Raw genomic sequence first — 57,443 nt, 5'->3', positions numbered from 1 at the left:
ACCACTGGCGCGCATTCCCCCTCAGGGTCTGACCCCAGCATTTGCCGTTGGGTTACATCAAATTATTCGCTCGGCGTGGTTTCCTTGAACTTGCCGTAGCTCAGCAGTTTTTCGTGGCGGGCGGCCAGCAGGTCCTTGGTTTTCATGCCGTGGAACTGGCGCAGGGTGTCGGCCAGTGCGCGCTTGAGCAAGGTCGCCATCTGTTTCGGATCGCGGTGGGCGCCGCCCAGCGGTTCGTTGATGATCTTGTCGATCAGGCCCATGGCTTTCAGGCGGTGCGCCGTCAGGCCCAGCGCTTCGGCCGCGTCGGAGGCGCGCTCGGCGCTCTTCCACAGGATCGAGGCGCAGCCTTCCGGCGAAATCACGGCATACGTCGAGTATTGCAGCATCAGCACGGCGTCGCCCACGGCGATGGCCAGCGCGCCGCCGGAACCGCCTTCACCGATGATGGTGGCGATCAGCGGCACTTTCAGTTCGGCCATCACGTACAGGTTGTGGCCGATGGCTTCCGACTGGCCGCGCTCTTCCGCGTCGATGCCGGGGAAGGCGCCTGGCGTGTCGACGAAGGTGAAGATGGGCAAGTTGAACTTTTCCGCCACTTTCATCAGGCGCATGGCCTTGCGGTAGCCTTCCGGCTTCGGCATGCCGAAATTGCGCAGGGCGCGCTCTTTCGTGTCGCGGCCCTTCTGGTGGCCGATGACCATGCACGGCTGGCCGTTGAAGCGGGCCAGGCCGCCCACGACGGACAGATCGTCCGCGTAGCTGCGGTCGCCATGCAATTCGTGGAAATCGGTAAAGATTTCATTCACGTAATCCATGGTGTAGGGGCGCTGCGGGTGGCGCGCGATCTGCGCCACTTGCCACGGCGTCAGCTTGGCGTAGATATCCTTGGTCAGCTGCTGGCTCTTCTTGGCCAGGCGGTCGATCTCTTCCGAGATGTCGACGGCCGAATCGTCTTGCACGAAGCGCAACTCTTCGATCTTGGAATCGAGTTCCGCGATCGGCTGTTCAAAATTGAGGAAAGTCGTTTTAGTCATTGTACCTCCAGGTTTTACCGGCCACGGCGCCAGGGCGCGCGGCGTCATCTATGTTTATTTTACCGTACCGGCTGCTGCGCCGGGGGCTGCATCGGGTGCGGCAGGGGCGGCTGCAGGGTCGAGACTGCGCCACAAATACCACGTCGCCACGGTGCGCCACGGTTCCCAATTGGCGGAAACTTCGCGCGCATCGCTGCGGGAAACTGGTTCACCGGAAAAATAATTGACGCTGATGCCCTGGATCAAACCGGGGTCGTCGAGCGGCAAGACATTCGGCCGTAACAGATTAAATATCAAAAACATCTCGGCTGTCCAGCGGCCGATGCCGCGGATCTGCACCAGTTCGGCGATGACGGCTTCGTCATCCATCTGGTCCCACTGGCTCGCGTGCACGCGCTTGGCCTTGAAATGGTCGGCCAGGTCGAGAATGTATTCGGTCTTGCGTTTGGACAAGCCGCAGGCGGACAGTTGCTCGGCGCCCGCCTTCAGCACTTGCGAGGGCGTGCATTTCGGGCAAGCGGCCAGCAGCTTTTTCCAGGCAGCATCCGCCGCCTTGGGCGTGATCTGCTGCCCCACCAGCGAACGGGCCAGGGTGGTGAACGGGTCGCTATGGCCGACCAGGTGCAGGTCGCCAAATTGCGGGATGAGCTTTTTCATGATGCGGTCGCGCTTCATCAGCTCGATCTTCGCCTCTTCCCAGTAGTGCGGCACCTGGATCACTTGCGCCAAGTCCGTCACCTTGGGGGCTTCCCCGTTTTCCCTGGACGTAGCCATCATGCGCGGCGCCAGTTGGTCGAGCCGTCAGGCTTGTCTTCGAGAATGATACCGGCCGCCAACAGTTCGGCGCGGATCTTGTCGGACTGCGCAAAGTCGCGCGCCTTTTTCGCCGCGCCGCGCGCCGCGATGGCCGCTTCGATGCCGGCAGCCTCGTCCTGTCCACCGGCGGCGGCGCCGACAGTCGCTTGCAGGAATTGCTGCGGCGTACGTTCCAGCAAGCCGAATACGCCCGCCAGCCCCTTCAATTGACGCGCCAGGGCCGGCGACTTGCTCTTGTTGACTTCCGTCGCCAGGTCGAACAGGGCGGCCACGGCCAGCGGCGTGTTGAAATCGTCATCCATCGCTTCGCGCACGCGCACGGCATGGGCTTCGCTCCAGTCGATGGCGCCCTCTTCCACCGCCACGTCGGCCAGCGCCGTGTACAAGCGCGTCAGCGACAGGCGCGCATCATCGAGGTGCACGTCCGAGTAATTCAGGGGGCTGCGGTAGTGCGCGCGCAGGATGAAGAAGCGGATCACTTCGGCATCGAATTTTTGCAGCACTTCGCGGATGGTGAAGAAATTGCCGAGCGACTTCGACATTTTTTCATTGTCCAGGCGCACGAAACCGTTATGTATCCAGTAATTGACGCTGGTATGGCCGAACGCGCCTTCGGATTGGGCGATCTCGTTTTCGTGGTGCGGGAATTGCAGGTCCGCGCCGCCGCCATGGATGTCGAACTGTTCGCCAAGCAAGGCGCAGGACATGGCCGAGCACTCGATATGCCAGCCCGGGCGGCCCTTGCCCCATTTCGAGTCCCACTTGACGTCTTCCGGCTCGGACTCCTTCGACGACTTCCACAGCACGAAGTCGAGCGGATCGCGCTTGCCCGTGTTCACGTCCACGCGCTCGCCCGCGCGCAGGTCGTCGAGCGACTTGCCCGACAGCTTGCCGTAGTGGGGGAAGTTGCGCACAGCGTAATTGACGTCGCCGTCAAGACCCTGGTAAGCCAGGTCCTTCGCTTCCAGCTGCTCGATCAGGCGCAGCATCTGCGGCACGTATTCGGTGGCGCGCGGCGTGTGGTCGGGCGTCAGGATGCCCAGCGCGGCCGTGTCTTCATCCATGTACTGGGTGAAACGCGTCGTCAGCTGGGAAATCGTCTCGCCGTTTTCCACGGCGCGACGGATGATCTTGTCGTCGATGTCCGTAATGTTGCGCACGTACGTGACGTCGAAACCGGAGGCTTTCAGCCAGCGGTAGATGACGTCGAACGCCATCATCATGCGCGCATGGCCGATATGGCAATAATCGTAGATGGTCATGCCGCAGACGTACATGCGTACCTTGCCAGCTTCCATCGGGACGAATACCTGCTTCTCGCGAGCCAGGGTGTTGTAAATCTTTAGATTGCTCATCGTACTTTGCAAGTGGAGCGACCGCCAGCCTGGCAAAACGACAGACAGGCGCGGACACCGGGGGTGCCGCGCCACTGAACTGCCGTGTGCGCCAAGACTGGTCGAGCCGCTATAGTGTTGTTCTTGTTTGTTAGAATTAGGGCGTTAGCGGTCAAGTATAACATTGATAAAAACCATACTGGCCCGATATGGATCAGGTTTTTACGCTGCTCAAGCAAATTTTCATTTCTTTACAATTAAAGCAAGTTTAGAGAAAAACAACGATCAAGGACACCTTCATGCAAGAAATCAAATCGAAACGCCTGTCTTTCCTGGCGCGCTTTTGCACCCTGTTTGCCGGCCTCACCCTGGGCAGCGCCGTCGTGGCAGCCGCACCCGCAAGCCCTTCGGCTACCCTCGACCCCACGCCGCACGTGGCCCTGAAAACCAGCATGGGCGAGATCGTGCTGGAACTGGACCAGGAAAAAGCGCCGCAAAGCGTGGCCAATTTCTTGCAGTATGTCAAAAGCGGCTACTACAAGGGCACCGTATTTCACCGCGTCATCGACGGCTTCATGATACAGGGCGGCGGCTTCGACAAGAACATGAAGCAAAAAGCCACCAAGGCGCCGATCAGGAATGAAGCGCAAAACGGCTTGCAGAACGTCACCTACAGCATCGCCATGGCGCGCACGGGCGACCCGCATTCGGCCACCTCGCAGTTCTTCATCAACGTGAACAATAACGGCGCGCTCGACTACCCTGGCCGCGACGGCTTCGGCTACACGGTGTTCGGCAAAGTTATCAAAGGCATGGACGTGGTCGACAAGATCAAGGCCGTGCCCGTGGTGGACAAGGGACCGCACCAGAACGTGCCAGTCACCCCCGTGGTGATCGAATCGGTGACTTTACTCAAATCAGCGCCCGCAAAACTGTAAAATAGCGTTTTTGCGGCCCTGAACCACGGGGGCCGTCGAATCATTCTTCATCTAATTTATTAAGGATCATCATGACCTCCGTCATCATCACCACCAATCTGGGCAAGATCACCGCTGAACTGGACGCCGAAAAAGCACCGAAAACGGTTGCCAACTTCCTGGCCTACATGCAAGCCGGTCACTATGACAACACGATTTTCCACCGCGTCATCGACGGCTTCATGATCCAGGGCGGCGGTTTCGAGCCAGGCATGAAACAAAAGCCTGCCGACACCACCGTGGAAAACGAAGGCAAAAACGGCCTGAAAAACGATACCTACACCTTGGCCATGGCCCGCACGTCGGATCCGCATTCGGCATCGGCCCAGTTCTTCATCAACATCAAGAACAACAGCTTCCTCGACTACCCAGGCCAGGACGGCTGGGGCTACGCCGTGTTCGGTAAAGTCACCGAAGGCAAGGAAGTCGTCGACGCCATCCGCGCCGTGAAAACCTCGCGCGCCGGCATGTTCGCCGATGTGCCAGTGACGGACGTCATCATCGAAAAAGTCGAAGCAGCGTAATCAAGCTACAGCATCATGAATAACAGGCATTGCAGCGTTTGCGCCTCTCCATGCACTTCACTTCTTGGGAGCGTTGAACGATGACAATGCCTGCCGCACTCTTTATTTCCGACCTGCATCTGCAGAGCTCGCACCCGCGCACCAGCGCGGCGTTTCTTTCTTTCCTGGAACACCATGCGCAATATGCGCAAGCGCTGTATCTATTAGGCGACCTGTTCGAATACTGGGCCGGCGACGATGACCTGGAAGACCCGTTCAATGCGCGCATGACGGCCGCCATCCGCGCCGTCAGCGATGCCGGTGTGCATGTGTACTGGATCGCCGGCAACCGCGACTTTCTTGTCGGCTCCGGCTTTGCCGCCGCCGCCGGCGCCACCCTGCTCAGCGAACCGCATGTGGCCACGATTGCCGGCCGGCGCATCGTCTTGCTGCATGGCGACGCCGAATGCACGAAAGACGTGCAATACATGGAGTTTCGCGCCATGGTGCGCCAGCCCGCCTGGCAAAAACAGTTCCTGTCCATGCCGCTGGCGCAGCGCAAGGCCATCATCGACGGTTTGCGCCAAAGCAGCCGCGCGCACAATGGCGAAAAATCCATGGATATCATGGATGTCACCCCCGATGCGGTGGCGCAAGTGTTTGCCGAACAGGCGAGCACCATCATGATCCACGGCCACACGCACCGCCCTGCCCTGCACCAGGTCGACCATACCTTGCGCTATGTCCTGCCCGACTGGGAATGCGACGTGACGGCGCCGGAACAGCCACGCGGCGGCTGGATCGCCATCGATGCGCGCGGCAACATCACGCGCCATGACCTGAGCGGCGAGATCATCGACTAGGCCTGCGCCGACCGCCGCACGGGCGTTTGTCCGATAGCCGCGCCCGCCTGGCCTTGCTGTAATGGCGCCATGCACACAGTTTATATCGGCACGGCCGGCTGGAGTCTTTCCAGCGCCGCCGCCAGCCACTTCCCCCTCGATGGCAGCCATCTGCAGCGCTATGCCAGTGTCTTGCCCTGCGTGGAAATAAACAGCTCCTTCTACCGCCCGCACCAGCCCGCCACCTACGCGCGCTGGGCCGCCAGCGTGCCCGCACATTTCCGCTTCAGCGTGAAATTGCCACGCAGCATCACGCACGAACGGCGCTTGCGCGACTGTGCGGCCGAACTGGAGCGCTTTGCGGGAGAAGTCATGCAACTGGGGAATAAACTGGGCTGCGTGCTGGTGCAGCTGCCGCCCAGCCTGCGCTTTGATGGGGACATGGCCGCCGCATTTTTCCATGCGCTGCGCCAGCGCTTCGACGGCATGCTCGCTTGCGAAGCGCGCCATGCCAGCTGGTTCGCGGCGGACGCGACCGAGCTGTTAACGATGCTGTGCATCACCCGCGTACGCGCCGATCCGCCCGCCGGCCAGCCCGGCCCGCACGTGCCGACAACGAGCGTGGCGTATTTCCGCCTGCACGGCAGCCCGAGAATCTATTACTCGGACTATCCGCCCGACTATCTGGCCAGCCTGGCCGCCTCCTTGCAAGAACAGGCGCAGGCCGGCAGCTGGTGCATCTTCGACAACACGGCAGCCGGCGCCGCCCTGTTCAATGCGCTGGACCTGCAAGCGCGGCTGGCCTGAAAATAGCTGTTGCATCTTTGAGTCTTAGTGTTATAGTTAACTACAACACCATTTAACTATCAGGGAGCCCCGATGCCTACCGCAGTTTTCACGCGCCGCGCCGCCCCGCCCTTGTTGGAGCGCATCCCATGAGCGCGGCATGGAACGACAATAGCCCCATCTACCGCCAGCTCAAGGCCCGGGTGGTGGGCATGATGCTCGATGGCGTGCTGCAGTCCGGCGACGCCCTGCCGTCGGTGCGCCAGGTGGCGGCCGATTATCAATTGAATCCCATCACGGTTTCGCGCGCCTATCAGGAACTGGTCGACGATGCCCTGGTGGAAAAACGCAGAGGACTCGGCATGTATGTCCTGGAAGGCGCGCGCGATAAATTGCTGGCCAGTGAACGCGAGCGCTTCATGCGCGAAGAATGGCCGGCGATGCTGGAACGCATCACGCAACTGGGTCTGGACCTCGATCAACTACTGCAAGCGAGCCGCGACAGTGGCGCACATGGAGAGAGCACATGAATGCATTGAACAACGATAGCGTCATCAGCGCGCGCGGCTTGCGCAAGCAATATGGCAAGCAGGTGGCCATCGACGGCATCAGCTTTGATATCGCGCCAGGGCGCATCGTCGGCCTGATCGGACCTAACGGCTCCGGCAAGACCACCACCCTGAAAGCCATCCTCGGCCTGACGGGCTTCGAGGGCGACCTGTCCGTGCTGGGACGCGACCCGCGCGTGCAGCGCGACGCGCTGATGGAGGACGTGTGTTTCATCGCCGATGTGGCCATCTTGCCGGGCTGGCTGCGCGTGCGCGACGCAATCGATTTTGTCGCCGGCGTGCATCCGCGCTTCGACCGCAGCAAGGCCGAGCGCTACCTGGCCCACACCAAGCTGGCGCCGAAGATGCGGGTCAAGAGCATGTCAAAAGGCATGATCGTGCAATTGCACCTGGCGCTGGTGATGGCCATCGACGCCAGGCTGCTGGTCCTCGATGAACCGACCCTGGGCCTGGACATCCTGTACCGCAAACAGTTTTACCAGAACTTGCTGGAAGACTATTTCGACGAAAACAAGACCATCATCATCACCACGCACCAGATCGAGGAAGTCGAGCATATCCTCAGCGACCTGATGTTCATTCGCGACGGCAAGATCGTGCTGGCCTCGTCGATGGAAGAGGTGGGCGAACGCTACATTGAAGTGATGGTGGGGCCACAGCACGTGACTCCGGCGCGCGCGCTGCAGCCGATCAGCGAACGCAGCGTATTCGGCAAGTCCGTGATGCTGTTCGATGGCGTCGCCCGCAGCCAGCTGGCCACCTTGGGAGAATTGCACACGCCGAGCCTGGCGGACCTGTTTGTCGCGACCATGAAAGGATCGTACCCATGAGCATCACCCCTGTGAACAAGATGAAATGGCTGATCCGGCGCGAATTGTGGGAGCACAAGGGCATGCTGCTGTGGACGCCCGCCATTATCGGCATCGTCATGACGCTGCTGGCCGCCCTGATGACGGCAGGCGCCGTCGCCAAGCTCAAGATGCGCACGGCGCTGATCATCAACGGCGAAGAGATGTCCTGGAGCGCCGTCTTCAACACCCGGACCTTGAGCCCGCGCCGGACGGAAATCATCGACACCATCGCCAACAACTATACCTACGTGGCCGCGCCGCTGTTCCTGGCCCTGGGCTTCCTGGTATTTTTCTATTGCCTGAGCGCCCTGTATGACGACCGCCGCGACCGCAGCCTGCTGTTCTGGAAGTCGCTGCCCGTCTCCGACGCCCAAACGGTGCTGTCGAAGCTGGCCATCGCCATCGTCGTCACGCCGCTGATCGTGGTCGCCGCGGCCTGCCTTACCTCGCTGGCACTGATCCTGATACTGAGCGGCGTGCTGGCACTCAACGGCATCTATGTCTTTACGGAACTGCTGGCCGCGCCGGGCTTGTATCTGGGCCCGCTGCGCCTGTTCGGCCTGATTCCCGTCTATGCCCTGTGGGCCTTGCCCACCGTGGGCTGGTTGCTGATGGTATCGAGCTGGGCACGCTCGAAGGTCCTGTTCTGGGCCCTCGGCGTGCCACTGCTGCTGCTGATCCTGAGCGTCTGGGTCGGCAAGCTGAGCATGACGGAAACGGATATCGGCTGGATACAAATGAACGTGATCGCGCGCGCCCTGCTGGGCACCATCCCAGGCAGCTGGTACCTCTTCGAGCCGGGACTGCTGCCGCACCTCAACACCATGGGACCAGGCTCGCAGATGGCGCGCATCGACATCTTCGCCAACTCCTGGTCCAGCCTGGCCATGCCAGCCGCCTGGCTGGGAGCGGCGGCCGGCGCCGCCATGCTCTACGCCGCCATCCGCCTGCGCGGCTGGCGCGAAGAAGGCTGAGTCCCCGCCTGCGTGGGGGGCCGGCGAGAATCAGGCCCGCGTCAACTGGCCGATCACGCTGGCCACCTTGGCGGTGATCATGTCGACGGCGGGGCCGTTCGCGCCATGCGGCAAAATGACATCGGCATTGCGCTTGGTCGGTTCGATGAATTGCTTGTGCATGGGGCGCACGGTTTCCAGATACTGCTCGATGACGCTTTCCACCGAGCGGCCGCGTTCCGTGATATCGCGTTGCATGCGGCGGATGAAGCGCACGTCGGAGGCGGTATCGACAAAGATCTTCAGCGACATCATGTCGCGCAAGTCTTCGTCATACAAGGCAAACAAGCCTTCGATGACGATCACCGGCGCCGGTTTGACGGGAATGGTCCTGCTGGAGCGATTGTGCAGCGTGAAGTCGTACTCGGGCATCTCGATCGCTACACCATTGCGCAAGGCCTGGATGTGCTGCACCAGCAATGACCACTCGAACGCCTGCGGATGGTCGTAATTCTGCTGGCGTCGGACTTCAGGGGAGAGATGGGTTTGGTCGCAATAGTAGTCGTCCTGCATCACGACCGACACCATGTCGGCGCCGAATGACGCCAGCACCTGCTGTGATACGGTAGACTTGCCACTGCCGCTGCCGCCAGCGACACCAATAACAAACGGTTGGAAGGAAATAGTATTCATGCCGAATGATACCGGAAACATGAGCGCACTGACAGGGAGCGGCTGCAAAGCCGGGCCTGTCACGCGCCATGCACCAGCCGCGCATACAGCTCGGCCACCCGCTCTGCCGTGATGCCGTCGCGCTGTTCGATGGCCAGCGGATGCTCCGTCGGCTCCAGCTCGATGGATGGGCGCACGCCATCGTCGCGCAGGTGGACGCGGGTTTTCAGGTTCAGGGTATCCGGGTACACGGGCAGCTGCGTGCTCAGCCAGCCGAAGAAGGGGCCGATGTGCGCCCGCTGCGCGTCATTGAAGCAGGCATCCCAGGAGTCGAAGCTCTCGCCGCTGAGCGACACCCACACGCCCCAGCTGAACGGCTCATCCGAGCCATGCACGGGGATGTCGATGGTGGCGCGCACGAAACAGTACGCTTCATCGACGATGCAGGCGTCGCTGTCGAGCTGGCAGCGCGCTTCGCGCTCTGCGGGCGCCATCTGCTCATACAGCCACGGCGCATCGGCGCCGAAGCTGGGCATGCCCGTGTGGGTTTCGCCGCAGGAGCGGCACAGGAAGGAAAACGTCACGCGCCGATGCCGCTTTACTCGAACTGCTTGCGGAACGCTTCGAATTGCGCCGCCAGGCCATCGAAGTCGCTGCGCAATTGCAGCACTTCCTGCTCCAGCTGGGCCACGCGGCTGCCCTGCTGCGGCGCGCTGACGGCGCCGGCAAAACCGGCCGCCGTCTCGATCTGCGCCAGCGCTTCTTCGCCGCCCAGCAGATGGCCGTAACGCGGTTCCTTGGCGCCGGGTGCGACGGCCAGCTTGGCCACCAGCGGCGGGTATTTGTCGATCAGGAACTGCAGGCCCGATTCCACTTCCGCCACGGACTTGAATTCATGCACGCGGCCGCTGCGGCTGCGGATCTCGCCCGCCGTCTGCAAGCCGCGCAGCATCAAGATCGTCAGGATGGCCAGTTTATCTTGCTCCAGCGACCACTTGATGCGCATGCGGTGTTCATACTTGGCGACGCGTGCGCCCGCCTGCGTGATGCCGTTGACGAACTTGCGCTGCATCAAACGCTGCAGCACGTCGTACACGGTTTCCTCGGACAGGGCCATGACGGGGTCGCGGCTGGACAGCTGGTTGCAGCCGTTCGTCAGCGCGTTGAGCGAGAGAGGATAGCTGTCCGGCGTCAGCGCTTCCTTTTCGGCCAGCACGGCCAGCACGCGGATCTCGAAGGGGTCGAGCAGATTCGGATTGTCACTGCCCTTTTCTGCTGCGTTTTCAGCTATGTTTACGTCTGTAGTCATGCCTGTATCCTTAATCAACCAGCTTGTTCATTTGCTCAGAATCAAATTTATCACACTCAGGCACAGCCTGGCAGCAAATGCCCGCCGCCTTCAGGGTGGCGAGGATGGTTTCAATGCGCTGCTCCTGCGCCACGGCATGCGTGATCAGGCCCTGCAGGGCTTTCGACAGCGGGTCGTCGCCGTTCGGCGTGACGCCATACGCGGCGAACAGGTGCGCCGTGCTGCCTTCGCGCAGGGCGCTGACATCCTTCTGCACGATGTGCGCGGGGTTGCCCACGGCCGTGGCGCCGGACGGCACGGGTTTCAACAGCACGGCGTTCGAGCCCACCTTGGCGTACTCGCCCACGGTGAAACTGCCCAGCACCTGGGCGCCGGCGCCGACGATGACGCCGCGCTCCAGGGTCGGATGGCGTTTGCTTCCGCTGTGCAGCGAGGTACCGCCCAAAGTGACACCCTGGTAGATGGTGCAGTCGTCGCCGACGACGGCCGTCTCGCCGATCACCACGCCGAAGCCATGGTCGATGAAGACGCGCCGGCCGATGACGGCACCCGGATGGATCTCGATGCCCGTGATGATGCGGGCGATATACGAAATGAAGCGACCCACCCACTTCATGTGCCGCTTCCAGCACCAGTGCGCCCAGCCATGCATGACGATGGCGTGCAGGCCCGGATAACAGGTCAGCACCTCCCAGCCATTGCGGGCGGCGGGGTCACGTTCAATGATGCTGTTGATATCTTCGCGCAGGTGGTGGAACATAATGAAAATGAATAAGGTGGAACGCAAATGGTAGCGTATTCGGCGGCGTGCTGCCGGAGAGGCAGATAAACAACCGCCGCCTCAAGGGCGGCGGCTGATCAAGTACGCTCAACCCAAAGGCGAAAGTGCCGGGGTCGTACCCTGAGGGTACGACCCCAGGATTTGCTTTTGGGGTAAAAACAGATCAAGCAAACGGCACGCTGAGGACTTGTCCGCTTATTTCGGCTCCAGCGCGATGCGCTGGCGGCGGGCTTCGTAGAGACACACGCCCGATGCCACGGACACGTTCAGGCTCTCGACGGAGCCGAACATCGGGATACTGACGAGGATGTCGCAGGTGTCGCGCGTCAAACGGCGCATGCCTTCGCCTTCGGAACCCATGACGAGGGCCGTCGGGCCCGTGAAATCGGCTTCGTACAAGCCTTTTTCGCCATCGTCGGTGGTCCCGATCAGCCAGATGCCGCGGTCCTTGAGTTCGCGCATGGTGCGCGCCAGGTTCGTCACGGTGATGTACGGGACGGTTTCGGCGGCGCCGCTGGCGACCTTGGCGGCCGTGGTATTCAGACCCACGGCGCGGTCCTTCGGCACGATGACGGCATGTGCGCCGACGCCGTCGGCCACGCGCAGACAGGCGCCCAGGTTGTGCGGGTCGGTGATGCCGTCGAGAATCAACAGCAGCGGCGGGCCATCGATGGCGTCCAGCAGCTCATCGAGATTGCGCGCCAGCGACAGCTGCGACGCAAACGCGATCACGCCCTGATGGCGGCGCGTGCCGACGATCTTGTCGAGACGCGACGAATCGACGGGCATGACGCGCACGTTGGCAGCCTTGGCGGCGGCGATCATGTCTTTCATGCGGCCGTCGACGCGGCTGGCATCGACGAAAATTTCTTCCACGGACGACGCTTCGTGACGCAGGCGCGAGGTGACGGCGTGGAAGCCGAAAATCATTTTATTCTTCATTATCTATCTATCGCTTATCGCTTGTTCTTGCTTGATTTTGATACAGTTTTTGCTGCTCGTGGTGCCGCCGCGGCAGGTGCCGCGGCTGGTTTCTTGCTGCGCTTCGGTGCGGCTGCCTTGGGAGCGGCCGCCTTGGGGGCTTCCTTCGGCGCTGCCTTGGCTTGCGCCTTGGCGGCAGGCTTGGCGCCGTTGGAACGGCCGCCGGAACCATTGCCGGGGTTGCCACCGTTGTTGCCGCTGGCTTTGATCTCATGGCGCTGCTCGGTCGCGGGACCGGGCTTGACCATGGATTTCTTCTCGCCCTTGCGCTTGCCGCCGCCGTTCGACTTGGCCGGCGCTTCTTCGCCCGCCAGTTCCGCATCGGTGACCAGGCGCAGGTCGATCTTGCGCGTTTCCAGGTCGACTCTTGCCACTTGCACCGTCAGACGGTCGGTCAATTGATAACGCTTGCCAGTGCGTTCGCCGCGCAATTCATGGCGCGCATCGTCGTACTGGAAGTAATCGGTGCCCAGCTCGGTGACGTGCACCAGGCCTTCGACAAACAGGGTGTCAAGCTGCACGAACACGCCGAAGGTGGTTACGCCGGTGATGGTGCCGGTGAACTCCTCGCCCAGCTTGTCTTGCATGAAGTAGCACTTCAGCCACGCTTCCACGTCGCGCGACGCTTCGTCGGCGCGGCGTTCGTTGGCCGAGCAATGCACGCCCAGCGCGTCCCAGACCGTCAGGTCCGTCTTCTTCGGCTTGCCGTCGGCCTTGTCCTTGGCCTGCTGCTTGCGCGTGGCGTTCGACACATTCGTGTTCAGCACGACTTTATCGGACAGTTTCGGCTCGTATTTCTTGCCTTGCAAGATGGCCTTGATGGCGCGGTGCGTCAGCAGGTCGGGATAGCGGCGGATCGGGCTGGTGAAGTGGGCATACGCTTCATAGGCCAGGCCGAAGTGGCCGATATTGTCCGGGCTGTAGACGGCTTGCTGCATCGAACGCAGCAGCATCGTTTGCAGCAGGGCCGCGTCGGGACGCAGCTTGATCTGCTGCATCAGGGTCTGGTAATCCGATGCCGATGGCGTGTCGCCGCCCGTCAGGTTCAGGCCAACTTGCTTGAGGAAGGTGCGCACTTGCGTGAGCTTTTCCTTGGTCGGGCTGGCGTGGATGCGGTAGGTGCCTGGATGCTTGTTGCGCAGCAACAAATCGGCCGCGCAGACGTTGGCCGCCAGCATGCACTCTTCGATGATCTTGTGCGCTTCGTTGCGCGTGCGGGGGATGATCTTTTCGATCTTGCCCGCGCTATTGCAGACGATATACGTTTCCGTCGTCTCGAAATCGATGGCGCCCCGCTCCGTGCGCGCTTTCAGCAAGGCGCGGTAGACGGCTTCCAGGTTTTGCAGGTGCGGCAGGATGTCCGCGCGGCGTGCCGCTTCGGGTCCCTTGGTGTTGCCCAGCACGGCTGCGACTTCGTCATACGTGAGGCGCGCGGCCGAATGGATCACGGCCGGGTAGAACTGGTACGCCTTCAGTTCACCCTTGTCGCTGACGACGGCGTCGCAGACGAGGGTCAGACGGTCGACGGCCGGGTTCAGCGAGCACAGGCCATTCGACAGTTTTTCCGGCAGCATCGGGATCACGCGACGCGGGAAGTAGACGGACGTGCTGCGCTCCAGCGCGTCGATATCGAGCGCGTCGTTCGGCTTCACGTAATGGCTGACGTCGGCAATCGCCACGATCAGGCGGAAGCAGTTGGCGCGGCCGATTTTGACGGGTTCGCAATATACGGCATCGTCGAAATCGCGCGCGTCCTCGCCATCGATGGTCACCAATGGCACGTCGCGCAAGTCGACACGCTCTTTCAGGTCGGCGTCGCGCACTTCGAACGGCAGTTTTTCAGCTTGCTTGAGGGCGGCGGCGGAGAAGATGTGCGGCACGTTGAATTTACGCACGGCAATTTCAATTTCCATGCCGGGGTCATCCAGAGCGCCCAGCACTTCGACAATCTTGCCGACCGGCTGCTTGAAGCGCATCGGTTGCTCGGTCAGCTCGACGCTGACGATCTGGCCGGCCTTCGCCTTGCCCACCGAACCGGTGACGAGAATGTCCTGGCCGATGCGCTGGTCTTCCGGCGCCACGACCCAGGTGCCGTTTTCCTGGATCAGACGGCCGATGACGTGGCTATTGGCGCGGTAGGTGACTTCCACGATCGTGCCTTCAGGGCGGCCGCGGCGGTCCGTGCCGACGATGCGGGCCATGACCTTGTCGCCATGCAGTACTTTCTGCATCTCTTTCTCAGGCAGGAACAGGTCGGCGCTGGCGTCGTCGGGAATGACAAAGCCGAAGCCGTCGCGGTGGCTGGTGACGCGACCGGCGACAAGCGCGCTCTGGTCGGCCAGACTGAAAACACCGCTGGCATCAGACTTCAGCTGGCCGTCGCGCTCCATCGCCTTCAGGCGACGGACCAGGACATCCATGGAATCGGCATGCACTTGCAGCGTTTTCCCGAGAGACTGCGGGTCGAGAGGCGCGTTGACACTGCGGAATATGCCGAGAATGTCCTCCCGGCTGGGGATGGTGTGGGTATTTTGGCTCAAAAGTATTTCTATAGTTGTTATTGACAGTGATCAAACGGAAGACAAAGACCGATGACATCACCGTCAATATTGACACGGTGATGTCCGGTAGTGTACCGGAGGACGCCTTGGTTTGCCTAACGGACAGCGTGTCGGAAACAGTACAAGACGCCCGCCGATGAAAAAAAGGAGAAAAGCTGCGCAATGCATTTGACTTCGGCAAATATTGCTCTATAATCCCTGTCTCTTGCAGCGACAAACCCTCACGGGGATGCAGTTGCAGGAAAGCGGTACAGGGTTGATGTGCAGTATGGAGCGAAAGCTCATCTGGCGCAAAACTCTTCAAGCCGCTATAATAGCAGAATTGTTGCTAAGTTATTTCGCAACAAGTAATACAGCAGCATCAGTGCCCACGTGGCGGAATTGGTAGACGNCCTTCGGGTGTAGGGGTTCGAGTCCCTTCGTGGGCACCATTACCAAAATTCGCAAAAGAGCCGCAAACTTTCACGAGTTTGCGGCTTTTTTCATTTCCGCACCCCTGCCAGCGGGCTCTGCGAACTTATTTCGCCTTTTGCGTATTTTTTCATTGACCGCCACGCTGGCAGCCTCTATGATCCTGCCTTCTCTGCAGAACACGCAAAGAAAGCAGCAAAGCAGCATCAGTGCCCACGTGGCGGAATTGGTAGACGCGCATGGTTCAGGTCCATGTGCCTTCGGGTGTAGGGGTTCGAGTCCCTTCGTGGGCACCATTACCAAAATTCGCAAAAGAGCCGCAAACTTTCACGAGTTTGCGGCTTTTTTCATTTCCGGCGCCAATCGATCCTGTCGGTATTCTTGACAGTTGCCGGCCACGCAAGCGCCAAGTCCCTGATTTTAAAGCTGAGCACGCTTCTTGCCTGCAGGATGGCATCCCCATTCCTGGAGCGCCGCCATGAAAAGCCTCGTCACCATCCTCGCCTTGATCCTGCCCGCCGGCACCATCGCCTCGCCCCTGTTCAATCTGCAATACGTGCCCGGCACCTCGTTGCAGGCGCAGCAGGGATTCCAGACGGCGGCCGCCCGCTGGTCGCGCGTGCTGAAAGACAATGTCACCATCGACCTGACGGTGGGCTTCAATTCACTGGGCGGCAATATCCTGGGGCAAACGGGATCGTCGGAAGCGTTTTACCGCTACCGCGACTTTCGCGGCGCCCTCGCCGCCGATGCCACCTCCACCATCGATCGGCGGGCGCTGGCGCACCTGCCCGACAGCGACAGCTTCGGCATGCTGATCAACCGCACGGCCAACAATCCCAACGGCCCCGGCAGCGCCCTGCCCTATGTCGACAACAATGGCGACGCCAACAATCAATATTTATCGCTGAGCAATGCCGAAGCCAAGGCCGTCGGCCTGACGCCGCCGCCGCAGTCGCTGGACGGCTGCATCGGCAATTGCGACGGCGTCATCCAGTTCAACAGCGATTTCAATTTCGATTTCGATCCCGGCAATGGCATCGGCGCCAACAGCATCGACTTCATCGGCGTGGCCATGCATGAAATCGGCCATGCGCTGGGCTTTATCAGCGGCGTGGACATCCTCGACTTCAACTCGCCGCCGCTGGGCGGACCCTATGACGACACGGAATTTACCTACGTCTCGGGACTGGACCTGTTCCGCTACTCGGCCCAAAGCGCCGCGGCCGGCGTGATCGACTGGACCGCCGACAACCGCGACAAATATTTTTCGCTCGATGGCGGCGCCACGCGCGGTCCGCTGTTTGCCAACGGCAGCTTCCATGGCGACGGCGACCAGGCCAGCCACTGGCGCGACAACCTGCACCTGGGCATCATGGACCCGACGGTGGCGTATGGCGAATTATTGCGCCTGCGCTGGAACGATTTGATCGCCCTCGACGCCATCGGCTGGGATATCGCCCCGAACGCCATCCCGGCGCCGGGCACCGTCTCGCTGCTGTGCCTGGCCTTGGTACTGCTGGCACTGCAGCAACGACGCCAAATACGCTGAAAAAACAGGCAATTTTGAGCCATTTCTCATAGGGGGAACCCTTTTTTCAGCAGAAAAGAGGGTTTCTTGAAGAAAAGAACAAAATGTTCATTGACCGAATCGCCGCCAACCCTTATTATTTTGTCCGTCGCTGCAGAACACGCAGCAGACAGCAAGAAGCAGCAAAACGCAGCACAATGCCCACGTGGCGGAATTGGTAGACGCGCATGGTTCAGGTCCATGTGCCTTCGGGTGTAGGGGTTCGAGTCCCTTCGTGGGCACCACCAGCAACGAGTTGTTTTCGTTGTAGTCCGCAGTACAGTAGTGAGATAACGCAGTAATCAGCAGCAAGTAGTAGCAGCATCAGTGCCCACGTGGCGGAATTGGTAGACGCGCATGGTTCAGGTCCATGTGCCTTCGGGTGTAGGGGTTCGAGTCCCTTCGTGGGCACCATTACCTAATTCGCAAAAAAGCCGCAAACTTTCACGAGTTTGCGGCTTTTTTCATTCCAGAATGCCGCGCGGTATTCCCAACCCGCGGCACCCTCCCCTTATTTGGCCAGCGCCGCCTTCACCGCTTCGGCCAGCGTCGTCGTCGGACGGCCTATCAGCGCGCTCAATTGCTTGCCATTGTCTTCCAGGCCGCCCTTGGCCGCGCCCGCATCGGAGTCGGCCAGCAAGTCGGCAAAGCCTTCCGGCACGCCCACGCTCACCAGCGCCGCCTTGAAGTCCGCCTGCGGCAAATCTTTATACACAATCGCCTTGCCCGACTGGCGCGCCACTTCGGCAGCGTACTCGGCAAGGGTAAAGCCGTGGTCGCCAGCGAGCTCATAGATGGCTCGCGGCTGGTCCGCCGTCAGCACGGCAGCGGCGGCGGCCGCGTAGTCCAGACGCGCGGCCGACGAAAAGCGGCCGTTTTGCGCCGCGCCCAGCACCACGCCATGCTCGAGCACGGGCGCCAGGTGTTCCGTATGGTTTTCCAGGTACCAGCCGTTGCGCAGGAAACTGTACGGCAGGCCGGACGCGCGGATGGCCGCTTCCGTGACGATGTGCTCGGCGGCCAGGCCCAGCGGCGACGTGTCGGCGCGCAAGACGCTGGTGTAGGCCAGCAGGGCCACGCCGGCCCGCCTGGCCGCATCGATGACGTTCTGGTGCTGCTGCGCGCGCTGGCCCACTTCGCTCGACGAAATCAGCAAAATCTTCGTTGCACCTTTGAATGCCGCATCGAGGCTGGCGCCGTCGTTGTAATCGGCCTGGCGCACTTGCACGCCCAGTGCAGCCAGGTTGGCGGCCTTGGCCGGATTGCGCACGGCGGCGATGATGTTGGCTGCGGGGACGGATGTGAGCAGGCTGGCGATGACGTGCTGGCCCAGATTGCCTGTGGCGCCGGTAATGACGATCATGATTTCTCCTTGGAGGGTGGCTGGTAAAACCCTATAATAGGACTATTACTTACTTATTGTAAGTACATACCTTTTGGTAAGTATGAATGCAATCAAATTAACAAGGCCACCTATCATGTCCACAGACACTCCCGGCGCCAGTCTGCGCGCCGCCCTCGCCCGGCAAAACCAGGGAGCGCAACTGCTGGCGGCCGCCTGCCCGTCGCGCGCCGTGCTCAGCCACCTGACCAGCCGCTGGGCCGTGCTGGTGCTGGTATTGCTGCTGAGCGGCACGCGGCGCTTCAGCGAACTGCGCCGCGAAGTGGGCGGCGTCAGCGAAAAAATGCTGGCGCAAACCCTGGAAGCGCTGGCGGGCGACGGCTTCGTGCTGCGCCAGGCCTATCTGGTGATACCGCCCAAGGTGGAATACAGCCTCACGCCGCTGGGACGCGAAGCGGCCGAGCGCCTGGCCGTGCTGGTCGACTGGATCGAGGATAATTACCCGCGCATCGAACAGGCGCGCGCCGAACTCGCGCTGCCGTACGCACAAAACGCGGCGTAACACGGCGCGCAAACACATTGCTTTTGACCATCAAGAATTATCGTTTACTCCTCCTTGCCTTGATGTAATACTAGCCTCACACTACGCGTAAGGACGCGACACCATGAATCAGTTGATTTCTTCCATCGCCGACCGGGCCAACGTGCTACTGGTCAGCAATTCGCCGAACGATGTGCGCGAACTGCTGTATGTGCTGGACCGGCATAACCTGGGTACGGGACTGGCGGGCGATATCGACGAAGGCGTGGAACTGGCGGCCGGCGGCACCGACCTGATCCTGCTTGACGCGGCCTTGGCGGGCACGAATATCGGCGCCACCTGCATGCGCCTGCGCAATGCGGGCGGACGCCACGGCGTGCCCCTGCTACTGATGTCGGCCACCCCCAGCGCCGAAGAACAGGGCCGCAGCGTGGGCGCCGGCGCTTCCGACTACATCAAGATGCCTTTCAATGCGCGCGACGTAGCGGAAAAAATCCTCATGGAACTGGCGCTGCACAAGGCCGAGGCGTCCGCCGCCCGTCCCCGCGCCACGCCCGCCGCGCCGCCGCGCCCCGTGCATCCGCAAACGCTGGAAGTCAATTACCACTCGATCCTGGCCGGTTCGCCCGATGCCGTGCTGCTGTTCGACATCGACAACAACCTGCTGATCGACGCCAACCACCTGGCCGAACAACTGTTCGGCATGCCGCTGGCCGAACTGCTGCAAGGCGGCATGGAGCCGCTGTTTCCCCAGCATCAGGGCGATGGCCGCGCCTCGCCGCAACTGCTGGAAGAAAAGATCCGCGATACCTTGCAAGGCAAGATCGTCGTCTTCCGCGCCAGTTGCTGCCACCGCGACAGCCACCCGATCGCCTGCGAAATCCGGCTGATGCGCCTGTCCGTGCCGGGCCGCCAGCTGGTGCATGCGCGCATCATCGATTTGACCGAACGCAACCTCGCCGAAGCGATGCGCGCGGGCCAGAGCGCCTTGCTGGAAATGGTCGCCAAGGGCGCGCCCCTGATCCCCACCCTGAACCAGTTGCTGCTGCTGATCGAAGGCCAGTCGCGCGGCGTGCTGTGCTCCATCATGCTGCTCGACGACGACGGCATCCACATGCACAGCGCGGCCGGCCCCAGCCTGCCGCCCGAGTACATGGCCCTGCTCGAAGGTGTGGCCATCGGCCCCGGCGTGGGTTCTTGCGGCACGGCCATGTTCCTGCGCGAGCCGGTGGTGGTCAGCGACATCATGCGCGATCCGCTGTGGGCGCCCTACCGCGAGCTGGCCGCCCCGTTCGGCTTGCGCGCCTGCTGGTCGCGCCCCATCTTTGGCCAGGATGGCAGCGTGCTCGGCTCTTTCGCCATGTACTACCGCGAAGTGCGCCAGCCCGATGCGCGCGACCTGGAACTGATCGACACGGCGACCGACCTGGCAGGCATTGCGATTGGCCGCATGCGCCACGAACGCGAGCTGCAGCGCCACCGCACCCACCTGGAAGAGCTGGTGGCCGAACGCACGGCGGCCCTGACGCAGGCCAAGGAACATTCGGAGCAAACCAACCTGGAACTGGCCGCGGCACTGGAAAACCTGTCCATCACGCAAGAAGAACTGGTGCGCCGCGACAAGCTCGCCGCGCTCGGTGCGCTGGTGGCCGGCATCGCGCATGAACTCAATACGCCGATCGGCAACGGCCTGGTGGTGGCCACCACCATGGCCGAGCGCACGCGCGAAATCCAGGCCAGCTTCCTCGATGGCTTGCGCCGCTCCGAACTGGGCGCCTACCTGACCCAGGCCAGCGAAGCGGACGCCATCATGCTGCGCAACCTGCAGCGCGCCGCCGACCTCGTCTCCAGCTTCAAGCAGATCGCCGTCGACCGCGCCAGCTCGCAGCGCCGCCACTTCCTGCTGCGCCAGTTCGTCGCCGAACTGATGCTGCCCATGTCCACGCCGCTCAAGGCCGCCGGCCTGAGCCTGACGCAGGACGTGCCGGACGGCCTGGCCATGGACAGCTATCCTGGTCCGCTGGGGCAGGTGCTGAGCAACCTGCTGGAGAACTGCCTGCGCCATGCCTTCGAGGGCCGCAGCGGCGGCAATATCGCCATCGCCGCGCGCGGCAGCGACGACGGGCAGACGATCACCCTGTCCATCAGCGACACGGGCGTGGGCATCGCCGCCGACGACCTCGTGCATGTCTACGACCCCTTCTTCACGACCAAGCTCGGTTCCGGCGGTTCGGGTTTGGGCCTGCATGTGGCGCACAACATCGTCACGGGCGTGCTGGGCGGCCATATCGATGCCATCAGCCGCACCGGCACTGGCAGCGGCACCACCTTCACCCTGCAGCTGCCCGCCGCCGCGCCGCAATCGCCCGCCCCCTGAATGGCAGGCGCGCTACAATGCCCGCAGACTTTAATTTCGGAGCACCGATGAAATACCTGATCGCCACGGCCCTGCTGGCCGCTTGCGCCTGCGCAATGGCCGGACCGGCACCCTGGTACCAGTGGCGCAGCAAGATCGACGGCACCCTGTCGTGCGCCCAATCGACGCTGGGATTTGGCTGGGAACTGGCCTCGGGACCGTACAAAGATAGCCGTTGCGAAAAACCGGCGCTTGTTAAATAATGGGGCCATGACCACACGGGGCACCGGCTTGAGAGCAAGCGATGGCATTGCGGCGTCGAAAGAGTATGGAACGATAAGAACGTATCTATTCAAACCGAGGAGACCACATGTTTACGAATCCCGAACAATTCGCATCGGCCACCAAGGCCCTGTTTGAATTCCAGCTGATGACCTTCAACACCCTCACCTCCAAGGCCGTGCAAGGCGTGGAACAGGTGCTGGCGCTGAACATGGCCACCGCCAAGTCCGGCATTGAGGATGGCCTTGCCGCCGGCAAGGAAATCAGCCAGGCCAAGGATCCGAAGGCCGCCATGGCCGCCGCCGCCGCCCAGCTGCAACCGGGCGTGGCTGGCGCGAAAGCGTATAAACAGCAACTCGACGACATCATCAAGGAAATCCACACGGAATTCACCACGGCCGCCGAAGCCCACGTGGCCGAAGCGAAAAGCAATTTGAGCGCCCTGATCTACGACGTCACGAAAAACGTGCCGCCAGGCTCGGAAAACGCCGTGGCCATCGTCAAGGCCGCCATCGACAACGCCTTCCTCGGCTACGAACAAGTGACCAAGGCAACCAGGCAAGCCGTGAAAACCGTGGAAGATCAAATTGCCAAGGCCAGCGCGCAAGTGGCGCAGGCCACGGCGGGCGCACAAGCTGCGGCTGAAAAGGCGGCGCCAGCGGCCAAACCGAAGACTGCTAAAAAGTAACAAAACCCAAGAGCAGATACCGGGGTCGTACCCTGCAGGGTACGACCCCAGCTTTTTGCAGGGTTCACCTCACCGGCTTGATCCGGTACACGCACCGCCCCGCCCTCCAGCAGATATTCCCCCGCCAACACCCGCCGAAAGATAGCCAACTCCTAGCTGCAGAAATCCTCGCATGCCTTGGCGCCCACGGCGCCGTCCAGCTGGCGGCGCCAGGCCGCCATGCGCCACGCGGCCCAGGCGGCGGACACGGCGCCCGCGACGAGGATGAGCCGCGTGTCGATCAGGGTCAGCACGGAACCGCTGAGGGCGACGACGATGTTGGCGATGCAAAAGGTGGTAGCCAGTAAACCCATCACGGCGCCCTGCCCGTGCGCGCTGAAGCGCTCGGCGCACCAGCCCTGTATCACCGTGTTGTACAGCGCATTCGGAATGCCAAACAGCACGATGGCGGCGATGCCCACCCAAATATTGCCCAGCGCCAGGATCCCGACGGCCAGCGCCACGCCGCAGGCATACCAGCAGGCGCGCAGCAGCGGCGCATGGCGGCTGGGACCGCCCGCCAGCAGGGACGTGACCGTCATCGTGCCGCACAGACCTACATTCACCCAGGCAATCTCCTGTGCATGGTAATTGGCCGTCTCGACCAGCCACAGCGGATAGAACTCGTAAAAACTGGCCACGCCGCAGGTGAACGCCAGTTGCACGATGAACAGCGTGCGCAGCTCGTCGTGGCGCAGCAAATTGAGCGAATGGCGGTCGCGCGCCACTTGCCACCACGACGTCGTCAGCAGGGACGGTGTTTCGCCCGGCAAGCCCACGGCCACCAGCACGGCGACGAGCATCAGGGCGGCGGCGGCGATCCAGAACGGCACCGTCACACCCCAATGCAGGGTCGCGCCCGCCAGGATCGGGCCCACCAGCCAGCCCAGGTAAAACGCACCATTCAGCCACGACATGGCGCGCAGGCGCAAGGGGCCCGTCAGCTGGTCGGCCAGCATGGCGCGCGCCACGGCGCCGTTCCCTTCCAGCAAACCGGTGATGAAACGGGCGACGATGAACAGCGGGTAAGACTGGATCACCAGCGCCCAGGCCGTGATCGCATGGCCGATGGCGGCGCCCACGGCCGTGCGCATCAGCAAGGGCCGGCGGCCATAACGATCCGACAGCGGCCCCAGCACGGCCGAGCCGATCAGCAAGCCCAGCGGATTGATGGTCAGCGCCAGGCCGAACAGCAATTTCGACGGCAAGCCGAGGAAATTGTTGAAGGCATTCGGCGCCTCGGCCGCGAACAAAGGCGGCAGGATCGGATAGGGCAGCGAGGCGCCGATGGTCGACAGCAGCGCCAGCAAACAGGCGGAGGAAATCAGGATGATGTTTTTCATGCGTACTCAGCAGATTTTAGTCTGGCAAGCATACGTGACCATGCCACCCAAACAAACTTAAATGTTTATGAATGATACCCATCGTTGCTGCCGTGAAGCGTGCCACGCATCGCCTCGGCTATCATTGCCCCATGAATCACGTTTAACAGGGCAAACATGACACTGTCAGAAATTGAACAGCAACACGGCTTTACTTACCCTTCGCTGTACCGCCAGCTGGAGCGCGACGGCATGCTGGCCGTGGGCGAATATGGTCCCGACTGGTACAAGCTGGTCTATCCCACATTAAAGGATAAACCCACCCTGCTGCTGCATGCCGATGATTTCGAATTGCTCAATATCAAGGCCGTTGCCGAAGCAGCGGACACCTTGCGCGACGCGGACGACTACCGGCAGATCGACCCCGCCTTCCGCTTCATCCCGTTCGCGCAAACGGGCGCGGGCGACCATTACTGCTTTTTCGCTTCCAGCCAGCAGGACGGCGAGATGCCCATCGTGCTGCTGTGGCATGACCAGAATGAAGCCCAGTACCTGGCGAAAAACCTGCACGACTTCCTGTTTCACATGTTGTTGAACAGCATGGCCGACCAGGATACCTACAACGAGGTCAGCGACGAGGCATTCAGGGAGCAACTGGCAAAAACCCTGGACACGCATGCGCGCTACCTGACGGCGCGGCAAGCCGAAGTGCTGCAGGCACTGCTGGCCAGGGACATCCTCGATTACGAGGTCATGCTGCCCAAAGGAAGAAAAGAGGCGCACCGTGGCTTGCTCACCGATATGGAACTGGCCAGCCTGCGCGAGGAATGCATTCCTTACGAAAAATTCGACAGCTGCTTCGCCTACAGCACGGCTGGCTGAACATAATTCGCTGGGCAAGGGGCGGCGGAAGGTTTAAACTGTATATAAACACAGTAAAAGCCATCGCCTTGCCACTTGCCCTAATGCCATCCCCATGCTGAGAGTCCTGGAAAATCCCCTGTACTATCTGGACAATTTCCAGGATGTGCTGAGCTGGATAAACACCCGTTACGCCGATCTGCTGAGCGCTGAAGAAACGCAGTTCATCGCCGCATTCGGCGCATTGCCGCAGCCGTCGCGCGCGCTGTTCGTGCGCCTGGTCATGCGCAAAGGCTGCCTGTTTCGCGCCAGCAAGCTCAATTACCCGGAAATCGGCGACACGCGCGCCGCCGCCCTGCCCTTGCTGGACACGGGCTGGGTCGAGGCCGATCCTGCCATCTCGCTCGATGAACTGTTCGAGCAACTGCTGAAAGGGGAAATCGCCCAGGCCTTCGGCCTCGCCGCGCCCCTGAAGGCGGCGCGCAAGGCCGAGCAACTGGAAGCCTTGCGCGAGCAGCATGCGGACAATAAACCGTTTTCCGCCTGGCATCCGGCCTCCGGCGACGTGCTGTACCGCATCGGCCTGCAAGCCCTGTGCGACCGCCTGCGCCTGATTTACTTTGGCAACTATCACCAGGACTGGTCGGAATTCGTGCTGTCCGACCTCGGCGTGTATCAATACGAAAAGGTGGAATTTTCGCCGCAATCGCGCGGCTTTCGCACGCGCCAGGATATCGAGCACTATGAAGTGCTGCACCAGTGCCGCGAACGCTACAACGACAGCGCGTCGGCGGACGAGGTGCTGCAGGAACTGGCCGCGCTCCCCTTGCCCGAGGACAATACCTGGCTGGCCAGCCGGCGCGACAAGCTGCGCTTCCAGATCGCCCAGCACCTGGAGAAATGCCAGGACTGGCCCGCCGCCTATCGCGCCTACGCCGCTTGCCGCTATCCGGGCGCGCGCGGCCGCGCCATCCGCGTGCTGGAAAAAGATGAGGAGCCGCAAGCGGCCTACGAGCGCTTGACGCTCGCGCTGGCCGCGCCGGAAAGCGAGGCGGAACAGCAATTGCTGCTGCGCATGGCACCGCGTTTGCGGCGCAAGCTGGGTCATGCGAAACAAGCGGCCAACGTGGCGGCCGCCGTGGAGCGCATCGACCTGCTGCTGCCGTATCCAGGCGAAGCCTGCTACGTGGAAGGCGTGGTGCAGCAGCACCTGATGCAGGACGACTCTCCCGTGTATTACGTGGAAAACACCCTGATCAACTCGCTGTTCGGCCTGCTGTGCTGGCCCGCCATCTTCAAAGCCATGCCGGGCGCCTTCTTCCACCCGTTTCACCGTGGCCCGGCCGACTTGCACAGCGCCGATTTTTACCAGCGTCGCAGCCTGGACTTTACGTCCTGCCTGGCGCAACTGGACGACGGCAGCTATCAGGCCGCCATCCGCGCCACCTTTGCCGCCAAGCACGGCATCGTCTCGCCCTTCGTCAGCTGGGACGTGCTCAAGGATGGCTTGCTGGACCTGGCGCTGGCCTGCATCCCGGCCGCGCACCTGAAGAAGGCGTTCGAGCGCATCTTGCTCGACATCAAAAGCAACCGCAGCGGCTTTCCCGACCTGATCCAGTTCTGGCCGGCGGAAAGGCGCTACCGCATGATCGAAGTCAAGGGTCCGGGCGACCGCCTGCAAGACAACCAGCTGCGCTGGATCGCGTATTGCGCCGAGCACGCCATGCCCGTCAGCGTGTGCTACCTGCAATGGCAGGCGGCAGCATGAGCCGCAACAGCTACACGATCGCCGTGCGCGCCCTGTGCGAATTCACGGCCAAGGTGGGCGACCTGGACTTGCGTTTCACACCGTCCCCCACGGCGCAGGAAGGCATGGCCGGCCACGCCGCCGTGACGAGCCGGCGCGATGACGATTACCAGCGCGAAATCAGCCTGTGCGGCGACTTCGGTCCCCTGCACGTGCGCGGCCGCGCCGATGGCTACGATCCGGCGCGACGCCAGCTGGAAGAAATCAAGACCTACCGGGGCGAGCTGGACGCCATGCCCGCCAACCACCGCCAGTTGCACTGGGCGCAGGCGCGCATCTACGGCCATTTGCTGTGCCGGCAGCTGAACTTGCCCATGCTGCGCGTGGCGCTCGTGTATTTCGACATCGTGAGCCAGAAGGAAACGATCATGCACGAGGAATGCACGGCCGAGGCGCTGCGTACTTTCTTCGAGCAGCATTGCGCGCTGTTCCTCGACTGGGCCGAACAGGAAATGGCGCACCGCGCCAGCCGCGACGCGCAACTGGCGACCATGGCCTTTCCGCATGCCGACTTTCGCCCGGGCCAGCGCCAGCTGGCAGAAGCCATGTACAAGGCCAGCAGCCGCGGCTGCGGCTTGCTGGCGCAGGCGCCGACCGGTATCGGCAAGACGGTGGGCAGCCTGTTCCCTATGCTCAAAGCGACGGCCGCGCATGGCCTCGATAAACTGTTTTTCCTGGCCGCCAAGGTGCCGGGCCGGCAAATGGCGCTCGACGCCTGCGCCATCCTCAAGGATAGCGCCCCGCTGCTACCGCTGCGCGTGCTGGAACTGAGCGCCAAGAGCAGCGCCTGCGAACATCCCGACAAAGCCTGCCATGGCGAATCGTGCCCGCTGGCCAAGGGTTTTTACGACCGCTTGCCGCTGGCGCGTGAGGTGGCGCTGGCCAGCGGTTTGATTTTGGATAAGGAAGCCGTGCGCGCCATCGCCTTGCAGCAGGGTATCTGTCCCTACTACCTGGGCATGGAGCTGGCGCGCTGGAGCGACGTCGTCATCGGCGACTACAATTATTATTTCGACCTCAGTGCCATGCTGTACGGCATGACCCTGGCCCACGACTGGAAAGTCAATGTGCTGGTCGACGAAGCGCACAATATGGTGTCGCGCGCGCGCAGCATGTATTCGGCCGAACTGGCGCAGATCGACCTCAAAATGCTGCGCAAGTTCGCGCCCGAGGGCTTGAAAAAGCCGCTGGACCGCCTCTCGCGCCAGTGGACGGCTTTACTGAAAGAGCAGGATGGCGACTACCACGTGCATGCCGCCTTGCCCGACAAATTCTTTGGCGCGCTGCAAGGCGTGGCGACGGCCATCGGCGATTACGCGGCCGAGCACGCGGCGGCGCTCGATGAAGACTTGCAGCGCTTCTATTTCGACGTGCTGCTGATCAACCGCCTGGCGGAAAGCTTCGGCGCGCATTCGCTGTTCGACGTCAGTAAAACGGACACGGGCTCCACCGTCTGCATCCGCAACATCGTCCCGGCGCCGTTCTTGAAAGAACGCTTCGCGGCCAGCCACAGCACGGCCCTGTTTTCCGCCACATTGAGTCCGTGGAATTACTACAGCGACACCCTGGGCATGCCGGAGGGCACGGCCTGGGTCGACGTGGAATCGCCGTTCCAGGCGGAACAACTGTCCGTGCGCGTGGCCGACACCATTTCCACGCGCTACCAGCACCGCGCCGCCTCGCTGCTGCCCATTGCCCAGCTGATGGCGAAGCAATACGCGGAAACGCCGGGCAATTACCTGGCCTTCTTCAGCAGTTTTGATTACATGGAAAAGACGGCCACGCTGTTTGCCCAGCATTACCCGGACGTGCCCCTCTGGCAGCAGCCGCGCCGCATGGACGATGCTGCCCGCGCGCAATTCCTGGGCCGTTTCGGCCTGAACACGCGCGGCATCGGCTTTGCCGTGCTCGGTGGCGCGTTTGGCGAAGGCATCGACTTGCCCGGCGCGCGCCTGATCGGCGCCTTCATCGCCACCCTGGGTTTGCCGCAGATCAATCCTGTCAACGAGCAGATCCGCCAGCGCATGGGCGAGCTCTTCGGTTCCGGCTACGACTACACGTATCTGTATCCGGGCATGCAAAAAGTGGTGCAGGCGGCCGGCAGGGTCATCCGCACGCAGTCGGACAAGGGCGTCGTGTACCTGATCGACGACCGTTTTTCACGGCCGGAAATCCGCCAGCTCTTGCCCACCTGGTGGGATGTGCAGCTGGCCAGCTAGCCAACCAGCAATTTGAGCTTCTGGTAGCCCGCCTTGCTCACGGGGATCCGCGTGTCATCGCGCAAGATGGCCACGTGGCTGTCTTTCGTCGCCGCCTCGATGCGGCGGATGCCGTCGATATTGAGCAGATACGACCTGTGCACGCGCAGGAACTTGGCGGGGTCGAGCTGGGTTTCCAACTCCGACAGTCTCTGGCTTTTCAGGTAGGACTTGCCCTCGGAGCGGATGCTGATGTAATCGTCCTGCGCTTCGATGTAGTCGATGCGCGCGCTGGCGATCACGTGAACTTTCGCGCCGTCGCGGATCAGCACGCGGGCCAAAGGTGCCGCGCGCGTGGCCGCCTCGCGCGCCAGCGTTTGCACAGCCTCGGGCGTGCCGCGGCTGGCGCGCGCATGGGCCAGCGCCTGGTCGAAGCGCTGTTCGCTGAATGGTTTCAACAGGTAATCGAGGGCATGGCATTCGAACGCCTTCAGGGCGTACTGGTCGTAGGCGGTGACAAAGATCAGCTTTGTCTTCGCGCCGATCAATTCGGCCACTTCAAAGCCGTCCAGGCGCGGCATCTGGATATCGAGGAAGACCAGCTCCGGCTCCAGTTCCGCGATGGCCTTGACGGCATCAAAACCGTTGGCACAATCGGCCACGATGTCGATATCGTCATGGCGGGCCAGGTATTCGCGCAGCACGCTGCGCGCCAGCGCTTCATCGTCGACGATGGCGACCCGCATTCTTGCCTGCATCATGCTTCCTCCGTGTCGCCGGTCTGCGCCGGCATGGAAATCATCACTTCGAACTGGCCGTCGCGCCAGCCCCAGTGCACGCCCGCTTCGTGGCCATACGCGCCGGCCAGGCGCTGGCGCACATTCTCCAGGCCCACACCATTGCCGCGCTCTGGCCATTGATCCGCATCCACCGGGTTGCGCACGGCAATCTGCAGCAGGCTGCCCGCGCGCCGCACCTCGATGGCGATCAGGCCACCCTCCGTCAAGCCGCAGATGCCGTGCTTGACGGCATTTTCCACCAGCGGCTGTATCAGCATGGGCGGCAACAGACACGCCAGCGCGGCGGCGTCGATGGCTTCCGCCACTTGCAGGCGTGCGCCGAAACGCACTTGCTCGATGGCGAGAAAGTGGCGGATCAGCACCAGTTCCTCTTGCACGGTGATGTGCTTGTGCGCTTCCAGGCTCAGGCTCTGGCGAAAGAAGCTGGCCAGTTGCAGCGTCATCTGGCGCGCCCCCGCCGCATCGATAGACGTCAGGGCGCTGATGGAGTTCAGGCTGTTGAACAGGAAATGCGGATCGATCTGCGTGCGCAGCATGCGCAATTGCGCTTCCTGCGCCATCAATTGCGCTTCCAGTCCCCGCTGTTCGGCCATCCTGGCGCGCACGAATTCCAGCAACAGGTAATGCACGGCGGCGGCCAGGCAATACAGCAGCGCGCCCAGACCGAAGAACAGGGCCAGCATCGACTGTGTCAGGTCCACGCCCAGCCAGTGCTGCTCCAGCAACAGGCTGACGCTGTTCAAAAATTGCAGCAGGGTGGCCCACAGCAAGCCCGCGAACAGGGCCGCCACGCTCATCACGCTGGCGATGGCGAGCGGATGGCGGGCGTGCAAGGGGTAGGCGCGGCACAGGTAAAACGCGGAAAAACCCGAACCGATCGCATACACGAGCGTGGCGGGCACCACCAGCACGACGGCGTTGAGCCACGGCGCATGCGCCACCCTGGCCAAAATAAAAGCCAGGGCCAGGCCCAGCGCGATGCACACCAGGAACACCACCACGGCGCCGCGCCGCTTCGACAAGGGTCCGGACATGCGCGCCTAGTTGCGGATTTCCAGGCCGCCCATGATGGCGTAACCCGTCACGTACAGACGCTTGTTCTGGTTCGGCGGCACGATGGTCTTTTCTTCGAAACCGCCAAGGATGGGCGTGCCCTGGAGCACGACGCTCCAGTCGGGCGGAATCTTGATGGTGACGCCGCCGCACAGGGCGAACACGTTGAGCACGGCTTCGCCTTCGATCGACGCCTGGCGCAAGTCGATTTCACAGCCGGCCATGATGACATTGATATCGCCGCCCTTGAAGCGCTGCGACGACACGCGCCGCACATAGCCGCCGAGGATGGCCGTCACTTCGATGATGCTGTCGTCGTCCGCCTGGTCACTGGCGCCGGGCGCTGCAGTGGCATCGGCCGCATCCTTGTCGAGGGAAACGGCGCCATTGCGGGCCTGGCCAAAATGGTCGGCATCGTCAGGGGGAGCAGCCTGGCGCTGGCGTCGTTGCCGCTGCTGCCCGCCCGGCAGCGATTTCGACACGACGGCCACGCCGGCGGCAATGATGAGCAGCGGCCACAGCATGCTCCAATTGATATAGAACAAGCCCATGGCTTTCAGGGTCCAGCTCAGGCCCAGCAAGACCATCACGCCGCCGAGGATGTAGCCGGAGCGGGTATGGCTTTGCGATATTTTCAGCAAGCCGAAAATGATGAGGATGGTGGGCCAGAAGCGGAAGGTATAGCGCACATTGATGAAGCCGAGGTTATCGAGCAGGAACAACAGCCCCAGGCCGATGACGATGACGCCCAGCACGATCTGCGATGGCGAGTGCAGCGGCGGTCTATTTTTCATGCTCGGACTCCCGGTAGGCAATAAAGTGTTTGTTCAACAGCGGTTCCAGCACGAGGCCCACGCCCCAGGCGATCAGCAAGGCTGGCCAGCTATTGTAGAAATTCAAGTTCCACAGTTCTTCATACGACACATACCACCAGGCGGCAAAAAAGATCAGCCACAGGCCACTGAGCACCTGCTTGGCGGACACGGGCGTGAGCAGCTTGTTGAGGCCGAAGACGACCAGTATCAGCGGCCAATAATGCCATAGAGCATAGTAGTCATGGAGATAGATCACATCGAGCCGGTCCAGCAGGATGATGGCGCCGATGGCGATCAGCAGCACGCCCCACAGCAGCTGGGTACGGCGGTAGTACGCTGGTTCAGGTTTCACGATACCCCCTTGGTCTTGGTTGATCGTCAAGATACGCGCATTTCGGCGATGGGAAAACCTCGTTTCGGCGAATGGCGGACAGGTGGCGGTGAATGGCACGGCGCAGGGAACGACAGGCAAAAAAAAGACCGGCTAAGCCGGCCTTGAAGGGGTTCGCAGTACACACCACGACCTGGAGTTGCAGTGCACAGCCGCGTGGCGCAGGGCGCAAACGCGAACAGAAATCTGGTGCCGATCCTTGAGGCGACCGGCTGACCTGCTGGAAGATCGAACATGCCGCCAACTTCACGGCAGTGCGTCTCAACCAAGCAAGGCCATCATACTCCCGATCGCCAAACAGCACCGTTCGCTAGCGCACACAGAGGCGGTTTTGCTGAGCTGCATCAAGCGGCGATAGCGTGCGGCGGCTTGAGCATGTCGCGCTTGATCCACTCCAGCACGGCTGGCCCCTGCGGCTGCCAGCCCAGCAGGGTGCGCGCCCGCTCGCCGCGCACGCGGCTGTTGGAGCCGAGGCCGTACGACGCCATCTCATAACCCCATTCGGCAATCGCTTCCGGCAGCGGCCAGTCCTGCGCAGGCCCCAAGTCCAGAGCCTGGGCGATGGCGGCCGTCATGTCGCGGAAGGCCGCCTCGCCCGATTCGACAAAGTAAAACGTGCCGGCAGGCGACTTTTCCAGCGCCAGCAAATACAGGCTGACGACGTCGTCGATATGCACGTTCGACCAACTATTGCGGCCCGGACCCACGTGGCGCACGATGCCGCTCTTGCGCGCCTGTTTCAGCAGGCGCGGCAATTGCACGCTGTCGCGCGGCAAGGCGCCGTGGCCATAGATCAGGGTGTTGCACAGCACGCTGGCGCGCACGCCTTGCGCGGCGCTGGCCAGCACCAGCTCGTCGATGGCGACCCTTGCCGCCTTGTCGGCCGTGGGCGCCGGCAGCTTGTCCTCGTAATAGATCTGTTCCGTGCCCTCGCCGCCCGAGGCATCGCCCACGATGGACGAGCCGCTGGTGTGGAGGAACGGCTTGTTGCTGCCAGCCAGCGCTTCAATGATCGCTTCGACGGCGGCCCGGTGGTCGCTGCTGGCCGCATTGATGACGGCGTCCGCCGCCCTCGCCTGCTCGATGAGCAGCTCGCGGTCGTTCAAATCGCCTTGCACGCCCACCACACCCACCTTGGCCAGCTCGGCCACCTGCTCCGGCTTGCGCACGAGGCCCGTGACCTGATGGCCGGCGCGCACGAGACCCGCCGCGATGGAACTGCCGATGAAACCTGCCGCACCCGTTAAAAACACTTTCATAGTTGCTCCTGTCTGGTTAGATTGCTGTCAATCACACCAGCCCAGTATGCCCGCTTTCGTCTTTCACAAAAAGCGGCCGCACGGCAAAAGATTTATGCTTTCGGCGCAACAATCTTGTTTTTCAGCTGCAGGGCAGCGATGTAGCGGCTCTGATAAGCGGGGTCTTGCGGCGTCAGCAAGGTGAGCCTGTCGCGCGCGCGCGTGGCGGCCACATAAAAACGGTTTTCCTCTTCCAGCGGGTCGGTCTTGCTGCGTGGGAATTCATCGACGGCCAGGTAGGGCAGGATGACATGGTTGTATTCGAGGCCCTTGATCTGGTCGATGCAGGCGATCACCAGTTTGGCCTTGCCGGTCGAGACCGTCACAGCGTCTTCCATCTCGCCCAGCCAGCCGGCAAAGCCGCCCAGCGCCACGCCCGCCTCGCGGCACACGGCAATGAAGCCGTGCAGGGACCGGGCCACGACCCGCGCCTGGGCCGGATCGACATAGATGCGGCGCGCCGTCTGTTCCAGCTGCATCAAGCCGAAGATGTGCTGCAGGGCGTCGCCCGCCAGAGCGTCCGGGGGCAAGGCGCGCAGGTAATCGACGGCGGCCAGGGTCAGCGCCGCCTTGTCCTGGTTCTGCGACTTGGCCAGCTGGTTCGTCAAAAAGCCTTCCAGCAAATCCGGGTAATTGGCCACGTCGGCCTTGGCTTGCTGCAATTCCGCGCGTGTAAACGGGATTTCCGCGAACGCCACCAGGGCTTCGAGGATTTCGCCACGGCGCGGGCCGCTCTTGATCGCATGTAAATCCTTGCGGGCGATGGCGACCATGCCGCGCAGCATCAGTACTTCCAGGCTCAGCAAATAGCTGTTCATGTCCACCAGGCCATACGCGATGCCGCTCTGAAAAAGGGCCGTTTCCACGCGGATGGCCTGGTCGCGGTCGCGCAGCAAGATGGCCGTCGTGCCCGCATGCGCATGTTCGAGCGCGGCGATCAGCTGCGCGCTGCACGCCTGGGGCTGCGCATGGTCGTACTCCAGCACGTCGATATGGGTGGCGCGCGACAGGGCCGACACGCTGGCCTTGTTCTTCAGCACGCCGACAGCCTGCGCCAGCTGCGGGCCGTAGCGGTAGGATGCCGTCAGCGGCAGGCGCTGCAAGGCGGGGAATTCCTGCTCGAAACGCTGGCGCAAAAAGCGGTGGTCGGCGCCCGACCACGTATAAATCACTTGATCCTTGTCGCCGGCGCCGCAGAAAAACGCGTTGCCGCGGCGTATCAGCATGGTCAGCAGGCGGAACGACGCCTCGTTCAAGTCGTGCAATTCATCGGCCACGATGATCTGGAAGGCCGGCAATTGCTGGCGCAGCGGTTCGTCGCCGTCGAGCATGCGCACCAGGTCGTAGGTGGCGTCGAACGGGGCGCGAAACTGGATATCGCCCGTGTCGGCGCCGCGCAAGCCTTCATATTCGCGCAGCCACAGATAATGCGTGCGCGACATGCCCAGCAGCTCCAGGTTGTCATCGAGCGAGTTGCTCTCGAAGTCAGGATTCTGGAAATCCAGGCGCGCCTTGGTGCGCAACTGCAACTTCAGGAACTCGGCGATGGCGCCGTTGGTCGTATTGATTTCCAGCGGATAGCGGTGAGCGTATTTCTCGGAGACCACTTCCAGCGCTTCCCAGGCCACGGGGCGCAGCTCTTCATCACTGCGCATGGAGGCTACCTGCATGTTTTCCAGCTGCAGCAGCACCTTGGCGGCAAACGCGTCGAAGGTATCGACGGTCAGGCGCTTGACGACGCCGAGCGGGACGCCCACTTCCAGCAGGCGCTGGCGCAGCGCCACGCGCGCCGCTTCCGTGAAGACCAGGGCCAGCATGCGCTCGGGCGCGCGGCCCCGGTGCAAGGCTTCGGCCAGGCGCAGGGCCAGGGTCGTCGTCTTGGCGGCGCCGGCATTGGCGTCGATCAAGACCACTTTCTTTTGCGCCGTCTGGATGGCCACCTGCTCCGGCGTGGGCGTGATGCGTTTGGGAATGAACTGCGGGGCGTTATCTGTACTCAAGGGTATCCTGAAATGATGTCTGTTCTCGGCGCGCTACCAGGCGCAGGTGCGCAGGCCGGCAAAGATGTCGCCCCGTTCGGGCGCGTGGAAGGCGCGCATGCGGGCTGAACGCAGGCGCGGCGACGTGGCGAAGGCGGCGCCGCGCAGCACCTGGTGCCGCATGAAATACGGCGCCGAATATTCGCGCCAGGCATCCACCGCAAAGCCCGGATACGGTTCGAACGGCGTCGCCGTCCACTCCCACACCTGGCCCCAGTGAAAGCGCGGATGACCGGACAGCGCAGCATACTCCCATTCCGCCTCGGTCGCCAGGCGGCGCCCCGCCCAGGCGCAGTACGCTTGCGCTTCATACAGATTGATGTGGCGCACGGCCTCATTCGACGGCAAGGTCGTGCGCTGGCCGAAACGCATGGTGCGCCACTGCGTCGCTTCGCGCAGCCAGTACAGGGGCGACGAGCGCTCCTGCCGCATCAGCCAGGCGCTGCCGGCCGCGCTCCAGAACTGGCGGTTCTGGTAGCCGCCATCGGCGACGAAATCGGCAAACTGGGCGTTGGATACGGCGCAAGCATCGATGGAAAACGGCGCCACGTAGCAGCTATGGGGCGGCGATTCATTGTCGAAGGCAAACCCGGCCCCGCGCGGCGAACCGAGTGCGATGGTGCCGCCAGGAAAAGCGATCTGCCCTGCGCCGGGCGGCAAGGCCGGGCTGGCAGCGAGGGATTCCGGTGCTTCCAGGCCCAGCCATTGCAAACCGGCCAGCATTTCCTCGCCACACAAGTCTTCATGCGCCAGCGCCAGCCGGTACGGCGCCAGGGCGCTGTCGACGTTCGGTTCGCGCGAGAGTTTATCGAGCACCCGGTCCAGCACTTCGCGGCAATACGTTTTCACGGCGCCCGGACTGGGCAGTTCCAGCTTCCAGCGCGCACGGTGCTCCACCATATTGGCGTCGAACATATCGTCGCCGCGCGTCAGCAGGGAATTGTAGATGGCGTCGGCCGGATGGCTGGAAGCGGCTTCGCGCAGGATGAACCACTCGGCGAACCAGGCGATATGCGCGAGCTGCCATAACGGTGGATTGAGGCGCGGATGGCGGGGCAGGCCCGCCACCACGTCCAGCCCGGCACTGACATAACAGTCGAACAGGGAAAGCGTGTCCTGGCGCGCGGCCTGCAGCGATTGGGCCAGTTGCTGCGCGCCGGCGTGGCGAAAAGAGGCGTTGATTAAAGTCATGGCCTGATTGTAACGACTTATGCCAACATTGCACCAGCCGCCAGGGGGAACTATCGCCCCCCCTGCGGACTACTTGACCAGCAACTCGCCCTGCAGCGGCGTGACGACGGACTTCGGCATGCTGACGATGAAGCTGCTGCCCTTGTCGGCCACGGACTGGATGGCCAACGTGCCGCCGTGGCGCAGCAGCACGTGCTTGACGATGGCCAGGCCCAGGCCCGTGCCCTGGGTTTCGCGCGAACGGCTCTTGTCGACGCGGTAGAAACGTTCCGTCAGGCGCGAAATATGTTCCTGGCTGATGCCGATGCCCGTATCTTGCGCGATGAATTGCGGTCCGGCCGGGCCGTCCTGCCAGCGCAGGGCGATGCTGCCGCCGGCCGGCGTATAGCGCACGGCGTTCGACGCCAGGTTGCCAAACGCGCTGTACAGCTCGTCGTAGCTGCCCAGCACGTCGGGACCGTTGCATTCCATCTTGATCTCGTGCTTACCAGCCGACAAGCCCTTGGCGTCGCGCAAGACCTGCTGCATGAGCTTCTTGATATCCACCGGCTCGGGGCGCAGCGGATAGTCGACCGATTCCAGGCGCGACAGGGTCAGCATGTCCTCGATCAGATGCTGCATGCGGTGGCCCTGCTCCGTCATCAGCTTGAGGTGGGCGGCGCGCGTGGCGGCGTCCAGGTCCAGCTCGGCGGAAGCGATTTCCAGGAAGCCCACGATGACCGTCAGCGGCGTGCGCAGTTCGTGCGAAGCGTTGGCGATGAAGTCGCGGCGCATCATTTCGATACGTTCCGTTTCCGTCACATCGTGCGTGACGAGGATCTGGCGGCGGTTTTCAAATGGAATGATCTGCACGATCAGCTTGCGGTTGCGGAAAGTGATCGTCAGCGGCTGGTCGTAGCGGCCCAGGATGATGTAATCCATGAACTCGGGGCTGCGGATCAGGTTGGTCACACGCATGCCCTTGTCGCGCTCGTGCGTCAGGCCCAGGTGTTTCTCGGCGGCCGGGTTGCACCATTCGAGGAACAGCACATCGTCCATGATGACGACGCCGTCGGGCAGCAGGTGCATGGCCTGGCGGAAACGCGCCAGCCATTCCGTCAGCTCGGCCTGGTTTTTCTCGTCGTCGCGGCGCATACGGTACAGGCGCGCGAAGATGCTGGTCCAGGCGCCCCAGCCGTCGGGCAGCTTGGCGCTTTGCGGATTGTCCAGCCAGTTACTCAGCTGGAACAGATACGACAGCTGCACGAACACCATCATGGCCATCAGCACGAAGGCGATGCCCAGCGCATACGTGGCGCCAAACAGATACCAGACGATGGACACGCCCAGCAGCGCCAGCACCATGCGCAAGGCGGCCGGCACCCAGAACAGCAATTTCGGATTCATAAGAGACAGGCTTTATTTTTCAGACAACATGTAGCCGACGCTGCGCACGGTCTTGATCAGGCTTTCCGCCTCTTTCAAGGCTTTGCGCAAGCGCAATACGTGGACATCGACCGTGCGTTCCTCGATCACCACATGGTCGCCCCACACCTTGTCGAGCAACTGGCTGCGCGAAAACACGCGCTCCGGATGGGCCAGCAGGAATTTCAGCAGCTTGTATTCGGCGTGGCCGATATCGATCTTCTGTTCATCCATCATCACGGTGCAGCTGACGGGGTCCAGGGCCACGTTGCCGGCGCGCATGGGCGCCTGCGCGTGTTCCGGACTCTTGCGTCGCAACAGCGCTTTGGCGCGCGCCAGCAGCTCGCGCGGCGAGAACGGCTTGGTGACGTAATCGTCGGCCCCGCTGTTCAGGCCGGCCAGTTTGTCTTCTTCCATGCTCTTGGCGGTGAGCATGATGACGGGGATGGCGGCGAAATTGCGGTCGGCGCGGATGCGCGACAGCAGGCGCAAGCCCGTCTGGTCCGGCAGCATCCAGTCCAGCAGGATCAGGTGCGGCGTGCGGTGCTGGATGAATTCCCAGGCATCGGCAACGTTTTGTACGGAACAGCAATTCCAGCCCGATTCGCGCAGCGAATACGTCACCAGCTCGACGATGGCTGGCTCATCTTCAACAATCAATACCGTGGTTTTATCAGATGCCATAAAGCTTACTCAGGGAGCTCCTCGGAAATGGCGGGAGCCGCCACCTTGGTGTGGCGGATGTCCTTGCCTTCAACCACGTAAATCACGTATTCGGCGATGTTTTTCGCATGGTCGCCGATCCGTTCGATGGCCTTGGCCACCCACAGGGTATCGAGCGCCGCCGAAATCGTGCGCGGGTCTTCCATCATAAAGGTGATCAAGTTGCGCATGATAGACCGAAACTCATGGTCGATGATGGCGTCTTGTGCAATTAATTGTAAGGCCTGCTTGCCATCGTTGCGCGCGAACGCATCGAGCGCATCGTGCAGCATGTCGGTGGCCGTGTTGGCAATGCCGCGCACCATCTCGTAATGGTTGACGACGCCGTTGCCCCGCTTGTGCAGATTCTTCGCCACGCGGGCGATTTTGGTCGCCTCGTCGCCTACGCGCTCGAGGTCGGTAATCACCTTGATGGTGGCCATGATGGTGCGCAAATCGTTGGCGGCCGGCTGGCGGCGCACGATCAGATGGCTGCACGCGTCGTCGAGCGACACTTCCAGCTGGTTGACGACGTCGTCTTCGCGCATCACGCGGTCGGCGCGTTCCGGGTTGCCGATGCGAAAGCACGTCATCGCGTCGAGGAACTGGGTTTCAACGATGCCGCCCATCAGCAGAACTTTCGAGCGGATCGCTTCGAGTTCGTTGTCGTATTGCTTGGATGAATGTTCGCCTAACATGCTGTCTCTCCGTATTCAGTTGTCTTGTATGTCGTTATTCTGGGTGGATCAGCCGAAGCGACCCGTGATGTAATCCTGCGTTTCCTTGCGGGCCGGATTCATGAAGATCTGGTCCGTTTCGCCGAATTCCACCAGTTCGCCCAAGTACATATAGGCAGTGTAGTCGGAGCAGCGCGCCGCCTGCTGCATATTGTGCGTCACGATGGCGATCGTGTAATCCTGTTTCAGTTCGCTGATCAGCTCTTCTACCTTCGAGGTCGAGATCGGGTCCAGCGCCGAGGTCGGCTCATCGAGCAGCAAGACGTCCGGCTTCACGGCCACGCCGCGCGCGATGCACAAACGCTGCTGCTGGCCGCCCGACAGCGACAGGCCGCTCTTGTTCAGCTTATCCTTGACTTCGCCCCACAGCGCCGCCTTTTTCAGGGCCCACTCGACGCGCTCGTCCATCTCGCCTTTCGACAAGTCTTCATACAGGCGCACGCCGAAGGCGATGTTGTCATACACGGACATGGGGAACGGCGTCGGCTTCTGGAACACCATGCCGACCTTGGCGCGCAGCATGTTGACGTCCTGGTCCGCGTCGAGCACGTTGCGGCCGCGGTACAGGATCGAACCTTCCGCGCGCTGGCCCGGATACAGGTCGTACATGCGGTTCAGGGTGCGCAGCAGGGTCGACTTGCCGCAACCGGACGGGCCGATGAAAGCCGTGACCTTCTTTTCGTGGATGTCCAGGTTGACGTTATGCAAGCTTTGCGTTTTGCCGTAAAAAAAGTTCAGGCCCGAAATCTCGATGGTTTTTTTCTTTGGTGCCAGGTCTTGGGCTGGATTCATTTGCGTATTCATATGGGTTCGCTTCGCTCGGTATCTGTTTAATTAGGGACTTTTTGGCTGAACACGGTGCGCGACAGGATATTCAAGGCCAGCACGCTGAAGGTGATCAGCAATGCGCCGCCCCAGGCCAGCGAGCGCCAGTTGTCGTACGGGCTCATCGCGAACGATGCGATGACGGACGGCAAGTTGGCCATCGGCGCATTCATGTTGAAGCTTTGGAACTGGTTATTCAGGGCCGTGAACAGCAGCGGCGCCGTTTCGCCGGCGATGCGGGCCAATGCCAGCAGCACACCGGTGATGACGCCGGCTTTCACAGCGCGCAGACGCACCAGGGTGGCGACCTTCCAGCGCGGCGCGCCGAGGGCAAACGCGGCTTCGAGCAGGCTGTTCGGCACCAAACGCAGCATATTGTCCGTCGTGCGCACCACCACCGGCACGGCGATCAGCGACAGCGCGATGGCGCCCGCGTAACCGGAGAAGTGTTTCACGTGCGCCACGTACAGCGCATACACAAACAGGCCGATGACGATCGATGGCGCCGACAGCATGATGTCCGTCACAAAGCGCGTCACTTGCGCAAACTTGTTTTCTTCGCCGTATTCGGCCAGGTAGATGCCGGCCAGGATGCCGATCGGGGTGCTGACGACAGTCGCCAGGCCCACCATCAGGGCGCTGCCGACGATGGCATTGATCAGGCCGCCGCCTTCGCTGCCGGGGGCCGGCGTGGTTTGCGTGAACAGGTCGATCGACAGCGCGCCGAAACCCTTGATCACCAGCGTGAACAAAATCCACACCAGCACGGCCAGGCCCAGGGCCATGGCCGCCACCGACAGGGCGATGCCGATGCGGTGCATCAGCAGGCGCTTGCGGTAGACGGGATTCATGGCCGGCTTGGCCGGAACGTCGTGGGTGCTAACTTGGCTGAGTTGGCTCATTTCGTGCCTTCCTTGCGGGACATGCCTGCCAGCATCAGCTTGGCGGCGGATAAGACGATAAAGGTGATGACAAACAGGATCAGCGCCAGCGAGAACAGCGACGCGACGTGCAGCTCGGATTGCGCTTCGCCGAATTCGTTCGCCAGCAGCGAGGTGATGCTGTTACCGGCGGCAAACAGCGACCACGACAGCTTGTTGGCATTACCGATGACGAAGGTCACGGCCATGGTTTCGCCCAGCGCGCGGCCCAGGCCCAGCATGACGCCGCCGACGACGCCGGTCTTGGTGTATGGCAAGACGATCTTGCGCACCACTTCCCAGCGCGTGCAGCCCAGGCCGTATGCGGATTCTTTCAGCACGGCAGGGACGATCTCGAATACGTCGCGCATCACGGAAGCGATGAAGGGGATGATCATGATGGCCAGCACCAGGCCGGCCGTCAGCAAGCCGATGCCCATCATGGGGCCGCTGAACAGCTGGCCGATGACAGGCACGTTGCCCAGCGTGGCTTTCAGGATAGGCTGGACGTGGTCGGCAAACAGGGGCGCAAACACGAACAGGCCCCAGATGCCGTAGATGATCGATGGCACGCCAGCCAGCAGCTCGACAGCCGTGCCCAGCGGGCGGCGCAGCCAGGCCGGGCAGATTTCCGTGAGGAACAGGGCGATGCCGAAGCTGACGGGAAAGGCGATCAGCAGGGCAATCACCGACGTCACCAGGGTACCGATGATGGGGATCAGGGCGCCGTACTGGTCATTGACGGGGTCCCATTCCGCGGACACGATGAAGTGCAGGCCGAAGGTCTTGAAGGCCGGTATCGATTCCATGATCAGCGAAATGATGATGCCCACCAGGACGATCAGCACTGACAGGGCGAACAGCATCGTCACCTTGTGGAACAAAAAATCCTGGATGCGCTGCTTGCGCATGGTGGAAAGCATTTGCGCGTGACTGATGGAATCGGTCATGGTGCCGCCTGGCATGGGGATCGTGGAGGAGGTAGATTGTGCGCTCATAATGTGCCATGTGGGTGGTACTGCAGGTACTGCTATTTTTATTTTGCTCTTTTAGCCGGGAACGCCTGCAAGGGCTTGCGGGCGGTCCTGGCTAACTCCCTGCCCCGCCGTGCTGCTGGCGGAGGGACAAGGATAGGTACTTCAGTATGCAGACTATCGGATTAGTAAATTGCTTTGCCCGATGCATCTTTCAGGTTGGCTTTCCACGATTCCTGCACCAGTTTCACGACCGATGCCGGCATCGGCACGTAGTCCAGTTCGACGGCAGCAGGGCCGCCGTTCTTGTAGGCCCAGTCGAAGAATTTCAGGACTTCTTTAGCCTTGGCTGCGTCAGCCTGGACTTTATGCATCAGGATGAACGACACGCCCGTGATAGGCCAGCTGTTCTTGCCAGCCTGGTCGGTCAGGACCACGCCGAAGCCCGGGGTCTGCGTCCAAGGTGCCGAAGCGGCTGCTGCCTTGAAGTTTTCGTCGTCAGGCTGCAGGAAGTGGCCGTCCTTGTTTTGCAGCTGGGTGTGCGACATCTTGTTTTTCTTGGCGTAAGCCCACTCGACGTAGCCGATCGAACCCTTGATACGCTGCACGTTGGCGGCGACGCCTTCGTTACCTTTGCCGCCCACGCCCACGGCCCACTTCACAGCCGAGCCGGCGCCGATTTTCGATTTGAATTCCGGGTTGGTTTTCGACAGGAAGTCGGTGAACAGGAAGGACGTGCCCGAACCGTCGGCGCGGTGCACCACGGTGATTTCCGTATCCGGCAGCTTGACGCCACTGTTCAGTGCGGCGATCTCAGGCGCGCTCCACTTGGTGATCTTGCCCAGGTAGATGTCGCCAACGACTTTACCCGTCATTTTCAGCTGGCCTGGGGTTACGCCGTCCAGGTTGACGATGGTGACCACGCCGCCCATGATGGCCGGGAACTGCATCAGGCCCGCTTCTTCCAGCTCTTCCGCCTTCAAAGGCATGTCCGAGGCGCCGAATTCAACAGTCTTGGCCTTGATTTGCTTGATGCCGGCGCCGGAACCGACGGACTGGTAGTTCAGGCCGTTGCCGGTGTTGGCTTTGTAAGTCTCGGCCCATTTGGCGTAGATCGGGTACGGGAAGGTAGCACCAGCACCTGTCATATCTGCCGCCATGACGGAAGCGGAAGAAAATGCCATCGCTGCCGAAGCACCCACGACGATAAATTTGAACATTTGCTTCATTTGCATATCAAGTCCTCAGGGTTGTTAGGGCTCAAAGTCCCGGTTGAATGCTGCGCAGTCTAGCAAGCGAATATGACAGCTTTATGACATGGGTAAAAAATCCTGAAATAATTGGCTACGCCCCGAGAATTGCCCTTTTCGACGTGAAAAATGACAGGACGGGCGACGCTTTATGACAGCTTATGTCACGCTTACGTCATATTTCATGATTACACTCACAGCGCGTCATACATGATGAAATACGGCTAGAATTAACTATCTGCAAAGACAAAAGAATATGAAACCTGAACTGCACATGGAAGTGACCAAATCGGGCATCCTGCTTGACCGCGAACTGTCGCAACTGACTTTCAACCGGCGCGTGATGGCCCAGGCGGAAGACCCGAACATTCCGCTGCTCGAGCGCCTGCGCTACCTGTGCATCGTCAGCAGTAACATGGATGAGTTCTTCGAGGTGCGCGTGGCCAGCCTGCTGGCGGCCGGCAGCATCGGCGGCACACTGGCGGGCCACCCTGCCCTGGCGGCCAACCTGGAGCGCATCGGCAAGGAATGCCATGCGCTGGTGGAACGCCAGTACGAGATATTAAATAGCGAAGTCTTGCCGGCCCTGCGCGAAGCGGGCGTGCATCTGCTGCGCGACAGCGACCGCAACGAGGCGCAGCGCGCATGGGTCAAGCAGTATTTCGACCGCGAAGTGCGCCCCCTGCTGACACCGATCGGCCTGGACCCGGCGCACCCGTTCCCGCAAGTGGTGAATAAAAGTCTCAACTTCATCGTTTCGCTGAGCGGCAAGGATGCGTTCGGACGCGGCACGGCGATCGCCATCGTCAAGGCGCCCCGTGTCTTGCCACGCGTCATCAAGCTGCCGGACGACATTTCCGGCGACGGCGTGTCCTTCTGTTTATTGTCCTCCGTCATCCATGCGCACATTTCGGACCTGTTCGCCGGGCGCGAAGTGATCGCCTATTCACAATTCCGCGTCACGCGCGACAGCGACCTGTGGGTCGATGAGGACGAAGTCAAGAACCTGCGCCAGGCGTTAAAAGGCGAACTCGTGGGGCGCCAGTTCGGCACCTCCGTGCGGCTGGAAGTGGCGCGCAATTGTCCGCCAGAACTGTCGCAGTTCCTGCTCGACCAGTTCAACCTGGATCAAAGCCGCCTCTACCGCGTCAACGGCCCCGTGAACCTCGTGCGGCTGTCGGAAATGATCGACCACGTCAAGCAGCCCGAGCTGCGCTTCCCGCCCTTCTTCCCGGGCCTCGCGCATAAAGCCATCGGCAACGACATCTTCGCCGCGCTGAACAAGCACGACATCCTGCTGCACCACCCCTATCAGTCGTTCCAGACGGTAATCGACTTCATCCGCAGCGCCGCCTACGACCCGTCCGTCGTCGCCATCAAGCAGACGATCTACCGCACGGGCATGAACTCGGACCTGATGGAATCCTTGATCACGGCCGCGAAGATGGGCAAGGAAGTGACCGTCATCGTGGAATTGATGGCGCGTTTCGACGAAGAAGCCAATATCAACTGGGCCGACAAGCTGGAACAGGCGGGCGCGCAAGTCGTCTACGGCGTGGTGGGACTGAAAACCCATGCCAAGGTGGCGCTCGTCATCCGCCGCGAGGACGGCGCGCTGCGCTTCTACGCCCACCTGGGCACCGGCAACTACCACCCTACCACCACCAAGCTGTACACGGATTTTGGTTTACTGACGGCGAACCAGGACCTGGCCGTGGAAGTGAACGAAGTCTTCATCCACCTGACCAGCCTGACCAAGCCGCACAACCTGAACCATTTGTGGCTGGCGCCGTTCGGCCTGCAAAGCGAGATCATCAAGGCCATCCGCAACGAGGCGAAGATCGCCCGCGCCGGCCGGCGCGGGCGCATCATCGTGAAAGTCAATGCGCTGGTCGATGAATCCGTGATCCGCGCCCTGTATGCGGCCTCGACCGATGGCGTGAAGATCGACCTGATCGTGCGCGGCGCCTGCACCCTGAAGCCGGGCGTGCCTGGCCTGTCGGAAAACATCAAGGTGCGTTCCGTGATCGGCCGTTTCCTTGAACACAGCCGCATTTACTATTTCCGCAACGACCTGGCGCACGATGTCTACCTGGCCAGTGCCGACTGGATGAGCCGCAACCTGTTCCGCAGGGTGGAAGTGGCCTTTCCCGTGCTGGACCGGGCGCTGAAACGGCGCGTGATCGCCGAGGGCTTGAATCCGTATTTGAAGGATAATACGAATGCATGGGAACTGGAGCCGACGGGCCACTACGCGCGCCGCAAGCCGCGCGGCAAGCAAACGCCATTCAGCGCCCAGCAGTATTTGATGCACACACTGGGCACGCCGGGCGCGGAGGTCGGCGAATAGGCAACTCTACACACAGGAGCACAGCATGGATCTCATCTTGTGGCGACACGCAGAAGCCGAGCCGGGCCTGCCCGACCTCGAACGCGCCCTGACCATCAAAGGTCAGAAGCAGGCGCGCCGCATGGGCGAATGGCTGGCCTCGCAACTACCGGAAAATTGCCGCATCCTCGTCAGCCCCGCCCTGCGCACCCTGCAAACGGCGGAAGCGCTGGGGCGCAAGTTCAAGCTGATGCCGGAACTGGCGCCGGGCGCCGAGGCGGAAGACATCCTCAAGGCGGCCAACTGGCCCGGCGGCAAGGAAAGCGTGCTCATCGTCGGTCACCAGCCCACCCTGGGCCAGGCGGCCGCCCTGCTGCTGACGGGCGAGGAGCAGGAATGGGAAATGCGCAAGGCCAGCGCGTGGTGGTTCTCGCAGCGAGAATTAGGCGACCCGATCAGCGTCTATTTGAAGGCCGTGATGGCGCATGATCTGGTGGTGAAATAAGGGGAAATGCGCAAGGCCAGCGCAAGGATGGACAGGTTCTCGCAGCGAGAACTGGGCGACCCGATCAGCGTCTATTTGAAGGCCGTGATGGCGCATGATCTGGTGGTGAAATAAGGGGACTGAAGCAGAAAATGCGCAAAAAGTGCGCTGGGACAAATACTGGCAGGAATTACAACTCAGCAGCCTTGTAAAGCGCTGCCGATCTGCTAGAGTTTAATTGCATCAACTACGTGCAAGAGCCTTGCTCCGGCACATTGAGCAACCCAGCGGACGGCCGTCCAACGGCGGCCGAAAGACCATGTTAATCACCTTCCTCGTTTTTCTCTTCATCGCCATCTTCGCCGCCATCATCGGCTTCGTCGCCTTTGAACTGATCGAAGAAATGCGCGGCAGTCACCACAAGCTGATGGACCGCTACCACGAGTAGTGTTCACCTCGGCACTATCGCATGGCGCCAGTGACGGCCTACAGGCCCGTCCCTCGCGCCATCCTTGTTTTTACACTCCCGTCTTGAACTTCGTATAAATGCGCGTCATCAAGCGGCGGATATCGGCCGTGGTCGCCTCTGGCGCCGCCATGCGCTGCTTGTCGGCATCCGACAGGAAGATGGCCTTGTTCTCGCCGATATCCTTGCGTACATACTTGATGCTGGCCGGATTCGGATTCGCGTAGAACACCTTGTTGCTCAGGCTGGCATGCACTTGTGGACGCAAAATATAGTTGATGAACAGGTGCGCATTGTTCGGGTGCGGCGCGTCGGCGGGGATGGCCATGGTATCGAACATCAGCGCGGCCGTCTTCGGCACCAGCACCTGGATCACATTGCCATTCTTCGCCTCGATGGCGCGCTGGCGCGCGATATTGATGTCGCCCGACCAGCCCAATGCGACGCAAACGGAACCGTTGGCCATGTCATTGATGTAGCCTGATGAACTGAACAGGGTCACGTAGGGGCGGATCGCCTGCAGCACCTTGCCCGCGTCCTGGTAGTCGGCGGCCGTTTTCGAGTACGCGGGCTTGCCCAGGTATTGCAGGGCGGCCGGCAGCACTTCCGACGGCGAGTCGAGGAAGGATACGCCGCACGCTTTCAGCTTGGACGCGTATTTCGGGTCGAACACCAGGTCCCAGGCATTGTCGGGCATGGGCATGCCGCCCAACGCGGCCTTGACCTTGTTGACGTTGATGCCCACCGTCGTGTAGCCCCATAGCCAGTCGACCAGGTAATCGTTGTTCGGGTCGATCTTCGACAGCTTGGCTTGCAAGTTCGGGTCCAGGTTGCCCAGGTTCGTCAGCTTGCTCTTGTCGAGTTTGCGCAGCAAGCCCGCATCGATCTGCAGGCGCGCCCACTGGGCCGTCGGCACCACGATATCGTAGCCGGACTTGCCCGCCACCAGTTTCGCATTGAGGATTTCGTTATTGTCGAAAACGTCGTAGCGTACCTTGATGCCCGTTTCCTTCTCAAAATTCTTGATCGTATCGTCGCCGATATAGTCCGACCAGTTATAGATGTTCAGGACCTTCTCTTCCTGAGCGTGGGCAGGCAATGCCAACATGGCCGCCGCCAAGGTCAATCCCACTCCAATGCGCCGCCCTGCTTGCCATGTGTTTGCCATCGTACCGCCTCCGAAAATTAGTCAGAAAATAGTGACGATGATAGCAAGAAGGGCGCGATCAGGTCTAGCCCGATCACGCCCTTGCTTATTACTGCTAAATCAACCCCCACCGCAAACACCGGGGTCGGTTCCTCCGGAATCGGCATGCGCCGCATTGTGGCGCATGCCCCCTGAGGGTCCGACCCCAGCCTTTCGCCGCTGGGGTAAAAATTACACCTTGTCCAGCCCCACTTGCGCCCCAGTAAACACCAGGTTGCCGTTCTGGGCATCGATGCGGATCTCGTCTTTCGGGCCGAACTTGCCTTCCAGGATCAGCTTCGACAGCGGATTTTCGATCTGCTGCTGGATCGCCCGTTTCAAAGGACGGGCGCCATACACCGGGTCGTAGCCCGCTTCGGCGATTTGCTGCAGTGCCGCGTCCGTCAAGCTCAGCTGCATGTCCATGCGCGCCAGGCGTTCTTCGAGAATCTTCAGCTGGATCTTCGCGATCGCGCCGATGTTTTTCTCATCGAGGCCGTGGAACACGACGATTTCGTCGATGCGGTTGACGAATTCGGGACGGAAGTGCGAGCGTACCTCGGCCATCACGGCCAGCTTCACGACACCGGGATCATCGCTTTCCATCGCCTGGATTTTATGCGAACCCAGGTTCGAGGTCATGATGATGACGGTATTCTTGAAGTCCACCGTGCGGCCCTGGCCGTCCGTCATGCGTCCGTCGTCGAGCACTTGCAGCAGCACGTTGAAGACGTCAGGGTGGGCCTTCTCGACTTCGTCGAGCAAAATCACGCTGTACGGCTTGCGGCGCACGGCTTCCGTCAGGTAACCGCCCTCGTCGTAACCGACATAGCCGGGCGGCGCGCCGATCAGACGGGCCACGGAATGCTTCTCCATGAACTCGCTCATGTCGATGCGGATCATCGATTCTTCCGTATCGAACAGGAAGGTCGCCAGCGCCTTGCTCAGCTCGGTTTTACCGACGCCCGTCGGTCCCAGGAACATGAAGGAACCATATGGACGGTTCGGGTCGCTCAAGCCGGCGCGCGAGCGGCGGATGGCGTCCGCCACGGCCGTGATCGCTTCATCCTGGCCCACGACACGCTCATGCAGCTTCTCTTCGATATGCAACAGCTTGTCGCGCTCGCCCTGCATCATGCGCGACACGGGGATGCCCGTCGCGCGCGACACCACTTCGGCGATTTCCTCGGCGCCCACTTCCGTGCGCAGCAGTTTCGGCTGGTCGGGATCGCGTTTCGGGATGCCGCTGTCAGCCTGCTTGAGCTGGGCTTCCAGCTGCGGCAGCTTGCCGTATTGCAATTCCGACACTTTCTGCCAGTTGCTTTCGCGCGTCGCCTGCTCCATCTGCAGCTTGACTTGCTCGATCTCTTCCTTGATGTGCGTGCTGCCTTGCACCACGGCTTTTTCCGCCTTCAGGATTTCCTCGAAGTCGTTGTACTCGCGCTGCAGCTTGACGATTTCTTCCTCGATCAGGCCCAGACGGCGTAACGATGCCTCGTCCTTTTCCTTCTTGACGGCTTCGCGTTCGATCTTCAGCTGGATCAAGCGGCGTTCCAGCTTGTCCATCACTTCCGGCTTGGAATCGATTTCGATCTTGATCTTCGCCGCCGCTTCATCGATCAGGTCGATCGCCTTGTCGGGCAGGAAGCGGTCCGTGATGTAGCGGTGCGACAGCTCGGCGGCGGCGATGATGGCCGCGTCCGTGATTTCCACCTTGTGGTGCAGCGCGTACTTATCCTGCAAGCCGCGCAGGATGGCGATGGTCGCCTCCACGGTCGGCTCGTCGACGAGCACTTTCTGGAAACGGCGTTCCAGCGCGGCATCCTTCTCGATGTACTTGCGGTACTCGTCGAGGGTGGTGGCGCCCACGCAGTGCAGCTCGCCGCGCGCCAGCGCCGGTTTCAGCATATTGCCGGCATCCATCGCGCCGTCGGCCTTGCCCGCGCCCACCATGGTGTGCATCTCGTCGATGAAGACGATGGTTTGCCCTTCATCCATGGCCAGTTCCTTGAGCACGGACTTCAGGCGCTCTTCGAACTCGCCGCGGAACTTGGCACCGGCAACCAGGGCGGCCATGTCCAGCGCCAGCACGCGCTTGCCTTTCAGCGACTCGGGCACTTCGCCATTGACGATGCGCTGCGCCAGGCCTTCGACGATGGCCGTCTTGCCCACGCCCGGTTCACCGATCAGCACGGGATTGTTCTTGCTGCGGCGTTGCAGGATCTGGATGGTGCGGCGGATTTCATCGTCGCGGCCGATGACAGGGTCGAGCTTGCCCTTGCGTGCCCGCTCCGTCAGGTCCAAGGTGTATTTTTTCAAGGCTTCGCGCTGGCCTTCGGCCTCTTGCGAGTCGACCTTGTTACCGCCGCGCACGGCGTCGATGGCCGCTTCCAGGGCCTTGCGGGTCAGGCCGTTTTCGCGCGCCAGCTTGCCGCAGTCGGACTTGTCGTCCGTCATCGCCAGCAAGACCATTTCGCTGGACACGAACTGGTCGCCCGCCTTTTGCGATTCCTTGTCGGCCAGGTTCAGCAAGGCCACGAATTCGCGGCTGACCTGCACGTCGCCGCCCGTGCCCGATACCTTCGGCAAGCGTTCGATCGAGGCGCCCAGGGCCTTGGACAGGCCGCCCACGTTGACGCCGGCCCGCTGCAACAGCGAACGGGCGCCGCCGTCGTCCTGGTTCAACAGGGCCGTCAGCAGGTGGACTGGTTCGATATAAGGGTTATCGTTACCCACGGCCAAGCTTTGCGCATCGGCCAGGGCTTCCTGTAATTTGGTAGTGAGTTTGTCTTGTCGCATGAAAAGCGCTCCCGGTTAATTAGTTGTTAACCAAATTGGGGTGAGGCAGTACTTTTCAAGCATACACAAAGCAGAAAACTGATGCATTCTTGCAAATGCAAGCGTGCGCGGCTGATACGCCTCAAATGGCGGGTGCTTTTGCCGTCCATTTGTCCAGCGCCGTCTCGTCGCTGTCGCGCGCATCGACCCAGCGCGCGCCTTCCGGCGTGTCTTCCTTCTTCCAGAACGGCGCTTCCGTCTTCAGGTAGTCGATGATGAATTCGCAGGCGGCGAAGGCCTCGCCCCGGTGGGCCGACGAGACGGCCACCAGCACGATCTGCTCCTGCGGCAGCAATGGCCCCACGCGGTGGATCACCAGCGCGCCGGACAGGGGCCAGCGGCCCCGCGCCTGCTCGACGATGGCTTCGATGGACTTTTCCGTCATGCCCGGATAGTGCTCGAGTTCCATGGCGGCCACGTCCAGCCCTTCGTTCATGTCGCGCACCGTACCGACAAAGCCGACGACGGCGCCCACTTTAGGGTTGCCTGCACGCAATTGTGCAATTTCTTGACTCAAGTCAAAATCGGCTTGCTGGACGCGGACGGAAGTGCTCATTTGGCATGGCCTCCGATACGGCGCAGCAGGGTTTCGATACGGCTGGCCGTCCGCGCATCGGTGGCGGCGGCGATCGCGCACAGTTGCATCAGCTGCGACACTTGCGTGAGCGGCTTCTGGCCCGATTTCAGCGACGATTGCAGCACTTCCACCTGCATTTTCAGGCGGTCGCGGGCAAATTCGGCGCCGCTGTCGACGCCGGCGACGATTTCCAGGCGCAACACTTCAGCGCGCAAGCGCTCCTGGTTGGCCTGCAATTGCTGCACGTAGGCGGCGTTGCCCTCGCCCAGTGCCGCCTGGGCGGCGGCAAAGCGCTGCTGCAGGCTGCGTTCATATTGCGTGTCCAGCGCTGGCAAGGCGCTCCAGCGTTCGGACCAGCTGGCCGCATCGGCGCTGGCGTCGCCGTCCGCCAGTGCGGCTTCCAGCGATTGCACCAGGCGCAGCTTGTCGCGCAGGGCGTTGGCCTGGGCCGCACCGGCGCGCTCGGCGATGGCGTCCGCTTGCGCTTGCACGCCAGCCACAGCCGCCTGGTAGCGCTGCTCGATCTTCGCTTCGCTGGCGCGCGGCACGGGACCGGTGGCGTTCCAGGCGGCGCGCGTGTCGCGCAGCAAGTGGTGGATGAAGGCCGTGCGGGCCTTGTCGTCGCCCTCGGGCACGACGGCCGTTTCCAGGCTGGCGCACAGCGCTTCGCGCGCATGCAGGTGTTCGCGGCGCTCGTGGTCGGCCGCGTGGGCCGTTTCCTTGCGCCTGGAGAAGATATCATCGCAGGCGGCGCGGAAGCGCTGCCACAGCGCCTGTTCCGCGCGGCGCTCCAGCGGCAGGGCTTTCGCCAGTTCCTGCCATTTGTCCTGCAAGGCTTTCAGCATGTCGACCGTGTTGCGCTCCGATGGTTTGAGCAAGCCCACTTCGACGATCAATTGTTCGCGGCGCGCCGTCTCGATCTGGCGCTGCGTATCGAGCGGCTTCGACAGGGCGTCCAGCGCGGCGCCGAACTCCGCATCGAGGCGTTTCTTTTCCTTGCGGTCGATGGTGCCCAGGCGCGTCCACGCCTGGCGCAAACGCTGCGAGGCGGAGGCGACGTGTTTCCAGTCGGTACTCTCTTCGGCCGCCAGAGCTACCGTTTCCGCGATCAGTTCCTGGGCCTTGGCCGCATTGCCGTGGCGCTCTTCGGCCAGTTGCTTGAAATGCTGGGCCGCCGGCGCGTACGCCAGGCTGCAAGCGGCGTCGAAACGTTCCCACAGGGACTTCGGTGCGGGGCCGGACAAGGTATCGAGCGACTTCCAGCGCTCGCGCAGGCTGCCCACTTTCTTGGCCAGCTCGGCCATTGGAAGTTCTTGCGCCGGCAATTCCTCGCCCGCCTTGACCAGCTCCTCGCGCGACACGTTGCCGCCCCAGCGCGCCCAGTCGGCCAGTTGCTTGAATTGCCCGCGCACGTGGGCCAGGCGGTCCGCTTGCGCCGGCGTCAAACGGCCGTGCTTGCTATCGCGCAAGGTCTTGTCGTGCTCGGAAGCGACGTGCAACAGCCCATCCTGCAAGGCCGCCTCCATGGCGTCGAGCACCTTGAAGAACTGCTCCGTCGCTTCTTTCGAGACGGGCGCGTGCTCCTGGCGCGGCTTGCGCAGTACCGGTATCGGCTCGGCATGGGCCGCTGCGGCCTCTGGCGCCGCCGACTGCACGGGCGCCGGCGCGCTGGCCAGCACGGCCGCAAATTGCTGCTGCAGGCTGTCGGACAAACTCGATTCAGGCAGGCGCGGCAGGGCTTGCCACGCGCGTTTCAGGCTATCCACGTCGAGGGTGGCGGCGTCCTGCGCCTGCCATTCGGCCAGCGCGGCCTGGCGCGCGTCGAACAAGGCCTGGTGCTGCTGCAGCGCTTGCAAGGCGGACTGCGCCTGTTCGCGCGCCTGGATGAAATCGCTTTCCAGGTGTTTCGGCAGCGAACCGCGCTCCGGCGAGCGCGCATGCTGCGCGTGTTCCACATCCAGGCGGGCCAGCGCCTGCGCCAGTTCCGCGGCGGACTGGCCATTGCTGGCCAGCGCGCGCATGGCACCCACGGCGTCGATCACGGCGCGCTGCAACACCACCTGCGCTTCCAGGCGGGCTGCCAGCGCGGCGCGCGCGGCGGCAAAGGCGGTCTCCAGTTCGGGCGTGGCCTTGATGACTTGCCATTGGCGGTCCAGCTCGGCTACCTGGTTCGGGCTCAGCTTGTCATCGTTCAACAGGCGCTGGGCCGTGTCGATGCTGGCCTGGGCGCGTTGCGTCTCGGCCGCCTGATGGCGGATCAGGTCGATGCGCCCCTGCATCAGCTTGGCAACGCGGCGGTCCGTATTGCGCATGGCGTGGTGGACTTTTTCCAGCAGGGGCAAGGCATGGACGTGTTCGGCCGCGATCAAGCGGGCATCGGCAAATTCGCTGGACACAATGAATTCACAGGCGGCGGCTTCGTCGCCCGCCACGGCATGGGCACGCGCAACCTGTTCGGCGCGGCGCGATGCGCTCTGCGCCGAGGCGGCGGCCTGTTCTGCCACGACAGGATCGGGGACGGCAGTCTTGCTGGCAGAACGCTTGAAGAGAAATTCGAACATGACGGGTTTCGCGTGGATCAAAACCACCATCATAACAAAGCCCGGGGTATTGCATCGGACAGGACTGAACAAGTTATCAAATGAATAAAGCGAATCTTTTTCCTCTATTTTTTCCTATGATAGCTCGCCAGCGACCATACCCAAAGTGCCTACAGCAGACTCCGCTTGTCGGGGTGTGCGCTCGCTACCCGTTCAAGCCTGCGCACGCAGCGGCTGTGCCGCCACCGGCAACGCGGACGCGGCGCCATCGGCTGCCGTTTCAGCGCCGCCGGTTGCCGGCAGCGGCGCCGGCAAAGGCACGGGCAAAACAAAGGGCAGCACTTGCGCCTTGCCACGGCGCGCTTCCTGCGCGCGCGCATCGTGGGCGAGGAACTGGTAGGCGATGGCAAACCACGCTTCGCCCACGATGACCTTGCGGGCCAGCGCGAACAGTTCGCGCTCTTCTTTTTCCAGGCGCTGCAGCAAGGCCGCGCAAAAGGCGTCGATGGCCGCGCACAGCTGCCCGGCCTGCAATTCGGAATGGTCGAAGGCGGCGCCCGCGCGCTGCTGCACCACATTGATGCTTTCCAGCGCCACGTGGTTCAAGCCATTGATTTCATCCAGCAAGCCGTCCGCATGGGGCGCGGCCTGGCGGATGGCGGGCACCAGATACATCTCCACCTTGCGCCAGTAGCCGCCCTGGTACAGCCGGCTCAGCCAGTCGCCCGTGTACTGCAGTTGCGCCAGGCTCAGCCTGCTCTGCTGGCGCAGTTGCACCTGCATGTATTTTTGAAACGCCAACAAACTCATGCGGATACTTGCCTGTTCTACCGACAGGGAAACCAATATATATGTTGCCGTAAGCATGCACTCACTCCCGAAAATGCGCTGGATGTCTGATCCTGGAAGTGAAAGTGTAAAGACTACCGACAGGGGGCGGTTTGATCCTGCACAAACCCGCGGCAAGCCCCCCGCGCTTTCTTTTACGGCGCGCGCAAGCCGATATACAGGTTGACCACGCCCGGCTCTTCCGATGGCGTGACTGCGCCGCCAAAACTTTTCACCAGCCGCTGCATGCCCTTGTTGCGCGCCATCGCCTCGCCCACCAGCGCTTCCGTGCCGCGGCTGCGGAAGTAGTCGACCAGCTTTTCAAACAGGATATGGCCCAGGCCCTTGGCTTTCAGGGCCGAGCGCACGGCGATGGCGAAATCGGCGTGAATATTGTCCGGGTCGGCCACGGCGCGCACCACGCCCAGGGTTTCCGGCTTGCCGTCCGGGCCTGTGTGCGTGGCGATGAAGGCCATGGCGCGGTCGTAATCGATCTGCGTCAGGCGCGCCAGCTGCGACACGGGCAGCTCGCGCATCGAGGTAAAGAAGCGCAGGCGCACGTCGTCCGGGTCCAGCGCGTGGAACAGGTCCATATGCTGCGGCGCGTCCTCGGGGCGGATGGGGCGCAGCAAAATGGATTGCCCCATCCACGTCACGCGCTCTTCCAGCTCTTGCGGATACGGGCGGATGGCCAGGCGGTCGCTCTTCTGGCCCGGTTGCAAACGGATGCGCGCGTCGAGGGCGATCACGCCGTCGGCGTCGGCCACCAGCGGGTTGATGTCGAGCTCGGCCAGCTCGCCGATATCGGCCACCAGTTCGGCCACCTGGATCAGCGTGTAGCAGATGGCGTCGATGTCGGCCGGCGGCTGGTTGCGGTAGCCGGCCAGCAGTTTCGACACGCGCGTGCGCGCCAGCATGTCGCGCGCCAGCACCATGTTCAGCGGCGGCAGGCCGATCGAGTGGTCGGCCGTCACTTCGACGGCGATGCCGCCCTGCCCCACCAGGATGACGGGGCCGAAGGCGGCGTCCGTGGTGACGCCGACGATCAATTCATGCGATTGCGGCCGGCGCGCCATCTGCTGCACCGTAAAGCCGTCGATCAGCGCGTCGGGGCGCATGCGGCGCACGCGCTTGAGCATGGCGGCAGCGGCCGCGCGCAGGATGTCGGGCGTGTCGAGGTCGAGCGCCACGCCGCCCACGTCGGATTTGTGGGCGATGTCGGGCGAATGGATTTTCAGCGCCACCGGGTAGCCGATGTCCGCCGCCACGGCCAGCGCCTCTTCCACGTCGGCCGCCATGCGCGTCATCGCCACCGGGATGCCGTAGGCGGCCAGGATTTCCTTCGAGCGGCACTCGCCCAGCACCGTCTGGCCGGCCGCCAGCGCGGCGGCGACGATTTCGCGCACGCGCGCGCGGCGCGGCGTGGCCGACATGGGCAGCTGCGCCGGCACCTGCATCAGGGTTTCCTGGTTCCGCCGGTACTGCACGATCTGCATGAAGCCATGCACGGCCTTTTCCGGCGTATCGTAGGTGGGAATCCCGGCGCGGTTGAAGACCTGGCGCGCGGGCGCCACGGTGGTGCCGCCAAGCAGGCACGACAGCACCGTGCGCGAGGTGGCCTTGATCAGCGGCGTGACGGCTTCGGCGATGTCGATCGACGAGACCATGGCCGTGGGCGCGTGCAGCAGCAGCAAGGCGTCCGCCTGCGGCTCGTCGAGCAGCGGCTTGATGGCGTCGACATAGCGCTGCACGGGCGCGTCGCCGGGCAAGCCGACGGGGTTGTCGTGCGACCAGCCCCGTGGCAGCGCCTTTTCCAGCGCGATCACGGTATCGGGCGACAGCTCGGCCAGCTTGCCGCCGCTGCCCACCAGCGCATCGGTGGCCATCACGCCCAGGCCGCCGCCGTTGCACAAAATCGCCAGGCGCTCGCCGCGCTGCGAACGGATATGCGTGAGCGTTTCCACCGCGTCGAACAGTTCTTCGGCCGAATACACGCGCAGCATGCCGGCGCGGCGGATGGCCGCGTCGTACACGGCGTCGGAACCGGCCAGCGCGCCCGTGTGCCAGGCCGCCACGGCGGCGCCTTCCGCCTCGCGTCCCGCCTTCAGGACGATGACGGGCTTGCTGCGCGCGGCCGCGCGGGCCGCCGACATGAATTTGCGCGCCGCCTGGATGTCTTCCATGTACAGCAGGATGGCGGCCGTGTCGATGTCGCCGGCCAGATAATCGAGCAGGTCGCCGAAATCGATGTCGTAGCTGCCTCCGAGCGAAATGAACTTGGAAAAGCCCACGCCATGCGCGTTGGCCCAATCGAGCACGCCCGACACCAGCGCGCCCGATTGCGACACGAAGGCGATCTTGCCGCTGGTCGCGCCCAGGTGGGCGAAGCTGGCGTTCAAGCCCAGTTTCGGCACCAGCAGCCCCATGCTGTTGGGGCCGAGGATGCGCAGCAGATGCGGCTTGGCCGCCTTCAACATGGCCAGGCGCAGCGACTGCTCGCGCACGGGATCGAGGCCCGACGTCATGACGATGGCCGCACGCGTGCCCAGCGCGCCCAGGTCGCGGATCAGCGCCGTGATGGTGGCGGGCGGCGTGCAGATGATGGCCAGGTCCGGCGCCTTGGGCAACTGGGACAGCTTGCGGTAGCATTTCAGGCCCATCAGCTCGTCGTACTTGGGATTGACGGGCCAAATGTCTCCTTGATAGCCTCCCCCCAGCAGGTTGGCCAGGGCGATGGCGCCCAGCTTGTGGTCGCGCGCCGTGGCGCCGATCAGGGCCACCGAGGCCGGCTTGAACAACTTGTCGAGATTACGGATACTCATGTTCTGGCCTCATGGATTGCCGGAATGGCTGCGCCAGTGTATAGGATGCGCTGCCAAAAAAACTTGACCTTGTGGCGCGTTTCGCAAAAAAACCGCGCGCGCCTACCAGCGCGAGCGGTGGCTTTCCGTCACGCCCGCCAGCTGCGCCACGATGCGCTTGGGAGATTGCGCGCTGGTGCGCACCCAGCCGCTGAAAGTGCCGATGGGCTGGATGTAGCGGCTGGCGGCGAGCCACAGGTTTTTATCTTCGCGCCGCGCCCCTTCCGGCTTGAAATGCAGGTCCAGCAGATCGTCGTCCGTCCACACGTGCCATGGCGCCAGCGGGTTGTCGGGATTGAAGTCGAAATGCGCGCGGCCCAGCGCATACAGCTGGCCATCGAGCCACAGCGCGTTTTCATGCGCGCCGAAATAGCCGGCCTGCAGATTGAAACCCAGGTCCAGGCTGTGCGCCGAGGCCCAGCGCCATTCCGTCTCGCGCGCCAGCAAGCCGTTCGAATAGTCGAAGCTGGCCACGCCGTCATCGAGGCTGTAGCCCATGGCACCGCAGCGCACGCTGCCCCACAAGGGCAGGCCGCCCGACTTTTG

Annotated in this window: 49 protein-coding genes, 4 tRNA genes and 1 pseudogene; 22 read left to right on the top strand and 32 right to left on the bottom strand. The window is 62.4% G+C overall.

All coding sequences use genetic code 11. The features are described from left to right. Window positions 1-62 precede the first annotated feature (62 nt). The 3 genes from K0F86_RS13510 to cysS are packed head-to-tail and all read right to left on the bottom strand — an operon-like array spanning window position 63 to window position 3,208. Complete coding sequence (locus K0F86_RS13510) at window positions 63-1,037, bottom strand: acetyl-CoA carboxylase carboxyltransferase subunit alpha (protein ID WP_010396889.1); 975 nt, start codon at window positions 1,035-1,037, stop codon at window positions 63-65. Window positions 1,038-1,091: 54 nt separating this feature from the next. After that, entirely contained in the window at window positions 1,092-1,811 is a 720-nt protein-coding gene (locus K0F86_RS13505; protein WP_257572154.1) for a DNA-3-methyladenine glycosylase, read from the bottom strand. Continuing rightward, window positions 1,811-3,208 (bottom strand): cysteine--tRNA ligase, encoded by a 1,398-nt coding sequence (cysS, locus tag K0F86_RS13500; RefSeq protein ID WP_219134843.1) that lies wholly within the window; start codon window positions 3,206-3,208, stop codon window positions 1,811-1,813. Before cysS ends, K0F86_RS13505 begins: the two co-directional genes overlap by 1 nt. 278 nt (window positions 3,209-3,486) lie before the next feature. Here cysS and K0F86_RS13495 point away from each other — a divergent pair, with 278 nt between their 5' ends. The 7 genes from K0F86_RS13495 (at window position 3,487) to K0F86_RS13465 (ending at window position 8,689) form a co-directional block, all read left to right on the top strand. After that, on the top strand, window positions 3,487-4,125 hold the full coding sequence (locus K0F86_RS13495; protein ID WP_219134842.1) for a peptidylprolyl isomerase: 639 nt from the start codon (window positions 3,487-3,489) through the stop codon (window positions 4,123-4,125). Between the two features lie 71 nt (window positions 4,126-4,196). Next, window positions 4,197-4,688, top strand: coding sequence for a peptidylprolyl isomerase (locus K0F86_RS13490; protein ID WP_219134841.1), 492 nt, complete (start codon window positions 4,197-4,199; stop codon window positions 4,686-4,688). 86 nt (window positions 4,689-4,774) lie between these two features. After that, the gene (locus tag K0F86_RS13485; RefSeq protein ID WP_219134840.1) at window positions 4,775-5,530 is read left to right on the top strand and encodes a UDP-2,3-diacylglucosamine diphosphatase; all 756 of its coding nucleotides are present in this window, start codon (window positions 4,775-4,777) and stop codon (window positions 5,528-5,530) included. A 69-nt stretch (window positions 5,531-5,599) separates the two neighbouring features. Then, the gene (locus tag K0F86_RS13480; protein ID WP_219134839.1) at window positions 5,600-6,316 is read left to right on the top strand and encodes a DUF72 domain-containing protein; all 717 of its coding nucleotides are present in this window, start codon (window positions 5,600-5,602) and stop codon (window positions 6,314-6,316) included. A 128-nt stretch (window positions 6,317-6,444) separates the two neighbouring features. Further along, on the top strand, window positions 6,445-6,825 hold the full coding sequence (locus K0F86_RS13475) for a GntR family transcriptional regulator (RefSeq protein ID WP_219134838.1): 381 nt from the start codon (window positions 6,445-6,447) through the stop codon (window positions 6,823-6,825). Continuing rightward, window positions 6,822-7,694 (top strand): ABC transporter ATP-binding protein, encoded by an 873-nt coding sequence (locus tag K0F86_RS13470; RefSeq protein WP_219134837.1) that lies wholly within the window; start codon window positions 6,822-6,824, stop codon window positions 7,692-7,694. The genes K0F86_RS13475 and K0F86_RS13470 overlap by 4 nt, the downstream gene beginning before the upstream one ends. Then, a complete protein-coding gene (locus tag K0F86_RS13465) occupies window positions 7,691-8,689 on the top strand; it encodes a hypothetical protein (RefSeq protein WP_219134836.1) in 999 nt (332 codons plus the stop codon). Before K0F86_RS13470 ends, K0F86_RS13465 begins: the two co-directional genes overlap by 4 nt. 30 nt (window positions 8,690-8,719) lie before the next feature. Here the strand turns inward: K0F86_RS13465 and udk are convergent, their stop codons facing one another. The 6 genes from udk to rnr form a co-directional block, all read right to left on the bottom strand. Further along, entirely contained in the window at window positions 8,720-9,361 is a 642-nt protein-coding gene (gene udk / locus K0F86_RS13460; RefSeq protein WP_219134835.1) for a uridine kinase, read from the bottom strand. Window positions 9,362-9,420: 59 nt separating this feature from the next. Continuing rightward, window positions 9,421-9,924 (bottom strand): DUF2199 domain-containing protein, encoded by a 504-nt coding sequence (locus tag K0F86_RS13455; RefSeq protein WP_219134834.1) that lies wholly within the window; start codon window positions 9,922-9,924, stop codon window positions 9,421-9,423. Between the two features lie 14 nt (window positions 9,925-9,938). Continuing rightward, on the bottom strand, window positions 9,939-10,649 hold the full coding sequence (locus tag K0F86_RS13450) for a YceH family protein (RefSeq protein WP_152284473.1): 711 nt from the start codon (window positions 10,647-10,649) through the stop codon (window positions 9,939-9,941). A 10-nt stretch (window positions 10,650-10,659) separates the two neighbouring features. Continuing rightward, a complete protein-coding gene (gene cysE, locus K0F86_RS13445; RefSeq protein WP_219134914.1) occupies window positions 10,660-11,409 on the bottom strand; it encodes a serine O-acetyltransferase in 750 nt (249 codons plus the stop codon). A 216-nt stretch (window positions 11,410-11,625) separates the two neighbouring features. Further along, the gene (gene rlmB / locus K0F86_RS13440; protein ID WP_219134833.1) at window positions 11,626-12,372 is read right to left on the bottom strand and encodes a 23S rRNA (guanosine(2251)-2'-O)-methyltransferase RlmB; all 747 of its coding nucleotides are present in this window, start codon (window positions 12,370-12,372) and stop codon (window positions 11,626-11,628) included. Between the two features lie 14 nt (window positions 12,373-12,386). Further along, a complete protein-coding gene (rnr, locus tag K0F86_RS13435; RefSeq protein WP_219134832.1) occupies window positions 12,387-14,951 on the bottom strand; it encodes a ribonuclease R in 2,565 nt (854 codons plus the stop codon). A 387-nt stretch (window positions 14,952-15,338) separates the two neighbouring features. Between rnr and K0F86_RS13430 the strand changes: the two genes are divergently transcribed. The 5 genes from K0F86_RS13430 (at window position 15,339) to K0F86_RS13410 (ending at window position 17,367) form a co-directional block, all read left to right on the top strand. Beyond that, window positions 15,339-15,403: transfer RNA gene (locus K0F86_RS13430), tRNA-OTHER, on the top strand. Window positions 15,404-15,594: 191 nt separating this feature from the next. Continuing rightward, window positions 15,595-15,679 (top strand) — tRNA-Leu (locus K0F86_RS13425). 182 nt (window positions 15,680-15,861) lie between these two features. Further along, on the top strand, window positions 15,862-16,935 hold the full coding sequence (locus K0F86_RS13420; RefSeq protein ID WP_219134831.1) for an NF038122 family metalloprotease: 1,074 nt from the start codon (window positions 15,862-15,864) through the stop codon (window positions 16,933-16,935). Between the two features lie 178 nt (window positions 16,936-17,113). Further along, a tRNA-Leu gene (locus tag K0F86_RS13415) sits at window positions 17,114-17,198 on the top strand. Window positions 17,199-17,282: 84 nt separating this feature from the next. After that, window positions 17,283-17,367, top strand: a tRNA-Leu gene (locus K0F86_RS13410). A 97-nt stretch (window positions 17,368-17,464) separates the two neighbouring features. Here K0F86_RS13410 and K0F86_RS13405 read toward each other — a convergent pair. Beyond that, window positions 17,465-18,316, bottom strand: a complete 852-nt coding sequence (locus K0F86_RS13405; RefSeq protein ID WP_219134830.1) for an SDR family oxidoreductase — start codon at window positions 18,314-18,316, stop codon at window positions 17,465-17,467. Between the two features lie 115 nt (window positions 18,317-18,431). Between K0F86_RS13405 and K0F86_RS13400 the strand changes: the two genes are divergently transcribed. The 4 genes from K0F86_RS13400 to phaP all read left to right on the top strand — a co-directional run bounded on the left by K0F86_RS13400 (window position 18,432) and on the right by phaP (window position 22,162). Beyond that, window positions 18,432-18,857, top strand: a complete 426-nt coding sequence (locus tag K0F86_RS13400; RefSeq protein ID WP_219134829.1) for a helix-turn-helix domain-containing protein — start codon at window positions 18,432-18,434, stop codon at window positions 18,855-18,857. A gap of 103 nt (window positions 18,858-18,960) precedes the next feature. Next, window positions 18,961-21,213 carry an ATP-binding protein gene (locus K0F86_RS13395; RefSeq protein ID WP_219134828.1) on the top strand — a complete coding sequence of 751 codons (2,253 nt, stop codon included), beginning with the start codon at window positions 18,961-18,963 and terminating at the stop codon, window positions 21,211-21,213. Between the two features lie 47 nt (window positions 21,214-21,260). Next, window positions 21,261-21,455, top strand: coding sequence for a hypothetical protein (locus K0F86_RS13390; RefSeq protein WP_219134827.1), 195 nt, complete (start codon window positions 21,261-21,263; stop codon window positions 21,453-21,455). A gap of 107 nt (window positions 21,456-21,562) precedes the next feature. Then, complete coding sequence (phaP, locus tag K0F86_RS13385; protein ID WP_219134826.1) at window positions 21,563-22,162, top strand: TIGR01841 family phasin; 600 nt, start codon at window positions 21,563-21,565, stop codon at window positions 22,160-22,162. Between the two features lie 152 nt (window positions 22,163-22,314). On the opposite strand, the gene K0F86_RS13380 is transcribed toward phaP, so the two are convergent. Then, on the bottom strand, window positions 22,315-23,544 hold the full coding sequence (locus tag K0F86_RS13380; RefSeq protein ID WP_219134825.1) for an MFS transporter: 1,230 nt from the start codon (window positions 23,542-23,544) through the stop codon (window positions 22,315-22,317). 156 nt (window positions 23,545-23,700) lie between these two features. Here K0F86_RS13380 and K0F86_RS13375 point away from each other — a divergent pair, with 156 nt between their 5' ends. The 3 genes from K0F86_RS13375 (at window position 23,701) to K0F86_RS13365 (ending at window position 28,410) form a co-directional block, all read left to right on the top strand. Then, window positions 23,701-24,405, top strand: a complete 705-nt coding sequence (locus K0F86_RS13375; protein ID WP_219134824.1) for an SMI1/KNR4 family protein — start codon at window positions 23,701-23,703, stop codon at window positions 24,403-24,405. A gap of 94 nt (window positions 24,406-24,499) precedes the next feature. After that, window positions 24,500-26,152, top strand: coding sequence for a VRR-NUC domain-containing protein (locus K0F86_RS13370; protein WP_219134823.1), 1,653 nt, complete (start codon window positions 24,500-24,502; stop codon window positions 26,150-26,152). Continuing rightward, window positions 26,149-28,410, top strand: a complete 2,262-nt coding sequence (locus K0F86_RS13365; RefSeq protein ID WP_219134822.1) for an ATP-dependent DNA helicase — start codon at window positions 26,149-26,151, stop codon at window positions 28,408-28,410. Before K0F86_RS13370 ends, K0F86_RS13365 begins: the two co-directional genes overlap by 4 nt. Here the strand turns inward: K0F86_RS13365 and K0F86_RS13360 are convergent. From K0F86_RS13360 to pstS, 14 genes are all read right to left on the bottom strand, one after another. Then, window positions 28,407-29,135 carry a LytTR family DNA-binding domain-containing protein gene (locus K0F86_RS13360; RefSeq protein WP_219134913.1) on the bottom strand — a complete coding sequence of 243 codons (729 nt, stop codon included), beginning with the start codon at window positions 29,133-29,135 and terminating at the stop codon, window positions 28,407-28,409. The two genes, K0F86_RS13365 and K0F86_RS13360, sit on opposite strands and share 4 nt — an antisense overlap. Before the next feature lie 11 nt (window positions 29,136-29,146). Next, on the bottom strand, window positions 29,147-30,223 hold the full coding sequence (locus K0F86_RS13355; RefSeq protein ID WP_219134821.1) for a sensor histidine kinase: 1,077 nt from the start codon (window positions 30,221-30,223) through the stop codon (window positions 29,147-29,149). A 6-nt stretch (window positions 30,224-30,229) separates the two neighbouring features. Next, window positions 30,230-31,036, bottom strand: a complete 807-nt coding sequence (locus K0F86_RS13350) for a LiaI-LiaF-like domain-containing protein (protein WP_219134820.1) — start codon at window positions 31,034-31,036, stop codon at window positions 30,230-30,232. Continuing rightward, window positions 31,026-31,409, bottom strand: coding sequence for a LiaI-LiaF-like domain-containing protein (locus K0F86_RS13345; protein WP_257572150.1), 384 nt, complete (start codon window positions 31,407-31,409; stop codon window positions 31,026-31,028). Before K0F86_RS13345 ends, K0F86_RS13350 begins: the two co-directional genes overlap by 11 nt. A gap of 383 nt (window positions 31,410-31,792) precedes the next feature. Then, a complete protein-coding gene (locus tag K0F86_RS13340; RefSeq protein ID WP_219134818.1) occupies window positions 31,793-32,707 on the bottom strand; it encodes an NAD-dependent epimerase/dehydratase family protein in 915 nt (304 codons plus the stop codon). A 92-nt stretch (window positions 32,708-32,799) separates the two neighbouring features. After that, window positions 32,800-34,746, bottom strand: a complete 1,947-nt coding sequence (locus K0F86_RS13335) for a UvrD-helicase domain-containing protein (RefSeq protein ID WP_219134817.1) — start codon at window positions 34,744-34,746, stop codon at window positions 32,800-32,802. A gap of 33 nt (window positions 34,747-34,779) precedes the next feature. Beyond that, entirely contained in the window at window positions 34,780-35,976 is a 1,197-nt protein-coding gene (gene senA, locus K0F86_RS13330) for a selenoneine synthase SenA (protein ID WP_257572149.1), read from the bottom strand. Window positions 35,977-36,045: 69 nt separating this feature from the next. Next, window positions 36,046-37,362, bottom strand: coding sequence for a phosphate regulon sensor histidine kinase PhoR (phoR, locus tag K0F86_RS13325; protein WP_219134816.1), 1,317 nt, complete (start codon window positions 37,360-37,362; stop codon window positions 36,046-36,048). Between the two features lie 12 nt (window positions 37,363-37,374). Beyond that, window positions 37,375-38,064, bottom strand: coding sequence for a response regulator (locus tag K0F86_RS13320; RefSeq protein ID WP_034755074.1), 690 nt, complete (start codon window positions 38,062-38,064; stop codon window positions 37,375-37,377). Window positions 38,065-38,069: 5 nt separating this feature from the next. Next, a complete protein-coding gene (gene phoU, locus K0F86_RS13315; RefSeq protein WP_071078202.1) occupies window positions 38,070-38,780 on the bottom strand; it encodes a phosphate signaling complex protein PhoU in 711 nt (236 codons plus the stop codon). Window positions 38,781-38,828: 48 nt separating this feature from the next. Next, the gene (pstB, locus tag K0F86_RS13310; protein ID WP_373629715.1) at window positions 38,829-39,611 is read right to left on the bottom strand and encodes a phosphate ABC transporter ATP-binding protein PstB; all 783 of its coding nucleotides are present in this window, start codon (window positions 39,609-39,611) and stop codon (window positions 38,829-38,831) included. 38 nt (window positions 39,612-39,649) lie between these two features. After that, the gene (gene pstA, locus K0F86_RS13305; protein WP_100876426.1) at window positions 39,650-40,546 is read right to left on the bottom strand and encodes a phosphate ABC transporter permease PstA; all 897 of its coding nucleotides are present in this window, start codon (window positions 40,544-40,546) and stop codon (window positions 39,650-39,652) included. Next, complete coding sequence (gene pstC, locus K0F86_RS13300; RefSeq protein ID WP_232730888.1) at window positions 40,543-41,514, bottom strand: phosphate ABC transporter permease subunit PstC; 972 nt, start codon at window positions 41,512-41,514, stop codon at window positions 40,543-40,545. The genes pstA and pstC overlap by 4 nt, the downstream gene beginning before the upstream one ends. Before the next feature lie 209 nt (window positions 41,515-41,723). Beyond that, window positions 41,724-42,773 carry a phosphate ABC transporter substrate-binding protein PstS gene (gene pstS / locus K0F86_RS13295; protein WP_219134815.1) on the bottom strand — a complete coding sequence of 350 codons (1,050 nt, stop codon included), beginning with the start codon at window positions 42,771-42,773 and terminating at the stop codon, window positions 41,724-41,726. Between the two features lie 271 nt (window positions 42,774-43,044). On the opposite strand from pstS, the gene ppk1 reads away from it, so the two are divergent. The 3 genes from ppk1 (at window position 43,045) to K0F86_RS27540 (ending at window position 46,049) form a co-directional block, all read left to right on the top strand. Then, window positions 43,045-45,138, top strand: a complete 2,094-nt coding sequence (ppk1, locus tag K0F86_RS13290) for a polyphosphate kinase 1 (RefSeq protein WP_219134814.1) — start codon at window positions 43,045-43,047, stop codon at window positions 45,136-45,138. A 25-nt stretch (window positions 45,139-45,163) separates the two neighbouring features. Continuing rightward, window positions 45,164-45,622: a phosphohistidine phosphatase SixA gene (gene sixA, locus K0F86_RS13285; protein WP_219134813.1), complete on the top strand. Its 459-nt coding sequence runs from the start codon at window positions 45,164-45,166 to the stop codon at window positions 45,620-45,622. 298 nt (window positions 45,623-45,920) lie between these two features. Then, on the top strand, window positions 45,921-46,049 hold the full coding sequence (locus K0F86_RS27540) for a hypothetical protein (RefSeq protein ID WP_257224845.1): 129 nt from the start codon (window positions 45,921-45,923) through the stop codon (window positions 46,047-46,049). A 70-nt stretch (window positions 46,050-46,119) separates the two neighbouring features. Here the strand turns inward: K0F86_RS27540 and K0F86_RS13275 are convergent, their stop codons facing one another. From K0F86_RS13275 to K0F86_RS27535, 7 genes and pseudogenes are all read right to left on the bottom strand, one after another. Beyond that, a complete protein-coding gene (locus K0F86_RS13275) occupies window positions 46,120-47,175 on the bottom strand; it encodes a polyamine ABC transporter substrate-binding protein (RefSeq protein ID WP_257572148.1) in 1,056 nt (351 codons plus the stop codon). Window positions 47,176-47,445: 270 nt separating this feature from the next. Then, window positions 47,446-50,052 carry an ATP-dependent chaperone ClpB gene (gene clpB, locus K0F86_RS13270; protein WP_219134811.1) on the bottom strand — a complete coding sequence of 869 codons (2,607 nt, stop codon included), beginning with the start codon at window positions 50,050-50,052 and terminating at the stop codon, window positions 47,446-47,448. Window positions 50,053-50,173: 121 nt separating this feature from the next. Continuing rightward, window positions 50,174-50,647: a molybdopterin synthase catalytic subunit MoaE gene (moaE, locus tag K0F86_RS13265; RefSeq protein WP_116743876.1), complete on the bottom strand. Its 474-nt coding sequence runs from the start codon at window positions 50,645-50,647 to the stop codon at window positions 50,174-50,176. Beyond that, complete coding sequence (locus K0F86_RS13260; protein ID WP_219134810.1) at window positions 50,644-53,229, bottom strand: DUF349 domain-containing protein; 2,586 nt, start codon at window positions 53,227-53,229, stop codon at window positions 50,644-50,646. Before K0F86_RS13260 ends, moaE begins: the two co-directional genes overlap by 4 nt. Before the next feature lie 192 nt (window positions 53,230-53,421). Continuing rightward, the gene (locus K0F86_RS13255) at window positions 53,422-54,075 is read right to left on the bottom strand and encodes a hypothetical protein (protein WP_219134809.1); all 654 of its coding nucleotides are present in this window, start codon (window positions 54,073-54,075) and stop codon (window positions 53,422-53,424) included. A gap of 116 nt (window positions 54,076-54,191) precedes the next feature. Then, complete coding sequence (locus tag K0F86_RS13250) at window positions 54,192-56,858, bottom strand: bifunctional acetate--CoA ligase family protein/GNAT family N-acetyltransferase (RefSeq protein WP_257572147.1); 2,667 nt, start codon at window positions 56,856-56,858, stop codon at window positions 54,192-54,194. Between the two features lie 102 nt (window positions 56,859-56,960). Continuing rightward, a pseudogene (locus K0F86_RS27535) lies at window positions 56,961-57,443 on the bottom strand (DUF2804 domain-containing protein); the annotation flags it as partial.

It is taken from the genome of Janthinobacterium sp. UMAB-60, from assembly GCF_900095235.1.
Classification (GTDB): Bacteria; Pseudomonadota; Gammaproteobacteria; order Burkholderiales; family Burkholderiaceae_D; genus Janthinobacterium.
Note: the sequence above shows the minus strand (reverse complement) of the source record. Positions and strands in the feature narration are given on the sequence as shown.

Excerpts from the sequence above, each read along its gene's own strand:
- K0F86_RS13510 (WP_010396889.1), bottom strand. The coding sequence starts at position 1,037 with ATGACTAAAACGACTTTCCTCAATTTTGAACAGCCGATCGCGGAACTC.
- K0F86_RS13505 (WP_257572154.1), bottom strand. The coding sequence starts at position 1,811 with ATGGCTACGTCCAGGGAAAACGGGGAAGCCCCCAAGGTGACGGACTTG.
- cysS (WP_219134843.1), bottom strand. The coding sequence starts at position 3,208 with ATGAGCAATCTAAAGATTTACAACACCCTGGCTCGCGAGAAGCAGGTA.
- K0F86_RS13495 (WP_219134842.1), top strand. The coding sequence starts at position 3,487 with ATGCAAGAAATCAAATCGAAACGCCTGTCTTTCCTGGCGCGCTTTTGC.
- K0F86_RS13490 (WP_219134841.1), top strand. The coding sequence starts at position 4,197 with ATGACCTCCGTCATCATCACCACCAATCTGGGCAAGATCACCGCTGAA.
- K0F86_RS13485 (WP_219134840.1), top strand. The coding sequence starts at position 4,775 with ATGCCTGCCGCACTCTTTATTTCCGACCTGCATCTGCAGAGCTCGCAC.
- K0F86_RS13480 (WP_219134839.1), top strand. The coding sequence starts at position 5,600 with ATGCACACAGTTTATATCGGCACGGCCGGCTGGAGTCTTTCCAGCGCC.
- K0F86_RS13475 (WP_219134838.1), top strand. The coding sequence starts at position 6,445 with ATGAGCGCGGCATGGAACGACAATAGCCCCATCTACCGCCAGCTCAAG.
- K0F86_RS13470 (WP_219134837.1), top strand. The coding sequence starts at position 6,822 with ATGAATGCATTGAACAACGATAGCGTCATCAGCGCGCGCGGCTTGCGC.
- K0F86_RS13465 (WP_219134836.1), top strand. The coding sequence starts at position 7,691 with ATGAGCATCACCCCTGTGAACAAGATGAAATGGCTGATCCGGCGCGAA.
- udk (WP_219134835.1), bottom strand. The coding sequence starts at position 9,361 with ATGAATACTATTTCCTTCCAACCGTTTGTTATTGGTGTCGCTGGCGGC.
- K0F86_RS13450 (WP_152284473.1), bottom strand. The coding sequence starts at position 10,649 with ATGACTACAGACGTAAACATAGCTGAAAACGCAGCAGAAAAGGGCAGT.
- cysE (WP_219134914.1), bottom strand. The coding sequence starts at position 11,409 with ATGTTCCACCACCTGCGCGAAGATATCAACAGCATCATTGAACGTGAC.
- rlmB (WP_219134833.1), bottom strand. The coding sequence starts at position 12,372 with ATGAAGAATAAAATGATTTTCGGCTTCCACGCCGTCACCTCGCGCCTG.
- K0F86_RS13420 (WP_219134831.1), top strand. The coding sequence starts at position 15,862 with ATGAAAAGCCTCGTCACCATCCTCGCCTTGATCCTGCCCGCCGGCACC.
- K0F86_RS13405 (WP_219134830.1), bottom strand. The coding sequence starts at position 18,316 with ATGATCGTCATTACCGGCGCCACAGGCAATCTGGGCCAGCACGTCATC.
- K0F86_RS13400 (WP_219134829.1), top strand. The coding sequence starts at position 18,432 with ATGTCCACAGACACTCCCGGCGCCAGTCTGCGCGCCGCCCTCGCCCGG.
- K0F86_RS13395 (WP_219134828.1), top strand. The coding sequence starts at position 18,961 with ATGAATCAGTTGATTTCTTCCATCGCCGACCGGGCCAACGTGCTACTG.
- K0F86_RS13390 (WP_219134827.1), top strand. The coding sequence starts at position 21,261 with ATGAAATACCTGATCGCCACGGCCCTGCTGGCCGCTTGCGCCTGCGCA.
- phaP (WP_219134826.1), top strand. The coding sequence starts at position 21,563 with ATGTTTACGAATCCCGAACAATTCGCATCGGCCACCAAGGCCCTGTTT.
- K0F86_RS13380 (WP_219134825.1), bottom strand. The coding sequence starts at position 23,544 with ATGAAAAACATCATCCTGATTTCCTCCGCCTGTTTGCTGGCGCTGCTG.
- K0F86_RS13375 (WP_219134824.1), top strand. The coding sequence starts at position 23,701 with ATGACACTGTCAGAAATTGAACAGCAACACGGCTTTACTTACCCTTCG.
- K0F86_RS13370 (WP_219134823.1), top strand. The coding sequence starts at position 24,500 with ATGCTGAGAGTCCTGGAAAATCCCCTGTACTATCTGGACAATTTCCAG.
- K0F86_RS13365 (WP_219134822.1), top strand. The coding sequence starts at position 26,149 with ATGAGCCGCAACAGCTACACGATCGCCGTGCGCGCCCTGTGCGAATTC.
- K0F86_RS13360 (WP_219134913.1), bottom strand. The coding sequence starts at position 29,135 with ATGCGGGTCGCCATCGTCGACGATGAAGCGCTGGCGCGCAGCGTGCTG.
- K0F86_RS13355 (WP_219134821.1), bottom strand. The coding sequence starts at position 30,223 with ATGTCCGGACCCTTGTCGAAGCGGCGCGGCGCCGTGGTGGTGTTCCTG.
- K0F86_RS13350 (WP_219134820.1), bottom strand. The coding sequence starts at position 31,036 with ATGAAAAATAGACCGCCGCTGCACTCGCCATCGCAGATCGTGCTGGGC.
- K0F86_RS13340 (WP_219134818.1), bottom strand. The coding sequence starts at position 32,707 with ATGAAAGTGTTTTTAACGGGTGCGGCAGGTTTCATCGGCAGTTCCATC.
- senA (WP_257572149.1), bottom strand. The coding sequence starts at position 35,976 with ATGACTTTAATCAACGCCTCTTTTCGCCACGCCGGCGCGCAGCAACTG.
- phoR (WP_219134816.1), bottom strand. The coding sequence starts at position 37,362 with ATGAATCCGAAATTGCTGTTCTGGGTGCCGGCCGCCTTGCGCATGGTG.
- K0F86_RS13320 (WP_034755074.1), bottom strand. The coding sequence starts at position 38,064 with ATGGCATCTGATAAAACCACGGTATTGATTGTTGAAGATGAGCCAGCC.
- phoU (WP_071078202.1), bottom strand. The coding sequence starts at position 38,780 with ATGTTAGGCGAACATTCATCCAAGCAATACGACAACGAACTCGAAGCG.
- pstB (WP_373629715.1), bottom strand. The coding sequence starts at position 39,611 with ATGAATCCAGCCCAAGACCTGGCACCAAAGAAAAAAACCATCGAGATT.
- pstA (WP_100876426.1), bottom strand. The coding sequence starts at position 40,546 with ATGAGCCAACTCAGCCAAGTTAGCACCCACGACGTTCCGGCCAAGCCG.
- pstC (WP_232730888.1), bottom strand. The coding sequence starts at position 41,514 with ATGACCGATTCCATCAGTCACGCGCAAATGCTTTCCACCATGCGCAAG.
- pstS (WP_219134815.1), bottom strand. The coding sequence starts at position 42,773 with ATGCAAATGAAGCAAATGTTCAAATTTATCGTCGTGGGTGCTTCGGCA.
- ppk1 (WP_219134814.1), top strand. The coding sequence starts at position 43,045 with ATGAAACCTGAACTGCACATGGAAGTGACCAAATCGGGCATCCTGCTT.
- sixA (WP_219134813.1), top strand. The coding sequence starts at position 45,164 with ATGGATCTCATCTTGTGGCGACACGCAGAAGCCGAGCCGGGCCTGCCC.
- K0F86_RS27540 (WP_257224845.1), top strand. The coding sequence starts at position 45,921 with ATGTTAATCACCTTCCTCGTTTTTCTCTTCATCGCCATCTTCGCCGCC.
- K0F86_RS13275 (WP_257572148.1), bottom strand. The coding sequence starts at position 47,175 with ATGTTGGCATTGCCTGCCCACGCTCAGGAAGAGAAGGTCCTGAACATC.
- clpB (WP_219134811.1), bottom strand. The coding sequence starts at position 50,052 with ATGCGACAAGACAAACTCACTACCAAATTACAGGAAGCCCTGGCCGAT.
- moaE (WP_116743876.1), bottom strand. The coding sequence starts at position 50,647 with ATGAGCACTTCCGTCCGCGTCCAGCAAGCCGATTTTGACTTGAGTCAA.
- K0F86_RS13260 (WP_219134810.1), bottom strand. The coding sequence starts at position 53,229 with ATGTTCGAATTTCTCTTCAAGCGTTCTGCCAGCAAGACTGCCGTCCCC.
- K0F86_RS13255 (WP_219134809.1), bottom strand. The coding sequence starts at position 54,075 with ATGCTTACGGCAACATATATATTGGTTTCCCTGTCGGTAGAACAGGCA.
- K0F86_RS13250 (WP_257572147.1), bottom strand. The coding sequence starts at position 56,858 with ATGAGTATCCGTAATCTCGACAAGTTGTTCAAGCCGGCCTCGGTGGCC.